Raw genomic sequence first — 55,414 nt, 5'->3', positions numbered from 1 at the left:
GCTGTCGGGCTGGCACCCGGCCGAGCTGGCCGCGGAGACGCTCAAGGCGCTCCAGCAGCGCACCGGCATCGACCCGGTCGTCGTCGACGACGTGATGTTCGGGTGCGTCACCCAGGTCGGGCCGCAGAGCACCAACGTCGCCCGCACCGCGGTGCTCGCGGCGGGCTGGCCCGACAGCGTGCCCGCCACCACGATGGACCGCCAGTGCGGGTCCTCGCAGCAGGCGATCAGCTTCGCCGCGCAGTCGATCATGGCCGGTGTCAACGACGTCGTCGTCGCCGGTGGCATCGAGTGCATGTCGACGGTCCCGATGTTCTCCAACGCACCGGCCGGCGACATCACCGAGGTCTACGGCGACGTCGCCCAGCAGCGCTACGCCGACCGCTCGGCCTTCGGGCACACCGGTCTCGTGCCCCAGGGGATCTCGGTCGAGATGATCGCCGAGCGGTGGGGCCTGACCCGTGAAGAGCTCGACGCGTACGCCCTGCGCAGCCACCGCCGCGCCGCCGCGGCCCGTGACGAGGGCCGCTTCGAGCGGGAGATCGCGCCGGTCCGGGTGAAGCGTCGCGATAAGGAGACCGGCGCGGTCACCGTCGAGGACGGCAGCGTCGCGGTCGACGAGCCGATCCGCGACGCCACCTCGGCCGAGTCGCTGGCCGGCCTCGAGCCGTCGTTCATCCCCGACGGCCGGGTCACCGCCGGCAACGCGTCGCAGATCGTCGACGGCGCCGCGGCTGTGCTGCTGATGAGCCGGGAGCGGGCCGAGGAGCTGGGCCTGCGTCCGCGCGCCGTGGTCCGGCACATGTCGGTGGTCGGCGACGACCCCGTGCAGATGCTCACCGCGCCGATCCCGGCGACCCAGGCCGTGCTGAAGCGGGCCGGGCTCACCGTCGACGACATCGACCTGTTCGAGTGCAACGAGGCCTTCGCCCCGGTCGTCCTGGCCTGGCAGCGGGAGACCGGCGCCGACCCGGAGCGGGTCAACGTCAACGGCGGCGGGATCTCCCTGGGGCACCCGCTCGGTGCCTCCGGGGCGCGACTGATGGTCACCCTGCTCCACGAGCTCGAGCGTTCGGGCGGCCGTTACGGCCTGCAGACGATGTGCGAGGGCGGCGGCATGGCCAACGCGACCATCATCGAGCGGGTCTCGTGACCGCGACGACCGAGGAGACGAACGAGGAGCTGCGGGCGCCATCGGCGGACCTCACCGACCTGACCGGCCAGGTCGCCGTCGTCACCGGTGCGTCCAGCGGTCTGGGCCGGCGCTTCGCCGAGGTCCTGGCCGCCCGGGGTGCGACGGTCGTCGCAGCCGCCCGCCGGCTGGACCTCCTCGAGAAGCTCGCCGCCGAGCAGGAGCGGGTGGTCCCGTTCCGCTGCGACGTCACCGACGAGGCCGACCGGGCGGCGCTGATCGCCCGCGCCGAGGATCTCGGCGGGGTCGACGTACTGGTCAACAACGCGGGCTGGGCCGAGGCCCTGCCCGCCGCCGAGCAGCCGCTCGACTCCTTCCGGCGCACGCTCGACATCGACCTGACCGCGCTGTTCGCCCTCAGCGTGGAGGCGTACGCCTCGATGCGCCCTCGTGGCGCCGGCTCGATCATCAACATCGCCTCCGTGCTCGGCCTGGTCGGCTCGGCGCCGCTCACCCAGTCGGCGTACGGAGCGGCGAAGGGCGGGGTCGTGACCCTCACCCGCCACCTCGCCTGCGAGTGGGCCCGGGACGGGGTCCGGGTCAACGCGATCGCCCCGGGGTTCTTCCCCAGCGAGCTGACCGAGGACATGTTCGCCGACGCCTCGGCAGGGCGGTGGCTGCGGCGCAACACCCCGATGGGGCGTACCGGGCGCGGCGACGAGCTCGACGGCGTACTCCTGCTGCTGGCCGGTGCCGGCAGCAGCTACCTCACCGGCCAGGTGCTGGCCGTCGACGGCGGGTGGACCGCACGATGAGCCGCCGACTGTTCGACGAGACCCACGACGATTTCCGGCAGAGCTTCCGGGCCTTCGTACGCGCCGAGATCGTGCCGCACCACGACCGCTGGGAGGAGGCGGGCCGGGTCGACAAGGAGATGTTCCGGGCCGCCGGCGACCAGGGTTTCCTGGGCATGGCGGTGCCGGAGGCGTACGGCGGTCTCGGTGCCGACGACTTCCGCTTCCACGTCGTCATCATCGAGGAGCTGCAGCGCGCCAACGTGATCGGCTCCGGCATGTGCATCACGCTGCACAACGACGTGGTGCTGCCCTACCTGCTCGGCGCCGCCGACGAGGAGCAGAAGCGCCGCTGGCTGCCGGGGTTCGTCTCCGGCGAGACCATGGGCGCGATCGCGATGACCGAGCCCGGCGCGGGCTCGGACCTGGCCGCGGTCCGGACCTCGGCGGTCCGCGACGGTGACGACTACGTCGTCAACGGCGCCAAGACGTTCATCACCAACGGCCTCAACAGCGACCTGGTGCTCACCGTCGTACGCACCGATCCCACCGAGCCGCACCGCGGCCTGAGCCTGCTGGCGGTCGAGGACGGCACGCCGGGCTTCGAGCGTGGTCGCCACCTCGACAAGATCGGCCTGCGCAGCCAGGACACCGCCGAGCTGTCGTTCAGCGACGCCCGCGTCCCGGCCGCCAACCTGCTGGGCGAGCCGGGCTCCGGGTTCGGCACGCTGATGGCCAACCTCGCCCAGGAGCGGCTCTCGCTCGCGGTGTCGGGCGTCGCGGCGGCTCGCGTCGCCCTCGACTGGACCCTGGACTACTGCCGCGAGCGGGAGGCGTTCGGGCAGCCGCTGACCGGGTTCCAGAACACCAAGTTCGTGCTCGCCGAGCTCAGCACGGCCGTCGACGTCACCCAGGTGTACGTCGACGACCTGGTCGAGCGCCACCTGCGCGGCGAGATCGACGGCGTGGACGCCGCGAAGGGCAAGTGGTGGGCCACCGAGCTGCAGAAACGGGTCGTCGACCAGTGCCTGCAGCTGCACGGCGGCTACGGGTTCATGCGCGAGTACCCGATCGCCCGGGCCTACCTCGACACCCGCATCCAGACGATCTACGGCGGCACCACCGAGATCATGAAGGAGATCATCGGCCGCACCCTGGGGGCCGCGTCGTGAGCGTGCGCCACGACCTGACCGACGGTGTCCTGACCATCACGCTCGACCGTCCCGGCAAGCTCAACGCGATGACCGACCCGATGTGGTCGACCTTGCGCGACCTGCTGGACACGGCTCGCGGGGGAGAGGTGCGGGTCGTGGTGGTCACCGGCGCCGGCGGGGCGTTCTGTGCCGGGTCCGACGTCGGTGGCCTGCTGGGTCATCCCGAGCTCCTCCCCGAGCGGATGCGGATGTCGAACGCCTGCATCCTGGCCCTGCGCGAGCTCGGCGTCCCCACGATCGCCTCGGTCGACGGCGTCGCCGCCGGTGCAGGCGCCAACCTGGCCCTGGCCTGCGACTTCGTCATCGCATCCGACCGCAGCCGGTTCCTGCAGCTCTTCATCCGGCGCGGGCTGTCGCTCGACAGCGGCGCCAGCTGGCTGCTGCCCCGGCTGGTCGGGCACCGCCGGGCCCTCGAGCTCGCCCTCCTCGGCGACGAGGTGGCCGCCGACGGGGCACAGGCCTGGGGCCTGATCAACCGGGTCGTCCCGGCTGCGGAGCTCGGCGAGGCGACGACCGCGTTGGCCGTACGTCTGTCGAGCGCCTCTCCGGTGGCGCTGGCCGGCACGAAGCGTCTGCTCGAGGACGCCTGGCAGCAGACGCTGGCCGAGGCGCTCGAGGCGGAGATCGCCAACCAGGTCGCGGTCATCGCCTCACCCGAGGCAGACGGCGCGATCCGGGCCTTCACCAAGTAGTACCAACGACCAAGTAGGAGTGAACGTGGAACTGACCAACAGCTCGGCGATCGTGACCGGCGGTGGCTCCGGCCTCGGCGAGGCCGTTGCCCGCAAGCTTGCCGCCGAAGGGCTGGCGGTGACGGTGCTCGATCTCGACGCCGACCGTGGGGAGCGGGTCGCCGCCGAGATCGGCGGCCTCTTCCGCCGCGCCGACGTCGCCGATGCCGACCAGGTGATCGACGCCGTCGAGGCGACACTGACGCAGGGGCCGCTGCGGGTGGCGGTGAACTGTGCCGGGATCCCCAGCCTGTCCCGCACCGTCGGCAAGGACGGGAAGTACGAGTCCGCCCACGATCTCGGCTCCTTCCGCAAGGTCGTCGAGGTCAACCTGATCGGCACGTTCAACGTGGTGCGGCTCGCGGCCACGGCGATGTCGCGCAACGAACCCGACACCGACGGCGCCAAGGGCGTCATCGTCAACACCACCTCGGTGGCCGCCTTCGACGGTCAGATCGGTCAGGTGGCGTACAGCGCCTCCAAGGGCGGCGTCGTCGGGCTGACACTCCCGCTGGCGCGGGACCTCGCCGCCGTCGGGGTCCGGGTCAACACCATCGCCCCCGGCCTGATCGAGACCCCCATCTACGAGACGGTCCCGGACCCGGCGGCGTTCAAGGCCAAGCTGGCCGAGGGCGTCGTCTTCCCGCGCCGGCTCGGCGCACCAGAGGAGTTCGCCTCGCTCGCGTGGGAGCTGATCCACAACCCGTATCTCAACGGCGAGGTCATCAGGCTCGACGGCGCGATCCGGCTGCCTCCGCGCTGATCAGGTGACGTACTGGCCCATCAGCACCTGGATCAGCCGGCGGCCGACGGACATGGCATGGTCGCGGTCGGAGCCGGCGAGCCCGAGGAGCGGGTCCAGGCCGCGTACGTGAGGGCCGAGGGCGATGTGCGGGAGCAGCATGATGATGGCGGCGACGAGGGCGTCGCGGTCGGTGTCCTCACGAAGGGCGCCGATGGCGATGCCGATGTCGACCATGCCGCCGATGACCTCGAGGTAGTCGACGTAGACGGCCTCGCGCACGGCGGCGAGCGCCTTCGGGTTGTGCTCGAGGTTGGCCGAGACCAGCATCTGCCGGTGGCGCGGGTGATCGTAGAAGTAGTCGATCCACGCGTCCATGAGCATCTTGACCGAGCCGAGGTAGTCGGTCATCCACGGGAAGTCGGCGCTCGCCACCTCCATCGCCACGCGGATGTCGTGGCTGGCGCGGGCGATCAGGTGGACGAAGAGGTCGGACTTGTCGGGGAAGTACTGGAACAGGCTGCCCTTGGAGATCCCGGCCTCGCGGCAGATCGTGTTGAGGCTGGCGGCGTTGTAGCCCCGGACCCCGAACTCCTCTTCCGCTGCACGGCGCACGGCATCGCGTTTGGCCTCCGGGAGACGCTCCCAGGTCGGCGTAGGCAAGGGCGCCACCCGTCCTCTCTCATGGCTGGACGCTCGCATCGTAGCGTGCTTCGTCCGGGTCCCTTGACCACGCCGCGGCGGCGCCCCTAGTCTGTGACCGGTGGTCATATGACCATCGGTCACGTTCGGGCGGAGGCGCGATGTCGAGCACTGGGAATGACATTCTGAGGCGCCGGTCCCAGGCGGTCGCCGAGGCGGTGGCGTCCCGCTTCGCGCCGACGACCTACGCGCAGGTGGACCGGGTCGGTCGCACCGAGGTCCGGTTGACGATGCCGCATCACCTCGTCGAGTTCGAGCTGGACTGGATGGACGACCTGGTCGAGGTCTTCGTCCGACCTCTGGGGTCGGATGGACATGCTCGGCAGCGGCTGGTGGGGATGCTTCCCGCCTATGACCGGGCGTTGTTCGAGAGCGAGAACTTGCGCGCGGTCGGGCGCGGGGGCCTGCGAGGCATGGCCGCCCAGATCGACGCCGCCGCCCGCGCGTTCGAGCGGTTCTACGACGACGCACCAGCCTGTCGCGAAGCCGGTTCCTGACCCCGAGGGGTCAGCCGAGGGGGAGCGGGCCGCTCTCCTTGGTGTTGCCGAACGCGAACGTGGTCTCGATCGAGGCGAGGGCGGGCATGGTGCGCAGGTTGTCGCGCAGGAACTGCTCGTACGTCTCGAAGGATGGCGTCACGATCTTCAGCAGGTAGTCGTGGTCGCCGGCCAGGACGTACGCCTCGGTGATGTCGGGGATGGCGCGCAGGTGCTCCTCGACGGCCTCGACCGCCTCGGTGGTGTGGGTGGCCATCTTGATGCGTACGAAGGCGGTGATGTTCATCCCGACGGCGTGCGGGTCGACGATGGCTCGGTAGCCGCTGATCACGCCGGCCTCCTCCAGGGCGCGTACGCGGCGGAGGCACGGTGAGGGGGAGAGGCCGACGCGGTCGGCGAGCTCCTGGTTGGTCAGGCGGCCGTTCTGCTGGAGCTCCCAGAGGATGTGCTTATCGGTCTCGTCGAGCGTGCGCATGGTGGCAGATTCTGCCACAAAGTGTTGTGATCGCGGCAGATTCGGCAATCATGTGCGCTCGTCTTGTCCCTATCGTGGCGCGATATGAGGAAGTATCTGGGTTGGTCGGCGCTGGCGACCACGGTCGTGCTCTGGTCGTCGTTCGCGCTGAGCACGCGCGGCATCGGTGGCTCCAGCCTCACCGTCGCCGACGCGGCCTTCCTTCGGTTCGCGACGCCCGTGGTGCTGCTGGCTCCGCTGCTGCCGAGCACGATCAGGGCCGTACGCCGCGAGCGGCCCGCCGTCCTCGCGCTGCTGCTCGTCGGTGGCCTCCCGCACTTCCTCGTCTTCGCGTTCGGGGCCCGGCTGACCAGTGCGGCGCTCACCGGGATGCTGGTCCCGGGCACCGTGCCGCTGTTCGTCACCCTGCTCGCGATGGCGCGCGGCCGAACCCCGATCCCGGCCCGGCGGGTGCTCGCGCTGGGGCTGATCACCGCCGGGGTCGGGGTGAGCGGGTTCCTCGTCGGCGGTGGAGCGTCCCTGGGTGGGGTCGGCCTGCTCCTCGTCGGAGGGTTCGCGTGGGCGGTGTTCACGATGGGGCTGCAGCGTACGAACCTGACGCTGCTGCAGATGGTGCTGACCGTCTGCGCCGTCTCGAGCCTGGCCGTGCTCGTCCTGGCGGCGTCCGGCGCGATGCCGTCGCACCTGCTCGCGGGCACTGCCGAGCTCGGCGACGTGCTGCTCCTCGTCGTTCTCCAGGGCATCGGGACCGGCCTGGGGTCGACGCTCTGCTACGCCTTCGCCGTCAAGGCCCTGGGGGGCGGCCCGGCCTCGGTCGGGGGTGCGGTGAGCCCGGTGCTGACCGCCGTCCTCGCGGTCCCGATCTTCGGCGAGGTCATCGGCCCGGGCCTCGCTGTGGCCCTCGCCCTGATCGTGGCCGGGGTGGCCACGTTCAACCGTGTCGGGGCCACTCCGGGCTCAGTCGACGAGGCGACCGGCATCGAGCCGGATCACGTGATCGGCGGCGGCGATGCTCTCCTCGTCGTGGGTGACGCAGGCGATCGTGGCGCCGCGGGCGGCCTCCTCGGCGAGGATCTCGCGGGTGCGCTGCCGGCTGGCGGCGTCGAGCCCCGCGGCCGGCTCGTCGAGTAGCAGGATCTCGGTGCGCTGGACGATGCCCTGAGCCAGCAGCGCCCGCTGGCGCTGTCCGCCGGAGAGCTCGCCGAACGTACGCTGCTCGAGACCGGTCAGCCCCACGCGCTCGATCGCCTCGGCGATCGCACCCTGCCGGTCTGCCCACCGGGCCCTGCGGCCCCAGGTGCCGATCGCGACGACGTCACGGACGGTCACCGGGAGCGCGTCCGGTGTCGAGGGTCGCTGCACGACCAGAGCCACCCGCCCGCGGCGGCTGACCGAGCCGCGCCGAGGGTTCCGTACGCCCGCGAGCAGCTCGACGAAGGTCGACTTTCCTGACCCGTTCGGACCGGCGACGGCGGTGACCGTGCCGGGCGAGAACCATGCGCTGACGTCGTGGATCACGTCCTCGCCGGCGTAGCCGAAGCAGAGGCTCTGAGCGGACAGGGGCGGGGAGTCGGTCGTTGCGAGCGGGAGCACGTGCGCCACTATAGCAATTGGTAACCATTCTCATTAAGCGCTAGAGTCCCGCCCCGTGTCATCGATCACCGAGCCGTTCCGGACCGACTTCATGCTGCAGGCGCTGGTCGGCGGCGTACTGGTGGCGGCCATCTGCGGGGTCGTCGGCACCTGGGTCGTGATCCGCGGGATGGCCTTCCTCGGCGAGGCGATCGGGCACGGGATGCTCCCCGGCGTCGCCCTGGCGACGGTCCTCGGCGCCCCCGTCATGGTCGGCGGCGCGGTGAGCGCGATCGTGATGAGCGCGACGATCGGAGCGCTCCAGCGCCGCGGCCGGCTGACGTACGACACCAGCATCGGGCTGCTGTTCGTGGCGATGCTCTCGCTCGGCGTCATCATCATCTCCCACTCCCGCAGCTTCGCGACGGACGCGACGGCGATGCTGTTCGGCGACGTGCTCGCCCTCGGGCCCGACGACCTCGCCGTCCTCGCGGTCGCCCTGGTGGTCACCCTGGCCATCGCGATCGGCTTCCATCGCGCGTTCGTCGCCTCGGCCTTCGACCCCCGGATCGCCCGTACGTTGGGCCTGCATCCGCAGCTGGCGCAGGTGATGCTCGTCGGCCTGGTGACCCTCGCCGTGGTCGCCTCCTACCAGGCGGTCGGCTCGCTGCTCGTGATCGCGCTGCTCCTCGCGCCGGCGGTGGCCGCGGGTCGGTGGACCACGCGGATCCCCACGACCATGGCCTGCGCCGCGGTGCTCGGCGCCGTCGCGGTCTTCATCGGCCTGACCGCTTCCTGGTACGCGGGCACCGCCGCCGGGGCGTCCATCGCCTGTGCGGCCATCCTCACCGCGGTCGCCTCGGGGCTGCTCCGCAGCGCCCTCGCTCTCCTTCGACGTCCGTCCCCCACCTCCGAAAGGACCTCATGCACCGCAGGACAATCGCCGGCATCGTCACAGGGCTGACGCTGGTCGCCACGGGATGCGGCACCGCTGCCCCGGCTGATGACGCGGACGCCGACCCGGGCTCCGGCAAGGACCACGGCGCCGTCGAGGGCGCGCAGGAGGTCGCCGAGCCGCAGCTGCACCTGACCACGATCGACGGCACCGGCACCGTCGCCCAGCTCGACCTCCTCGAGGGGAGCTCGGCCGAGGTCGGGCGGATCGGCAAGCCGAGCGCGGTCGACTCCGACGGCCGCTACCTGTTCGCGACCACCGCCGACGGCGTGGAGATCGTCGACAGCGGGATGTGGACCTGGGACCACGGCGACCACTTCCACTACTACCGGGGTAAGCCGACGCTGCTCGGCACGGTCGAGGGGGCAGGCGCCGCGACGGTCGCGACCGGACCGCTGTCGACGGCCGGGTCGACGGGGGTGTTCTTCGCGGCCAGCGGCGAGGCGGTCCTGCTCGACAACGAGGCGCTCGCCGACGGTGAGGTGCACGAGCTGTTCCGGATCGAGACCGAGCCGCACGCCGGGCTGGTCGCCCCGATCGGCGACGGTGCTCTGGTCACGGTCGCCGAGGGCGGCGAGGTCACCGGGCTCCGCTACCACGACGCCGACGGCAGCCCGGTGGACGACGAGATCCCGTGTGCCCGGGCGAGCGGCACCATCACCACCAAGGTCGGCGTGGTCGTCGGCTGCGCCGACGGCGCGGTGCTGGCCACCGAGACCGACGGCGAGCCCGAGGTCGAGCGGATCGCCTACCCGAAGGGCACGGAAGCCCCGCGAGCCACCGCGTTCGAGGGCCGCAAGAGCCGACCGACCGTCGCGGCACTCTCCGGGACGACCGGGATCTGGCTCCTCGACACCCGCGAGCGGACCTGGACCCACCTCGACGCCGGTGTACCGCTGCGTCAGGTGGTCGCCGCCGACGACGAGGAGGGGCACGTCCTCGCCCTCGACACCACCGGTCGGGTGCGCGTCTTCGCCGCCGGGGACGGCAGGCAGCTCGCCGCGACCGAGCCCCTCGTCGACCTGAGCGACGCCGCCGGGGGAGTCGACCTGGTCGTGGACCAGGAGCGGGCCTACCTCAACGTGCCCGCCGAAGGTGTCGTCCACGAGATCGACTATGCCGACAAGGCGCGGATCGCGAGGACGCTCGAGACGCCCACCGCTCCGTCGTTCTTCACGGAGACGGGCCGATGAGGCGCCTCATCGGGATCGTGGCCGTCGCGATGGCACTCACCGGCTGCGCCGGAACGGCAGACGACGACCGCCCGCACATCGTGGTGACCACCAACATCCTCGGCGACGTCGTCGCGAGCACGGTCGGCGACGCCGCCCAGGTCACCACCCTGATGCGGCCCAACGCCGACCCGCACTCCTTCGAGATCTCGGCCCGGGAGGCCGCGATGATGCGCGAGGCCGACCTGATCGTCTCCAACGGGCTCGGGCTCGAGGAGGGCCTCCAGCGCCACCTCGACCGGGCTGCCGACGCCGGCGTCGAGACGTACGTCGCGGGCGAGCAGATCGATGTCCTCGACTACTCCGACGGCGAGGCCGAAGGCGCTCCGGACCCACACTTCTGGACCGACCCGGCGCGGATGCTCGACGTCGTCGACGGCCTCGAAGCGGCGGTGACGGACATCGACGGCATCGACGAGCCGGCCGTGGAGCGGGCCGCGGCGGCGTACCGGACCGCGCTCGAGGGCCTCGACCGGGAGATGACCGACTCCTTCGCGAGCATCCCGGAGGCGCACCGCAGCCTGGTCACCAACCACCACGTCTTCGGCTACCTGGCCGACCGGTTCGGGTTCCGCGTCGTCGGTGCGGTGATCCCGGGCGGGACGACTTTGGCCGCGCCCAGCGCCGCGGACCTGCGCGACCTGACCGAGGCGATCGAGCAGGCCGGCGTACCGACGATCTTCGCCGAGTCCTCCCAGCCGGACCGCCTCATCCAGGTGCTCGCCGACGAGGCGGGCGTCGACGTCGAGGTCAGCGAGCTGTTCACGGAGTCCCTGACCGAGAAGGGCCAGGGCGCCGACACCTATCTCACCATGATGCGCGCCAACACCGAGCGCATCACCAGCGGGCTCTCACCAGGGCCCACCGATTGAAAGGCACACCATGCACACCCCACAGAACCGTGCCCTCCGGGCCGTCACGGCGGTGGCCGGCGTATCGCTGGCGCTCTCGGCGTGCGGATCCACCGCCGAAGGCGACGAGTCGACGGCTCCGAAGGCCGAGGAGGGCGGCCGCCTCGCGGTGACCTACGCCAACGGCATCGCCGTCCTGGACGCCGAGTCCCTCGATGTCGTCGAGGAGTTCGAGACCGAGGAGTTCGTACGTCTCAACCCGATCGGCGACGGCCGCAACCTCGCGGTCACCACCAGCGAGGGCTTCCAGGTGCTCGACACCCGGACCCCCGAGCTGACCGACCTCGTCTTCCCGGCCGACACCGGCGGGCACGTCGTCCACCACGGCGACAACACGGTCCTCTTCGCCGACGGCAGCGGCGAGACGACCATCTTCGAGACCGGCGCGCTGGGCGACGCGGGCAAGCTTCCCGAGACCACGACCTGGACGGCACCCGATGCCCACCACGGCGTCTCGATCGTGCTCGAGGACGGCACCCTGCTGACCACCGTGGGCACCGAGGAGAGCCGCTCGGGCGCGATCGCCCTGACGCCCGAGGGAAGCAGCTTCGAGCAGGTCGCCGCCAACGACACCTGCCCCGGCATCCACGGTGAGGGCACCGCGGCCGACGAGGCGGTGGTCTTCGGCTGCGAGGACGGCGCCCTGCTCTACCGCGACGGCGCGTTCGAGAAGCTCCAGGCCCCCGACGAGTACGGCCGGATGGGCAACGCGTACGTCTCGGAGACCAGCCCGATCATCGTCGGCGACTACAACACCGACCCCGACGCCGAGGGCTACCTGCTCGACACGGTCACCCTCATCGACACCGAGAAGAGCACGTTCAAGCCGGTCGCGCTGCCCGAGGGCGTCGAGTACACCTTCCGCGACGTGGCGCGCGGCCCGGAGGACCTCGCCTACATCCTCGCCACCGACGGCTCGATCCACGTCCTGGACCCCGCGACCGGGAAGATCACCGACGAGTTCCCGGTCGTGAAGCCCTGGGAGGGGCCGGTGGAGTGGCAGGACCCGCACCCGGCGATCAAGGTGAGCGGCGACATCGCCTACGTCACCGAGCCGGCCGCCAACACCGTGCACGCTGTCGACCTCACCTCAGGTGAGGTCACCGCCTCCGTCGAGCTCGACGAGCAGCCGAACGAGATCGCGGTCGGCTGAGTCTCGTGTCCTGTCGTGCTCGGCTCAGTCGCCCGCCGGAACCACCATCGGCGTACCGGCGACCGGGTCGGGCACGACGACGCACGGCAGCCCGAACGCCTTCTCGACGACCTCCGCGGTGACCACCTCGGCCGGCGGCCCCTCGGCGAGGATCCGGCCGTCCGCCATGACCACGAGGTGGTCGCTGTAGCGGCAGGCCAGGTTGAGATCGTGCAGCACCGTGACGATGGTCCGCCCGGTCTCCCGGTTGAGCGTGCGCAGCAGCCGGAGCAGATCGACCTGGTGACTGATGTCGAGGTACGTCGTCGGCTCGTCGAGCAGCAGCAGATCGGTCTGCTGGGCGAGCGCCATCGCGATCCAGACCCGCTGTCGCTGGCCCCCGGACAGCTCGCGCAGCGGACGGTCGACGAGCTCTCCCGTGTCGGTGGCAAGAAGAGCCTCGGAGACCGCCTCCTCGTCGCGCGCGCTCCAGTGGCGGAACCAGCCCTGGTGCGGGTGGCGTCCGCGCGAGACCAGGTCGCCGACGGTGATGCCGTCAGGGGCGACCGGGGTCTGGGGGAGCAGCCCGAGGATCCGGGCGACCTCGCGCGAGCCGCGATCGAGGATCGGGGTCCCGTCGAGCAGCACCTCGCCGGCGGACGGACGCAGCAGCCGGGCGAGGCCCCGCATCAGCGTCGACTTGCCGCAGGCGTTGGCGCCGACGATCGCCGTCACCCGCCCGTCGAGCACGTCGAGATCAAGCCGGTCGACGACCACCCGGTCGTCGTAGCCGAGCGACAGCTCACGCGCCGCGAGGCGCGGCGCCTGGTTCTCGCTCATCCGCCCATTCCTCTCCGGTTGGTGGTGGCGATGAGCCACAGCAGGTACGGCGCGCCGACGGCGCCGGTGACGACGCCGGTCGGGACCTCGACCGGCAGCAGGTTCATGGCGACGTAGTCGGCGATCAGGCACACGATCGCGCCGACCGCACCGGCCGCGACGATGCCGCCGCGGGCGCTGCCGAGCAGCCGGTCGGCGACCGGCCCGGCGACAAGGGCGACGAACGCGATCGGTCCGGCGACCGCGGTGGCCAGCGAGGTCAGCAGCACCCCGGTCGCGATCAGTGCGAGCCTGGTCGCCTCGATGCGTACGCCCAGACCGCGGGCGGTGTCGTCGCCCAGCTCGACCGCGCGGAGCATGCGCTGGAGCAGCGGCACCAGGGGTGCGAGCACCACGAGAGCGATCAGCAGCGCGTTGTTCTCCGCGTCGCCGGCCTGCCCGATCGAGCCGGTCAGCCAGTGCAGTGCGGCCCGGGCCTCGGTGAGCGAGGTGCGGGTGAGCAGGTAGCCGGTGACGCCGGTGCAGAACGCCGCCGTGCCGATCCCGATCAGCACGAAGCGGTAGCCGGTGATGCCGTCGCGCCAGGCCAGGACGTACATCGCGACCGCGGTCAGCAGCCCGCCGCCGAAGGCCAGCACGGGAAGGCTCACCCCGGCGAGCGCGGGCACCGCGATGCCGGCGACGGCCGCGACGCTCGCGCCCGCTGAGATGCCGACGAAGTCGGGGGAGGCCAGCGGGTTGCGCAGCAGCTGCTGGAAGATCGTGCCGGCCGCGCCGAGGGCCAGCCCGACGCACACGGCCGCCTTGACCTGCGGTCCGCTCAGGTCGCGCACGATGAAGTCGACGGCGGCGTGGTCGCGCAGATGGAGCAGCGAGGCCAGCACCTGGTCGAGGCTGAGCTGGACCGAGCCGAAGCAGAGCGTGAGCAGGGCCAGGACGGCGGCGACGACGAGCAGGACGGCAGGTACGACGCCCGCGCGGACCCGACGGCTGCGGCGCGTGCGCCGCAGGTCCGTGACGGTCTGGGGCGTGACGGTCTGGGGCATGACGCTCATAGGTCCGCCAGCCGGGCGTAGCGGACGAGGAGCACGAAGAACGGGGCGCCGATGATGCCGAGGACCACCCCGACCTGGAGCTCGCCCGTGCCGCCGAGGGCCCGCCCGAGGACGTCCGCGCCGAGCAGCAGCAGCGCACCGAGCACCATCGAGTAGGGCAGGACCCAGCGGTAGTCGGGACCGCACAGGAAGCGCGCCACGTGCGGCACCACCAGACCGACGAAGACGATGGGACCGCACGCCGCGGTCGCCGCGCCGCAGAGCAGCCCGACGACGAGGAACGACAGGATCCGGGTCCTGGTCAGGGAGACGCCCAGCCCACGGGCGGCGTCGTCGCCCAGGGCCAGGGCGTTGAGCCAGCGACCGCACAGCAGTGCCAGGACGACGCCGACCAGCAGGAACGGGGCCACGCCCGTCACGATCGGGGCGTAGCGGCCGGCCAGCGAGCCGACCTGCCAGAAGCGGTACTGCTGCTGGGCGTCGAGGTCGGTCAGCAGCAGCCCGGTGGTCACCGCGGTCAGCCCCGCGGTGATCGCGGCCCCGGCGAGGGCCATCTTCACCGGCGTCGCGCCGTCACGCCCCAGCGATCCGACGGCATAGACGAGCACGGTCGCCGCCAGCGCTCCGGCGAACGCCGCGAGGACGTGGAACCCGAGCGAGCTGATGCCGAGCAGGGTGATCGAGCCGACCACGGCGAAGGCGGCCCCGGCGTTGACGCCCATGACCCCGGGGTCGGCGATGGCGTTGCGGGTCAGCCCCTGCAGCAGGGTCCCGGCCAGCCCGAGAGCCGCGCCGGCGAGCAGTCCGAGCACGGTCCGGGGGACCCGCAGGCGTACGGTCACGGTGTCCTCGACCGAGGTGGCCTGGATGCTGAGCACATTCTCGGGTCGGAACGCGTCGAGAACCTCGGTCAGCGCGATGTCGCGCGACCCGAGGGTCACGCTGAGGAAGGCGAGGACGGGCACGAGTGCGACGAGCAGCAGCAGGCCGACGGCGAGCCCGGAGGCCCGCCGCCGTCGTGCTGGTGTGGGCGTCGCGGTGGCGACGGAGGCGGTCACCGCCGGGGTCAGTCGCCGATGGTGTCGTCGACGTCGGCGAGGTCGGCGGTGAGCTTGGTCAGGGCGTCGGCGTAGTCGGCGTAGGTGTGCAGCCAGAAGGCCGGCCACTCGATGACCTGGCCTTCCTTCGCCGCGCGGATGGACGTCCAGGTCGGCTGGCCCTCGGCCGTCTTCGTGGCGTCCACGAAGGTGCGGCTGTCGATCAGCAGGACGTCGGGCTGGTACTTGTCGGCGTTCTCCCAGCTCAGGTTCTCCCAGTAGGGGAAGTCCGGGTCGGGCGAGTCGGGCGTGACGACCTGCAGGCCCCACTCGGTGAAGTCGAGCAGCTCCGGGGCGTACTCCGGGTTGGCGGCGTAGAGCAGGTCGTCGGCGGGGGAGACCGCCAGCGCGGTCAGGTCCTTGTCCTTCATCTCGGCGATGAACCCGTCGCGGGCCTTCTCGAAGGCCTCCTTGTCCTCGGCGCCCTGGGAGCTCTCGACGTCCGCGCCCAGGCTCTCGGCGAGGTCCTCGTAGCCCTCGGCCAGGTTGAGGATCGAGCCGCCCTGGGACGCGCCGACGACCGGCGCCAGCTCGGCGAGCTTCTTGCTCTTGGCCTTGGTGCCGTTCTCCAGGCCCGAGTGTGCCTTCTCGGCCGGCCACCAGTCGGCGACGATCAGGTCCGGGCTCAGCGTGGACGCCTTGGCGACGTCGATCGAGCCCCACTCCTCACCGAGGATCTCGATGTCGGTCAGGTCGACGCCGTCCAGGTTCGGGTCGGTCTCGACCGACTCGTCGCCGTAGATGCCGACCGGGCGGATGCCGTAGGAGATCAGTGCGGCGGCCGCGGGGGCGTGGGCGATGATCCGGGTCGGCGTCTTGTCCGTCTCCACGACCTCGCCCGAGCCGTCGGTGAAGCTCCACGGGCCGTCGGGAACCGAGGACGCTCCGGATGCCGGCTTCGCGCCGTCGTCGTCGGCGATGTCGGAGGAGCAGGCGGACAACGCGAGGACCAGGGCAGCGGCAGTGGCCGTGGCTGCGGCGAGGTGGGGTCTCATGAGGTGAGGCTAACCTAAACCGGCCTCGGGTGGGTATGGATCCGGTTGACTAGGAAAGTGCCCGACGGGAGCTGTCGAGGAACGTACGGAAGGCCGTGCGGTCCTCGGGTCCGAGATCGGCCAGCATCTGCTCCTCCAGCTCTTCGACGCGAGGATCGTAGGTGTCGAGGAAGGCCCGCCCCTCGGTGGTGAGGCTGATCAGCATGCGGCGCCGGTTGTCGGGGTCGATGCGGCGCTCGATGAGACCGCGGCGCTCGAGGGCGCCTATGAGATCGGCGGCGGACTGGGCACGTACGAACGAGGCGCGGGCCAGGTCGGCCGCGCTCATCGTGGGGCGGCGCTCGAGCACCGAGAGGGCGGTGTACTGCAGGGCGGTGACCCCTGATTCCTTCAGGATGGCGTCGAGGCGGGCTCGGGTCGCGAGCTCGAGCTGCTTGACGACGTAGAGCAGCAGGGGTGCGTCGGTCATGCGGTCATTCAAGCATCGCCGCGCTTGCGGGAGGAGCCTACTTCTGAGATTATCAGGATTCCTGTCAATCATGAGGAGTTCATCATGCTCGGAACCCCCCTGCCCGATGCCCTGCGGGCGGAGCGCATCGACGACATCGCGGTGCTGACGCTCGCCCGGCCCGCGAAGCGGAACGCGCTCAGCGACGAGGCGGTGCTCGGGATCGAGCGGTTCTTCGATGCCCTCGAGCCGGACGTACGCGCCGTCGTCATCGACGCGGACGGCGACCACTTCTGCGCCGGGCTCGACCTTTCCGAGATGACCGAGCGCGACACCCTCGCCGGCGTCAGCCACTCGCGGATGTGGCACCGCGTCTTCGAGAAGATCGAGTTCGGGCCGGTCCCGGTCGTGGCGGCGCTGAAGGGTGCCGTGGTCGGGGGCGGGCTGGAGCTCGCCGCCGCCGCGCACGTCCGGGTCGCGGAGGAGTCCACCTTCTACGCGCTGCCCGAGGGACAGCGCGGGCTCTTCGTCGGCGGCGGCGCCTCGGTGCGCGTCCCGCGGCTCATCGGGGTCTCCCGGATGGCCGACATGATGCTGACCGGCCGTCGCTACGATGCGCAGGAGGGGCTGGGCCTGGGCCTGAGCCAGTACGCGGTGGCCGACGGCACCGGCCGCAAGACCGCCCTCGAGCTGGCCGGCCGGATCGCCCAGAACGCGCCGCAGACCAACTTCGCCGTCGTGCAGGCGCTGCCGCGCATCGCCGAGGCCAACCCCCGAGACGGCTTCCTGATGGAGTCGCTGATGGCTGCGATCGCGCAGGGGACCGACGATGCCAAGGGCCGGATGCAGGACTTCCTCGCCGGACGCGCCGGGAAGGTGACGGACCAGTGAGCATCGAGCAGGGTGATGTCGTCTGGTCGCCTCCCGCCGACGTGCTCTCCACGTCCCGGGTCGGTGAGTTCCTGGCCTGGCTCGCCCTCGAGCGCTCTGTGGAGATGACGACCCACGAGGAGCTGTGGCGCTGGTCGGTGACCGACCTCGACGGCTTCTGGTCGGCGGTGTGGGAGTTCTTCGGGGTGCAGGCGCACGCTCCGTACGACACCGTCCTCGCCTCCCGCGAGATGCCCGGGGCACGCTGGTTCCCCGGGGCGATGCTCAACTACGCCGAGCACGCGCTCGGCACCGACGAGGATCTGGACCGGGTCGCCGTGCTCGGCCGCTCGCAGACCCGCGACGACGTCGAGCTGACCTTCGGCGACCTGCGCGACCAGGTGGCCCGGGCGCGGGCGGCGCTGGCGAGGCTGGGCGTACGCCGCGGCGACCGCGTCGCCGGCTACCTCCCCAACATCCCCGAGGCCCTGGTCGCCTACCTCGCCACGGCGAGCCTGGGCGCGACCTGGGCGTCGTGTGCCAGCGAGTTTGGGCCGCGCAGCGTGATCGACCGCTTCGCCCAGATCGAGCCGGTCGTGCTGCTGGTCGCCGGTGGCTACCGCTACGGCGCCAAGGACGTCGACCGGCGCGAGCAGGTGGCCGAGATCCGGGCCGAGCTGCCGTCGGTGCGGCACGTGGTCGACGTCGAGTACGGCGAGCACCGGGTCGAGGACGCGCTCTCCTGGACTGCTCTGCTGGCGTCGGAGGAAGGGGCCGAGCCGGCCTTCGAGCCGGTGCCGTTCGACCACCCGCTGGTGGTGCTCTTCTCCTCCGGCACGACCGGGCGGCCGAAGGCGATCGTCCACGGCCACGGCGGCATCCTGCTCGAGCACCTCAAGAACCACGCGCTCTCGTGGGACATGGGGCCGCAGGACCGGATGCTCTGGTTCTCCACGACCGCCTGGATGATGTGGAACGCGCTGGTGTCCTCGCTCCTGGTGCGCTCCTCGATCGTCATGGTCGACGGCAACCCGATGCACCCCGACCTGACCTGGCAGTGGCGGCTCGCGGCCTCGACCGGGGCGACGGTCATGGGCGCCAGCCCGGGCTTCGTGATGGCCTGCCGCAAGGAAGGTCTCGAGCTGAAGGACCTCGGTGACCTGCGAATTCGCGTCCTCGGCTCGGCCGGCGCGCCGCTCCCGCCGGAGGGCTACGCCTGGCTCGCCGACCAGCTTCCCGGCGCCCAGATCAACGTCGGCAGCGGCGGCACCGACGTCTGCTCCGGCATCGTGCAGAACAACCCGCTGCTCCCGGTCTACGCCGGGGAGATCTCCGGCCGCTGCCTCGGCGTCGACGCCCACGCCTTCGACGAGTCCGGCCGCCCGGTGAGCGGCGAGCTCGGCGAGCTGGTCATCACCTCGCCGATGCCCTCCATGCCGGTCGGCTTCTGGGGCGATCCCGACGGGTCTCGCTACCGCGAGGCCTACTTCGACCACTTTCCCGGCGTGTGGCGCCACGGTGACTGGATCCTCTTCCACGACAACGGCAGCTGCCACGTCGCCGGCCGCTCCGACGCGACCCTCAACCGCGGCGGCGTACGCCTCGGCACCGCCGAGTTCTACCGCGTCGCCGAGGAGGTGGACGGTGTCGCCGACTCGTTGGTCGTCCATCTCGAGGACCCCGACGGCGGCAACGGCGAGCTGCTGCTCTTCGTGGTCACCGACGAGGGTTCCCGACTCGACGACCCGCTCCGGGCCCGCCTGGTCCGCGCACTGCGCTCGGCGCTCTCCCCACGGCACGTCCCCGACCAGGTGATCGAGGTGCCCGCGGTGCCGCGCAACCTCACTGGCAAGAAGCTCGAGCTGCCGGCCAAGCGCATCCTGCAGGGCGTACGTCCTGAGGACGTCGCCAGTCGCGACGCCCTCGCGAACTCTGCCTCCCTCGACCCGTTCGTCGCGCTGGCGCGGTCCGGCGCCCTGCAGAAGGTGGACCAATGAGCGGCCCGCGGAATGTTCACCGAGGTAACTCGGTGAGTGGTCACCTCCTTCGTGGAGTTCCACGCGGGAACCGCAGCTCCACCGAGGTATCTCGGTCAGCATCCAAGGAACTGGCAGCATGAGGAGCGGTGAGAACGTTCGTACGCTCGGGGTCGTCGGCACCGGAGCGATCGGGGTCAGCTGGGTGGTGCTCGGGCTCGAGCACGGGCTCGACGTGGTCGCCTGGGACCCGGCCGAGGGCGCGGAGGAGCGGCTGCGGGCGCAGGTCCCGGAGGGCGGGCTGCGGTTCGCGGCCGATCTTGCCGAGGTCGGCGCGGCCGCGGACCTGGTGCTCGAGAGCGGACCGGAGCGGCTGGAGGTCAAGCGCGAGATCTTCGCGACGCTCGATGCGGCCGCTCCGCCCGAGGTGCTGCTGACCAGCAGCTCCTCGGGCCTGATGCCGAGCACGTTCCAGGACGCCTGCACGCATCACCCCGAGCGAGTGCTGGTGGCCCACCCGTTCAACCCGCCGCACCTGGTGCCGCTGGTCGAGGTCGTGGGCGGCTCCGCGACGGCTGCGAAGGCTGTCGAGGCCGCCCTGGAGACCCTGCGCCACCTGGGCAAACGCCCCATCCACATCCGCCGCGAGGTCCCAGGGCACGTGGCCAACCGGCTCCAGGCCGCTCTGTGGCGCGAGGCCTACCACCTCGTCGACCAGGGCATCGTCTCGGTCGCCGACATCGACACCGCGATCGCCGACGGCCCGGGCCTGCGCTGGTCGCTGCTCGGCCCCTTCGCGACCCAGCACCTCTCCGGCGGTCCCGGCGGGCTGGGCCACGTGCTCGAGCACCTCGGCCCGCCCATGGTCGACTGGTGGGACGACCTGGGCCACCCCGAGCTCACCGCCGTGCTGGTCGAGAAGCTGGTCGACGGCGTCGAGGAGGAGCTCGACGGGACGTCCGCCGAGGACCTGGTCGCGCGCCGTGACCAGGCGCTGCGGCGACTGCTGGAGATCAAGACCGACCTCGGGCTCGGCTGAGACCCGAGCCCACGAGACGAACGAGGATCGACATGTTGGACAGCGGCATCGGATCGTGGCCCGCCCGACGGGCCCGGATGACCCCCGGCGCGCGGGCGTTCGTCCAGGACGACGCGGTGGTGACGTACGCCGAGGTCGACCGCCTCGTCGAGGAGGTCGCCCACGGGCTGCGCGCCCGCGGCGTCGCGGCGGGTGACCGGGTCGCCTTCCTGGGCCTGAACTCGATCGAGCTCGCGGTCACGCTCTTCGCCACCGCCCGGCTCGGCGCCGTCTTCCTGCCGCTCAACACCCGGCTGGCGCCGCCCGAGCTGGCCTGGATCCTCGCCGACGCCGAGCCGGTGCTGCTGATCCACGCCGACGACTTCGACGCGTCGGTCGCCGCAGAGGCGGTCGCGGCGATGGGCCTGCCGAGCCATCGGTTCACCGCCGCCGGCGGCCACGGCCTCGGCACCCTCGCGGTGCCGTCGAAGGAGCGGATCGACGTCGAGGTCGGGCCGGACGACGTCTTCATGATCCAGTACACCTCCGGCACCAGCGGCCGCCCCAAGGGCGTGATGTTGACGCACGGAAACATCGCCTGGAACGCCTTCAACCTGCTCGTCGACGTCGACATCCGCTCCGACGAGATCGCCCTGGTCACCGCCCCGCTGTTCCACACCGCGGCGCTCAACCAGGTGCTGCTCCCGACCTTCCTCAAGGGTGGGACATCCCTCATCGCGGCCCGCTTCGACCCTGCCGCCGCGATCGCGACGATCGAGCGCGAGCGGGTCACCCTGCTCTTCGGTGTCACCTCGATGTACCAGGCCCTCGCCCACGAGCCGACCTGGGCGAGCGCCGACCTCGACAGTCTCCGCTCGGCCCTGAGCGGCGGAGCGCCGATCCCGCGCACGCTCCTGGACACCTGGCAGAGCCGCGGCCTGCACATCATCCAGGGCTACGGCCTCACCGAGGCGTCCCCGGGGACGACCATGCTGCGTGCCGGCGACGGCCTCGACAAGCTCGGCTCGGCCGGCACCCCCTGCTTCTTCACCGACGTACGCGTCGTGGCGCCCGGCAACACCGAGGCGGCACCCGGCCAGGCCGGCGAGGTGCACGTCAGCGGCCCCAACGTGACTCCCGGCTACTGGCACAACGAAGCGGCGACGGAGGCTGCGTTCGACGGTGCCTGGCTGCGTACGGGTGATGTCGCGGTGCTCGACGACGACGGCTTCCTCTACGTGGTCGACCGGGTGAAGGACATGTTCATCAGCGGTGGCGAGAACGTCTATCCGGCCGAGGTCGAGCAGGCGATCTACACCCATCCCGACGTCGCCGAGGCCGCCGTCATCGGCGTCCCCGACGAGCGCTGGGGCGAAGTGGGCAGAGCCGTCGTCGTACGCCGCCCGGACTCCGCCCTCGACCAGGACGACCTGCTGAAACACCTCGATGGACGGCTGGCCCGCTACAAGGTCCCCAAGGCCGTCGTCTTCGTCGACGAGATCCCGCACAACGCCTCCGGGAAGCTGCTGAAGTCCCGGGTCCGCGAGCTGTATGGCACCCCGAAAGGAGCATGACGCATGCCCACCCCCTACGAGCCCCGCATCGACACCGGGTCGATCCGAGCCCTCGACATGCACACCCATGTCGAGGCCGACCACCACGGCCACCTCTCGCTCGACCAGGAGCTGATGGACGCCTCGGCGGCCTACTTCCGCGGCGACCACCCCCGCACCCCGACCGTCGACGACCTCGCCGCCTACTACCGCGAGCGGAACATGGCGGCGGTGATCTTCACCGTCGACGCCTCGACCGGCCTCGACCACCCGCCGCTGTCGAGCGAGGAGATCGCCGAGCGCGCGACCGAGCACGCCGACGTGCTGATCCCGTTCGGCTCGGTGGACCCTCGCCGGGGCGAGGCGGCCGTGAAGCAGGCCAGAAGACTGGTCGAGGACCTCGGCGTACGCGGCTTCAAGTTCCATCCCGGCCTGCAGGCCTTCTCCCCGAACGACCCGGAGCACACCCCGCTGTGGGCGACCCTCCAGGAGCTCGGCGTGGTCGCCTTGTTCCACACCGGCCAGACCGGGATCGGGGCCGGCCTGCCCGGCGGCCGCGGTATCAAGCTGCGCTACTCCGACCCGCTGCTCCTCGACGACGTGGCCGCCGACTTCCCCGACCTGCAGATAGTGATGGCTCACCCCGCCGTCCCCTGGGTCGACGTGCAGATCTCGATCGCCACCCACAAGGCCAACGTGCACATCGACCTGTCCGGCTGGTCGCCGAAGTACTTTCCGCCGCAGCTGGTCAAGCAGCTCAACGGCCCGCTGCGCCACAAGGTGCTCTTCGGCTCCGACTTCCCGGTGATCACCCCCGATCGCTGGTTCGCCGACCTGGAGAAGCTCGAGATCAAGGACGAGGTCCGCCCTCTGCTGGTGAAGGACAACGCCCTGCGCCTGCTCGGGCTGGTCTGAGCAGGCGCAGGGCGGGGCTCACGACCAGTCGGGTGAGTACGGCCGGTTGAACGCGTCCGGCCGGAACGGGATGAACCGGGCCGGTCCGAGGTCGAAGGACTCCGCGACCCGGTTCATCCGGGCCGGAGTCTCCCGGCCGTGCCATGCGCCGGTGTCGAGCCGGTGCAGCAGCAGGTCGGCTGCCGCGACGCGCTCGGCGTCGGTGAACCCGCAGTGGGTCGGCGCCTCGACGTAGGTCTGGCGCAGGAGGTGCGCGTTGCCTGCCCGGGTGACCTCGTCCTGATACTCGCTCTGCTGGGCGACCGTCGAGATCTGGTCGCCGATGTTGCTCATCGTCACGACCGGCACGCTGATCCGGCCGTCGAACTCGGTCCCGAGCGCGAAGCGCTCCACGGCGGCGGGATCGGCGCCGATCCGTTCGGCGTCGTCGACCTGCGAGACGTCGGCCGCGAGCGACAGCCCGGCCTGCCGGTAGAGCCGGGAGACCACTCGGCGTGCCTCCGGCGAGGCGCCGGCGAACTGCTCGGCGTAGTCGACGCCGGTGTTCCACGACGGGTTGCCGCCGACCAGGGCCTCGAAGGTCCGTCGGCTGCTCATCGCCTGGCCGATGTAGGGGAGCGAGTCGGCGGCCAGGGCGCCGTACCAACCCCGCTGGTACGCCTCGGTGTCCCGGGGTTCGGGCCGCGGCTCAGACTCGGACCATGCCGGCAGCTGGCCGATGGTGGCGGCCAGCGCGATCCGGGCGCGCCCGGCGGGAGTCTGCTGAGCCTCGGCGAGGCGCTGCTGCCAGGCCGCGATCGACCCCTTGACGTCATCCGGGATCCCGACGACCGGCAGGGTGCCGGCGGGATCGAGCAGCGTCGAGAGGACGAAGACGGTGTCCAGCTTCTGGTTCCACTGCGAGACGGTGCCGGACAGCCCGCCGCACATCGAGACGACACCGTCGATCGCGTCCGGGTAGTGCTGGGCGACGCCGGCGGCGACGAACCCACCCATCGAGCTGCCCATCGTGATCCGCCGGTCGGCCTCGCCGGCGGCGTCCTCGAACCGGTCCAGCGCCTCCACCTGATTGGCGAGGGCGCCGGGAATGTTCCATCCCGTCACGGTGCGGGTCGTGCCGCCGTACGCCGCGCCCTGCTCGACCAGACGCTCGGCCGTTCGGGAGGCGGTGGCCGAGCCGGCGAAGTCGAGGTCGACGAAGACGGTGCCGTTCCAGTCGTCCGGGACCAGGAAGCGGTAGGGCGTCGAGTCGTCGAGGCGTCCGCTGATCACGGTGGTCTCCTTCGCTGCCATGGCGGGGGTGCCGACGGCCAGCAGTGCCGGCGCCGCCACGACCGCAGCGACCGCTGCGGCGATCGTGGTTCTCGGTCTTGCGTGCAGGTTCATCACAGCTCACTTTCCTGGTGGGGTCGTACGTCGAGGCGGCTCTCGCCACGACGAAGGGCATGGAGGGCGACGGCGAACGCGCAGGTCAGGGCGACGGCGGCCCCCGTCAGCAGCGACACCCGTCCGGAGGTCCGGTCGATGACCCAGCCGCTGATCAGGCCACCGAACGGCGCCATCCCGACGTTGCCCAGCATCATCAGCGCCATCACGCGGCCGACCGCTCGTGCCGGTGCCGCGGCCTGGGCGACCGCGTTGATGACGGCGGTGTAGAAGCCGAAGCCGAGGCCGAGCACGGGGGCGAGCGCGAGGAAGACCGCGAGCGTGCCGGGCAGCGCGCTGGTGAACAGGGTGGCGCCGAGCAGTGCGCAGCCCGCGGCGAGCGTCGCCGTCGACACCCTGGGCAGCGCGGTCGCGACCAGGCCTCCGGCCACGGCGCCGACGGCGTTGAGGGCGTGGTTGAGGCCGACGCTCGTCGCCGATCCGTCGAAGGTCAGCGTCACCACGGAGGTGAGGACGATGTTCAGGTTGAGCGCCAGCAGCGCGATCACGGCGTTGACGACCAGCAGAAGCCGTAGCGACGGATCCGCCAGGAGCCCTCCGACCCGGCCGGTCCCGAGGTCGAGGTGCCGCACCGGAGGGTCCTCGCGAGGACGTACGAAGAGCAGCAGGACCCACACGAGCACGAAGGAGGCGGCGTTCGCCAGCAGGCACACGACCGGGCCGGCCGCCTGGAACAGCAGCCCGGCCAGGCCGGGCCCGATCGAGCGCCCGGCCGCCACCGCGATCGTGCTCAGAGACACCGCCCGGCCGAGCCGGTCCGCGCTCACCAGCGACCGGATGATCGCCTGGGCGGCGACGCGCTCGAAGGCGTTCACCGCTCCGAGGCAGGCGACCAGGCCGTAGATCACCAGCAGGCTCGGAGCATCTGCCGCGACCGCGACGGCGAGCAGCGAGACCACGACGGCCGACAGCGCTGCGCCGATCAGCAGGACGGCTCGCGAGCTGACCCGGTCGACGATCCGGCCCGCATGGATGCTGAGCAGCAGGATCGGCAGGAACTGCGCGAAGGTCACGCCGCCGAGGGCCTGGGCGCTGCCGGTCGCCTCGAGCACCACCAGCGACAGCGCGAGATTCTGGAACCAGGTGCCGACGTTCGTGACCACCTGCCCGACGAAGTATCGGCGGAAGTCCGGCTGGGCGAGCGGAGAGAGGATCCCGACGTACGTCATCAGGTCAGTCCCTCGCGGGCACCCGATCGCGCAGGAAGTCGGCGATCCGCTCGGGGATGCGAGCCGCGCCGCTCGAGCGCGAGTCGGCGTTGTTGGCGCGGATCTCCAGCACCGGGATGCCCTCCGCCTCAAGGGCCTCGGAGATGAACCGACCGCCCGGGGTGTCGTCGGCGACGAGGTGCACGACGCCGTCGACGCCGTGAGCCAACGCCTCCTTGACGTACCACTGCGCCGACCACGGCGGTACGTAGAGCAGGTCGGTCAGGCCGACGAACCGGGCCGCGAGCGCCCGGAGCGGGTCGGGGCCGTAGCGGACGTAGCCGTCCGCCGCGATCGCCAGGTACATCGACCACACGAACACCGCGCCGAACTCCTCGTGGAACCGCTGGTAGAGGTCGAGGTCGGACCAGAGGCCACGACCGATCCACATCAGCCGTCGCCGCTCCCCGGGACAGACGACGACACCCTCGTCGACCCGCTGGGCCACCTCGTCGTGCAGCCGGCGAGCCGCATCGACGGCCCATTGCGTGCCCCGGTGCCACTGCGGGACCATCACCGCCGGCATCGTGTCGTTGACCAGGACCGGTGCCGGTCGGGCGGTGGCGAGGAGGTCCCGCGTGCGCCGGTTCCACTCGGCCTGCTCGTTGGCCAGCCGCATGATCTCCGCGAAGCGGTCCTCGTCGAAGGCGCGTCCGGTGCGCTCCTCCAGCCAGCCGATCAGGTCCTCGATCTCGCTCTGCAGGAGATCGAGGCGATCGGTGCCGAACGCCGCCTCCCATTCGTACGGCACCAGCTCCCACCATCGCGGCGGCACCGGGTCGGCCGCGGTGCGCGAGAGCAGGTACGTCTCGGTCCCGGGCCGGCGGCCCCACTGCTCGAAGATCTTGTGGGTCACGTCGCCATGGCTGTCCGCGATCGCGAACGCCGGGTCGGGCAGCCCGCCCCACGGCTGCTGCTCGATCGGCAGCATCTGGGCGCCGAGCGGCATGGCGTCGTACTGCTGGCTGTGGTCCGGCAGGCCGGTGTCGGCCAGCAGGCGCATGCTCGCCGGCCCGAGGCGCTTGGCGGAGATGATCGAGGCCCACCACTGGTTGACGACGTACGGCACGTCGAACGCGCGCAACACCTCGTGCGGCGCATCCGCGTTGACGAGCGCGATCGGGTCGCCCTCGCGGGCGTGCCGCGCCGTCTCGGCGAACCACTGCTTCTGATGCTGCGTCGCGGCGCGGGCCGCTTCGAGCCGGCTCATGAGTGGATTCCTCCTGCTGTGGATGCGAGCCCGGCCCGGATCTCGGCGACGCTCTCCTGGGCCGCGGTGACCGGGTCCTCGGCCGACCGGATACGGGTGCGAGCCACGAGCGGGACCCCGAGGCGACCGAGCGCCAGCCGCTGGTCGGGCAGGTCCCAGGCCGAGGCGTCGTCGTGCTCACGCACCAGCGCCAACGCCGCCCTCGCTCCGGTCTGCTCGGCGCACGTGGCGGTGTACGCCGCTCGTGCCGCGGCCAGGCCACGCGTGGCAGCGGCCGGGCGGGCGAGGTGCCCGGCCGCCAACCCGTCGATCACCTCGCCGACGGTGGGCGCCTCGACGGCGACACCGAGCCAGGCCAGGTCGCCGGTGTCGTGGTCCTCGCCGACCACGACGACGTCTCCGGTTCGCTCCAGGGCGTCGTAGACGCCGGGGTCGGGGTGGTTGCTCCCGGTCACGAAGACGGGTGTCGCGCCCGGTGCGGTCGAAGCCTGGGCCTCGGTCACCGCGGCGACCGCCTCCTCGGGCGGCATGGCGACCGCGGCGCGGTAGACCCGGAGAGCCGCTGAGCCCGCACAGCCACCGGACCGGCGACGCTCGCGCATCGTCTCGAGTGCACGTCCCAGAGCCCGCTCCCGCTCGGCCGCGCGGTGGAGCGACCCGATGTCGGCGCGCCGGCCCGTGACCTGTTCGCAGAAGTCGAGCAGACGGGCGTACTGCCTCCCCACGAATCGCCGGGCCGCCGGGCTGTCCAGGCGGGGAGCGTCGACGAGGTGGACCGGGAAGGGCAGGCGCCCGCGCCGGGCGAGGATGCGCAGGACGTAGAAGATGCGGAGGTGGGTCTGCGAGTCATGGCAGACCACCAGTGCGGCGAGATCGTCGTGCCGGCCGGACAACAGGTCGTCCAGGACCCGCCCGGTGGCTGCGTCGACGGTGCCCAGCAGCTCGGCGGTCTCCGCGGAGACGGGTTCGTGCCAGGACCCGAGCAGGCGCTGCGGGACCGCACCGGCGGCGAGCACAAGCTGGCGGGGGACGTCGTCGCCGACGATGCCGATCCGTGGCGCGCCGGCGCCGGTCACAGGACACCGGCTTCGCGGAGCTTCTCGACCCGGTCGGCGTCGTAGCCGAGCAGGTCGCCGAGCACGCTCTCGGTGTGCTCGCCCAGGCCCGGAGCCGGAGCGGTGATGTCGACCTGGCTGCGGGAGAAGACCATCGGGATCCCGCTGCCGTAGAGGCCGTCGTGGTGCCCGAACTTCGGGTGCACCAGCGGCGTGACCTCGCCACGCCCCGTCACGATCTCGTCGCGGACCGCCTGAGCCGTGTCGCGCACCGGAGCGACGGGCACCGAGCTGGCCTCCAGCGCGGCGAGCGCCGACGCCAGGGTTCGTCCGGCCGCCCAATCGCCGATCATCCGATGCAGGAGGTCGGCGTTGGCGACGCGGGCGTCCCGCGTACCGAACAGGTCCGAGTCGGCCAGGTCCGCCTGACCGATCGCGGCGAGGACGCCGTTCGCGAAGGCGTCGGTCGGGGCACAGATGGCGAACCAGCCGTCTTGCGCGCGGAAGGTGCCGAAGGGGGCGAGCCGGGGCACGAGCGAACCCGTACGCAACGGGAAGCCGACCGACTCCAGGGCGTCGAAGGGTTCGCAGGCGACCAGCGAGGTGAGGCTGCCGAGCATGGAGACGTCGACGTGCTGTCCTTCGCCCGTACGCGCGGCGTCGAGGACGGCGGCGAGGGTGCCGATGACCGCGAACAGCGGGGCGACCAGGTCACCGATCGGCAGCCCGAACCGGACGGGCGGGTCACCGGGCTCGCCCGCGGTCATCATCACGCCGCTGAGCGCCTGGATGATCGTGTCCATCGCCTTGCCGTCGCCCGCCACGCCCTGGGCGCCGAAGCCGCTGATCGAGGTGTAGACGACGCGGTCGTTGACCGCCCGGACGGCCGCGTAGTCGATGCCGAGCCGTTCGGTCACCCCAGCGCTGTAGTTCTCGACGACGATGTCGGCGTTGCGGACGAGGTCGAGGAAGACCTGCCTGCTCTCCGGCTGCTTCAGGTTGAGCGTGATGCTCTCCTTGCCGCGGCCACGCGACAGCATCGACACCGACATGTCGTCCGGCGAGGAGCGCCGCAGCCGCAGCCCGTCGGCGGTCAGGTAGGGCGAGTTGTTGCGGGAGGAGTCGCCGCCCCTCGTGGGGTTCTCCACCTTGATCACCCGCGCGCCGAGGCCGGCGAGCAGCAGTGTCGCGTACGGGCCGGCGAGCGCTGTCGTCAGATCGATGACGGTCTTTCCGGCCAAAGGTCCCGAACTCATGTCACACCTCGGCTTCTCAGGGTTCCTGGCATTCAATATCAAGCAACTTGATATCACGGAGATTCGTGAGTCCACAAGGCAATGGCCATTGGAAGCCCTTCTCGCCGTACCGGAGCGTCTTCCGACAAATTTACGCGCTGCTATTGACAGGATCCCTGACTGATGCTGATATCAAGTCACATGAGAAGTGCCGTACGTCACACGATCTCCGGCACGACTGGATCACGACCGAACTGGAGTGCACCATGCAGGTAAGGACGACTGCCTCACTCGTCTCGATCGCCCTCGCCGCAGCCCTTCTCGCGGGCTGCGGCGGCAGCGCGGCCGACGAGTCGGGCGCGGCGTCGGGGAAGGTGGACACCGACGCCCCGCTCTACGACGCGCTGCCGAAGAACGTCCAGAACGCCGGGGAGCTGGTGGTCGTGGGCGATGCGCACCCGCCCTATCGCACCGTCGAGAAGGACGGCGAGGTCACCGGCATCGACCCCGACCTGTGGAAGGTGCTGGGCGAGCAGCTCGGGGTACCCGTGCGGATGGAGGTGGCCCAGTCCATGCCCAGCATGCTGACCGGGATGCAGTCCGGTCGGTGGCAGGCCTGGAACGGGCCGGTGCAGGCGAACCCGGAACGCGAGGCTGCTTTCGACGCCATCACCTGGCTGCAGACCCGGACGGCGTACGTCTTCCCGAAGGAGAACGCCGGTGGGCTCGCCGGGGACGAGGCACCGTGCGGCCAGACGATCGCGATCGTGGGCGGCAGCATCACCGAGAGCGAGGTCGAGAAGCTCAACACCTGGTGCACCGAGCAGGGTGAGCCGGCCAACGAGCGCGCCGACTACGCGGACACCAACGCCACGCTGCTGGCGGTGAAGAGCGGCCGAGCGGACGTCGCCGGGATGACCGAGACCGCCGCGCTCGACGTGACGGCCGCTGAGGAGACCTACGGCTACGTCACGCAGACCGACGCCCAGGGATCGGGCGTGAGTCTGCTGGCCCTGCTGACCCCCAAGGACAGCGGCCTGGGAGAGACGCTGTACGAGGCGTTCCAGAACATCTTCGACAACGGTGACTACCAGCAGGTGCTGGAGGAGTGGGGTCTGGAGCCGGTGGCCGTCGAGAAGCCGCTGATCAACCCGACCACGAAGCGTGAGCCCTCATGACGGTGGCTGACACGCTCCTCACGCAGCCGGGTTCGGCGCGACCCGACGCGGCGACCGCTCGGCCGAGGTTCCGGCCGGGGCGGCTGGCGTCCGTGGTGGCGCTCGCGGTCGCCGCCGTTCTGGTCCTGCTGTGGGCGGCGACCAATCCCCGGTTCGAATGGGCCGTCGTCGCGGACCTCATGTTCGACCCGTCGGTGATGTCCGGGCTGGGGATGACCCTCCTCCTCACCGTCGTCTGCATGGCGCTCGGCACCGCCATCGGCACCGCGGCGGCCGCCGGCCAGCTGAGCGACTTCGGCCCGATCCGGTGGACCTGCCAGCTCTACGTCGGTCTGCTGCGGGGCGTACCTCCGCTCGTGCAGCTGATCTTCTGGTTCAACCTCGCCTACCTCGTGCCGCGTCTCTCGGTCGGGTTCGCGTCCTGGTCCGTCAACGACCTCATCACGCCGCTGACCGCCGCGATTATCGGCCTGAGCCTGCACGAGAGCGCGTACATGGCCGAGATCATCCGGGCGGGGATCATGTCGGTCGACGACGGACAGCGCGATGCGGCCCGGGCGATGGGCTACTCGGGGCGTCAGACGTTCTGGAAGGTGGTCTTCCCGCAAGCCCTGCGGGTGATCGTGCCGCCGTCGGGGAGCCAGTTCATCGCGCTGCTCAAGGGCACCTCCCTGGTCAGCGTGATCACCCTGACCGACCTCCTCTACTCCGTGCAGATCATCTACGGCCGGACCTACCAGGTCGTCCCGCTGCTCATCGTGGCCGTGATCTGGTACCTCGTCGTCGTCACGCTGCTGACCCTCGTGCAGCGCCGTATCGAGAGGCGGCTCGGCCGCGGCTACGACCGGTCCACGTCCGCCCGCGCCCGCTCCCTGGAAGGGGATCCCGCATGACACAGGCACCGACGGAACCCGTGATCCGGGTCCAGGGTCTCCGCAAGCACTACGGCGACAAGGTGGCGCTCGACGGCGTCGATCTCGAGGTGAACGAGCAGGAGGTCGTCGCCGTGCTGGGGCCGTCGGGCTCGGGCAAGTCGACCCTGGTGCGATGCATCCATCAGCTCGAGACCATCGAGGGCGGTGCCATGTTCCTCGACGGCGAGCTGCTCGGCTACGAGGCGCACCGCGGCGGTCACCGCACGCTGAGCGATAGCCGGGTGTGCGTGCAGCGCCGGCGGATGGGCATGGTCTTCCAGCAGTTCAACCTGTTCCCGCACTGGACCGTGCTCAAGAACATCACCGAGCCGGCCGTCTCCGTCCACGGTCAGACCCGACGGCAGGCCGAGGAGCGCGCCCGCCACCTCCTCGAGCGGGTCGGCCTGTCGGACAAGGCCGACGCGCATCCGCGCCACCTCTCCGGTGGTCAGCAGCAGCGCGTGGCCATCGCCCGGGCGGTCGCCACCCGGCCCCGAGTGGTGCTGTTCGACGAGCCGACCAGCGCGCTCGACCCGGAGCTGGTCGGGGAGGTTTTGCAGGTCATGAAGGACCTCGCCGAGACCGGGATGACGATGGTCGTGGTCACGCACGAGATGGAGTTCGCCCGCGACGTCGCTGACCGCTGTGTCTTCATGGCCGAGGGCAAGGTCGTCGAAGAGGGGCCCTCGGACCGGTTCTTCTCCGATCCTCGCAGCGAGCGGCTTCGTGCGTTCCTGTCCCGCTACTCCGGCGAGCGCCGCCCGCCGGTCGACCTCGAGAAGGTGTCGTCATGACCGTACGCATCGCCGCAGTCGGCGACATCGTGCTGCAGCAGCCCGAGACCGAGAAGCTCTTCGGGCCCAGCTCCGCGCTCCTGCGCGCCGCCGACGTCGCCATCGGCCAGATCGAGGTGCCGCACACGACCTCGACCGAGACGACCGGCATCACCGTCCCGTCGCCCCCGGCCGAGCCGGAGGCGCTCCGTGCGATGGCGCAGGCCGGCTTCACCATCGGCACGACCGCGGGCAACCACGCCTTCGACCTCGGTACGAAGGGCGTCATCGACACGATCGAGTCGGCCGCCGCCTACGGGATCGCGACGACGGGCACCGGTGCGAACCTCGGCGCCGCGGTCGCCCCGGTGGTGACGTCCGTCCGGGGCCGTACGGTCGGTGTGCTCAGCTACAACTGCGTGGGCCCGCGGGAGTCTTGGGCGACCAGCCTCAAGGCCGGTGCGGCGTACGTCAAGGTGATCACCCACTACGAGCTGGACGACGCCAACCCGGGCAATCCGCCGACCGTCTACACGTTCTGCGACAAGACGTCGCTGCGGGCGATGACCGACCAGATCGCCGCGCTGGCCGAACGGGTCGACGTCGTCGTGGTGGCCCTCCACAAGGGGATCGGCCACACGCCGGCGGTCATCGCCGACTACGAGTTCGAGGTCGCCAGGGCGGCCGTCGACGCCGGCGCCGACCTGGTGGTCGGCCACCACGCGCACATCATGCGCGGCATCGAGATCTATCGGGGCGCTGCGATCTTCCACGGGCTCGGCAACTTCGTCACGGTCACCGACGCGTTGACCCCGGACGCCGACAACGACTCCGAGGAGCTGCGCGCCTGGGCGAAGCGGCGCCGGGAGCTGTACGGCTTCGAGCCCGACCCCACCATGCCGGCGTACCCGTTCCATCCGGAGAGCCGGAACACGGCGATCGCGGTGATCGACGTCGACGAGGACGGTCGCGTGCAGCCCTCCTTCGTCCCGTGCTGGATCGACGAGGAGGCGCGGCCGACCCCGCTGACGCAGGGCGAGGGCGACTCCGTGGTCGCCTACATCGAGGGCATCTCCCGGACGGCCGGGCTGACCACGAGGTTCCGCTGGGCGGACGACGGGAAGGCGGTGGTCGTGTCCTGACCCCCGCTACCCGGAGAGAGCCTCATGGGAGACTCGGACCCCGATCGCGCTCCCGCACTCGTCCTGATCTGAAAGTGGTTCACCCGATGTCTGAAGAGCCTGCGGCCACGCCGCGCCCGGCGGCGCCCGTCGGACCGGAGCGGCTTCCCACGGCGGCGTTCTCGAGGATCGAGTACGTCTCCCAGCGGCTCGCGCGCGCACTCCAGCGGGCGACCGAGCTGATCGCCGCGCGGCAGTCGATCTCGGTCTCGGAGTACCGCATGCTCCTGATCCTGAGCGACCACGTACCGAGGTCGAACGCCGATCTCGCGCGGCTGATGTTCGTCTCCTCCCAGGCCGCTCATCTCGTGCTGTCCGACCTGGTCTCGCGCGGTCTGGTCGAGCGGACCCCGCACCCCGACAACCGGCGGATCAGGCTGGCGCGCCTCACCGAGGAAGGGCTCGCGAAGCTCAACGCCTGCCTGGCCGAGATGATCGCCGTCGAGGACCGCATCTATGCGGGGATGCCGGCTGCCGAGCGTGGTCTCTTGCTCTCTTCGCTCCACCATGCGGCCGAGGTGTTGGCCGGTGGCTACTTCGGAGACGAGGACACCGAGCGCGAAGCGGTTCGGCTGCGTGCGGGGCAGCGCGCAGGAAGCGCTGAGGGCGCCTAGGTCCGAGGGCTGCATCGGGTCTGACTCCGCAGTGGGTTGACGGGCGTGATGCGCGTCACTCACAATTGCCAGGAATCCTGATAAACAGGAATCCTGAATGGAGCCCCCACATGACCCTCACCTCCGGCGGAAGCACGACCGGTCCACGTACGCAGATGGGCCGGATCGTCGCCAGCAGCTTCACGGGCAGCTTGATCGAGTACTACGACTTCCTGCTCTACTCCACCGCCTCGGCCGTGGTCTTCAACGAGGTCTTCTTCTCCAACCTCGACCCGGTGACCGGCACGATCGCGTCCTTCGGCACCTTCGCGGCCGGCTATCTGGCGCGCCCGCTCGGGGGTGTGGTCTTCGGCCACTTCGGCGACCGCCTCGGCCGCAAGAAGATGCTGGTCCTGACCATGCTGATCATGGGTGTGGTCAGCTTCCTGATCGGCTGCCTGCCGACGTACGGCCAGATCGGTGCGGCCGCGCCTGTCCTTCTCGTCCTACTCCGGGTGGTCCAGGGTGTCGCGATCGGCGGCGAGTGGGGTGGCGCGGTCCTGATCACCGCCGAGCACGCCACCTCCCGACGTGGGCTGTGGGCCTCGTTCACCAACGCCGGCGCCCCGGCCGGCATGGTCCTCTCGACCGCGGTGATGGCGGTGATGGCCTCGGTCACCACGCCCGAGCAGTTCACCGCATGGGGCTGGCGGGTGCCGTTCCTGCTCAGCATCGTCCTGCTCGCGGTCGGCCTGTGGATCCGCCTCAGCGTGACCGAGTCGCCCGCCTTCGAGGCCATGAAGGACCGCAAGGCCGAGGCGAAGACGCCGTTGCTGGAGGTCCTCCGCGACCACCCGCGTACGCTCCTGCTGGCCGTCGGCGTCGGGCTCGGTGCCTTCGTCGTGCAGGGCACGCTGACCACCTTCCTGATCTCGTACGCCCTCGGCGCCGGATTCGAGCGCCCCACGGTGCTCAACGCGCTGACGGTCTCCTCGGCCGGTGCGGTCATCGGCATCATCGGCTGGTCCGCGCTCACCGACCGGGTCGGGCGGCGACCTGTGGTGCTCACCGCCGCTGTGGCTACCGCGGTCTTCGCCTACCTGCTCTTCCCGATGCTCGACAGCGGGTCGGTCGCGCTGCTGGTGCTCGCGGTGGTCCTCGGTCAGTCGGTCATCCACGCTGCCTTCTACGGCCCGCTCGCCGCGCTGATGAGCGAGGTCTTCAAGACCTCCTCGCGCTACACCGGTGCCTCGCTGGGCTACCAGCTCGCCGGCATGGGCGCCGGGCTCTCGCCGCTGCTCTTCGCCTCGTTGCAGAAGGCCGGCGCGAGCACGGTCATGCTCTCCACGGTCATCGCAGCCTTCTGCCTGCTGAGCGTGTTCTCCCTGGTCAGGCTGGGGGAGACGAGCGATCGGGAGCTCGTGGAAGCCTGAGCGGGCGCCACGACGGCGGCGTACACACAAGTGTGGATGCGCACAAGTGACCACCGGGAAACCATGGTCAGTGGTTCGTCCAGGGCATTGCATATGAGGGCTTGAACCCCACTCCCTCAGTGCGACCGAAGGATCAGCCATGCAGAGTTCATCCAGACCCGCCCGAAAGCGCGGGAAGCATCGCGGCAGTGCCGTCGGCCAGGGCGCCGCTGCCCTGATCGTCGCAACCGGTCTCGTCGGGACGGCCGCGTCGACCGCCCACGCGGCACCGCTTCCCGCCAGCTCGGCCCCAGGGGTGTCGGTCGCCGGATCGGAGACCGACACCCCCGCCCTCGTCAGCGGTCTGAACGAGCGGACCGAGGGCGCCAGTGCGGCGGCCGCCGCCCGTGGGCACCTCGCCGCCAAGCCCGGCCGCTACCACATCGACAACCCGGGCAAGAACCTCGAGGCGATCGGCACAGAGACAGACGGCGCGAAGGAGACGGTGCGCCTCGAGCAGAAGTATCAGGGCGTCCCGGTGTTCGGCGGGACGTACCTCGTCCGGATGGAGAAGCGTGGCGGCGAGCGGGTCGTCACCGGCACCTCCGGGAAGTACTTCACCGAGCTGAACCTCGACTCGGTCACCCCGAAGGTCTCCGAGAAGGTCGCGATCGAGCGGGCCATCGCCGCGGTCGCCGATCAGCCTGGCGGGCTGCTCCGCAAGGACTCGATCGAGACTGCCAAGGCGTTCACCGGAAAGGTGAACGGTCTGACCGTCCTTCCGCAGGGGAAGGGCCTGCTGACCCGGCACGTCACGGTGACTGGCGTCGGCGCTGACGGGATGCCGGTCAAGCAGGAGGTGTACGTCGACGCCGAAGCCGGCTTCCCGGTGCTGCAGTACAGCTCGATCAAGACCACGGTCGGCACCAGCGGCACCGCGGCCGGCACCTCTGGTGAGGCGGCCGAGACCGGCGAGGCCCCGGAGGTGACGGCGACCACCACGCCGGGTGCGGTCACCGGCACGGGTGTCCGCTACAACGGCGAGACGGTCGAGCTCAACCTCTACCAGACCGGCACCAAGCCGTACCAGATGCTCGACTACAGCAAGCGGGCCGCGGACTCGCCCTTCCAGGGTCAGCTGATCAAGACATACGACGCCAACGGGGCGGACGCGGCCTACGCGTCGGGTCGCTGGCCGAGCCAGGCGACGATCGGCGAGTCCGACACCGCTGAGTTCGGCCAGGAGTTCACCGACGCGGGCATGGTCGACGCGCACTGGGCAGCCGGAAAGGTCTACGACTACTTCAAGTCCAACTTCGACCGAGCCGGGCTCGACGGCACCGACCAGTTCATCAACTCCATCGTCGGCGTCACCGCGAACGGCGGCCCGTTCCCCAACGCCTTCTGGGACGGTCAGAAGATGGTCTACGGCAAGGGCGGCGGGGACTACCGTACGTTCTCCGCGGATGCCGACGTCGTCGGCCACGAGATGAGCCACGGAGTCATCGAGCACACCGCCAACCTGGTCTACGTCGGCCAGTCCGGCGCGATGAACGAGGCGATCGCCGACTACTTCGGCAACGCGATCGACCTCGAGACCAGCAAGATGTCGATGGACGACCCGGACGCCGGGCTGCTGGGTGAGGACCTGTGCATCACGGCGGCCCCGCGCGACTGCGCCCTGCGCGACCTGAACGACGGCGCTACGACCTACGACGACTTCATCGGTGTCACCTACGGTGGTGACAACGGAGGCGTCCACCTGAACTCCACGATCTTCTCCGGTGCGCTGTGGGACATCCGCGAGCAGCTCGGCACCGAGCTCGCGGACCAGATCGTCTACCGCGCCCTGTCGGCGTACATGACCCCGCTCGACGACTTCATGGCCGGCCGTGCCGCGGTCGTCGCTGCCGCAACCGAGCTGGGCGCCACCAAGGTGCAGCTGGCGGTCGTCAAGAACGCGTTCGCCGAGCACGGCATCGAGACGGGTTGGGAGGACCGGCTCGGGGTCGACAGCGACACCCTGATCACCGACAACAACATCGCCGGCACCGGGGTCGGCGCCGGCGGCGGCAAGTACGCCGTCTCCCGCACCAACCAGGACGGCAGCGAGCCGTACTCGGTCTGGCTCGGCAACACCAACGGCAAGGGCCAGCCGGAGCTGGTCAGCGGCAACAACGGCAGCTACAACGTCTACGCCGACACCGACGGCAAGAGCGTGGTGTGGGCCGAGTACACCGGCAGCAACATCCTGACCAAGGTTCGACCGGTCGCGGGCGGGATCACGAAGACCGTCAACTTCTCCCACAACGGGCCGGTCGGGTCCCTCGCGGTCGACGGTGATCTCGCTGTCCGCACCGTGACCGACTACACCACCGGCACCCAGCACGTCGGCTGGCTCAACCTGAAGACCGGCGCGTCCGGTCTGGTCGACCCGGGCACCCCTGCGGTGTCGACGGCGCTGCCGTCGGTCAAGGACGGCAAGATCGCGTACGCGAAGCTGTGGATGGTCCCCGAGGGCTACCGCCTCGGCGTCGAGGTCTTCGACACGGTCGCCGGCACCAAGACCCTGATGCCGATGGACAACACCAAGGTGATGGGCATCGGGCAGACCGCCATCACCGAGGACGGCGTCGTCTGGATCGAGGACAACGACATCAGCGACGCCGGTCAGGCGGCCGTACGCAAGGCCGGCTTCGATGGCTCGAACCCGGTCACGCTGACCCCGGAGGCGGGCACGGGCGCCCTCAGTGCCTACACGCTGACCGCGTCGGACGATGCGGTCACCGTGACCGACATCCCGTTCGCCACCTGGTATGCCAACGAGACGCTGCCGAAGCTCTTCCAGGTGTCCCTGGACGGCACCAGTGGCCCGAAGCGGATGTCCTGCAGCCGAGGCGAGCAGATGTACGCCGCCGCTGACGAGGGCAAGCGGGTGCTGTGGTTCGACGGCACCACCAGCCACACCAACCTGGTGAAGCGGGACCGTCCGGCCGGGCGCTGCTAGTCCACCGATCGGGTAGCGCTTCTCAGCGCTGATGACACAGGCAGCCGGGCTCCCGAGCGGAGCCCGGCTGCCGCGTCACTCCAGCCAACCTCGCCGGCCTGCCTGCACACCGGCCTGGAACCGGGTCGACGCGCCGAGCTTGGCCAGCAGAGCGGTGATCCGGCGGCGTGCGGTGTGGACGTGGACGTCGAGCTGGCGAGCGATCGCCTCGTCCTTGAGCCCGCTCGCGAGCAGGGTCAGCAGAGCGCGCTCCTCTGCGCTGGGGGGACCCGACGGATCGGTGGACACGTCGGAGCTCCCCTGAACGGCTGCCAGGGGCAGTGCGGTGTCCCAGGTCGCCTCGAACAGCGGCACCAGCGCATTCGCGAGCAGTCCGTCGTGGATGATCAGCGCCGACTCCAGCGGGTCGGCCACCCCCGAGGGTGGCAGCATGGCCGTCGTCCGGTCGGCGATCATCAGCTTCGTCGGCAGGTCGGCCCGGATCCGGACCCCCATCCCCAGGTCGGCCAGCTCGCTCACCGCCGGCATCCGCCCGGGCAGGTCCAGACCCTCGGGTGCCATCACGTTGCGCACGTGCACCCCGCGCAGGACCGCCAGGCCGGTCTCGGACTCGGCCGCCGGCGGGCCCTTGGGCAGCTCGTCGTAGGGCGGCAGAGCGTTCTGGGCGTACGGCGGTGCGTTCAGCACCATCAGCTCGGTCCGCGCCGAGGCGATGAGCGCGCCGGCGCGCCGGCCCACCTCCTCGACGCCGACCACGAGCTCGATGCCTTGGACCGCGATCACCTCCGGTGCGGCCGACACGAACCCGGCGGAGAGATCGTCGATCATGCTCGCCGCCGTCTCGAGCTCGGCCAGCTGCGCCTGCCGCTCGGACACCCGGCGATGGTGGAGGACCCGCAGCGCCGCGTAGGGCGCAAGAACCCCGTACGACGTCATGAAGCCCAGCTCCCGGAGCCGCCTCATGGCCGCGCAGGCCGCTTCCTCGGAGACCGCGCCGGCCTTCGCCAGGGTGTCGGCCTCGAGCGGACCGTGCACCGCGAGCGCCACCCGGTAGAGCCGCTCGGTCTCCTCGTCGATCCCGATCCACGGTTGTGCCGAGAGCTCGCCCGTCATCGCTTCGAGCCGATCCGGCGCGAGGTGGAAGGCGGCACACGGACAGCTGTGCCGCGTCGGGCGGCGAGGTATTCGGCGGGCATGCCTGGGCCGGGTCGGACCACGACGTCGTCCGGGGGGATGGTGCCGTGCTGTTCGCAGCGCGACTCCAGGTGGACGGGCTCGCCGCAGTCGGCGTGCAGGTAGTCGATGGGTCGGCCGTCGGGGGCGAACCAGGTGTCTCCCCACTCGGTGAGCGCGATCAGCGCCGGCCGAAGGCCCTGGGCCTTCGCGGTCGGCCGGTAGTCACCGGCGTCGTCACGCGTCATCAGGCCGGTCTCGACGAGCGTGGCGAGGCGCGTCTTCAAGATGTTGGTGGCGATGCCGAGGTTGTGCTGGAAGTCGCCGTAGCGCGTGACCCCGGCGAAGATCGCGTCCCGCAGGATCAGCAGGGTCCATCGCTCGCCGACGATCTCCAGGGAGCGGGCGATGGAGCAGATCTGGCCGTCGTACGTCTTTCCGAGCACGAGGACGACTCTAGCAAATCACTTGCATGATGAAAGTTCCCGTGTCTACGGTGATGCTTGCATGATGCAAGTCACATTCCGAGGAGACAGTTATGAGCGACCTGACCGCAACCTTCACCGTCGACGCCACACCTGCGGAGGCGTACGAGGCCATCAACGACGTACGTTCCTGGTGGGGGCACCACATCGCCGGGCCCACCGACCAGGTCGGTGCCGAGTGGTTCTACCTGGTGCCGGATATCCACTACTCCAAGCAGCTCGTCAAGGAGCTCGTCCCGGGGGAGCGCGTCGTGTGGGAGTTCACCGACGGCTATCTCGACTTCATCGCGGACAAGAAGGAGTGGATCGGCACGACCGGGCGCTTCGACATCGTCCGCGAGGGCGATCAGACCCGGGTGACCTTCACCCACGAGGGCCTCGGGCGCGGGGACGAGTGCTTCGACGTCTGCTACGACGCCTGGACCCACTACATCACCGTCAGCCTCAAGGGCCGGATCGAGTCCGGCGAGGGCACCATCCGGACCCAGGACGAGGACAAGGCCGCCGTCGGCCGCTGACGCTCAGGCGAGGGCGCCCCGGATCTCGTCGATCGTCTGGACGAGCAGCGCGCCGGTGTGCGGCTTCGCAACGCCCATCGTCGGCTCGGGCCACAGGGTGAGGGGGACGCTTCGGCCGTCGGCGGAGGTGATGACGAATCCCTCGACGACCCGCGCGGTGTTGATCCTGACCTCGGCCGCCTCGACGGTCGCGCCCCGGCCAGGAAGCGCGAGCAGACGAGTCGGCTGCCCCGGGCCGCTCTTCCAGACGGACACCTCGTCGGGGCTCACCATGAGGATCGTCGCCGAGGGTTTCCACATCCCCATCTGTGGCCGGGTGAAATAGGCATGCGCCGTCGCCCGGAACGCCGCGAGCGCTCGTCGCTGCCCGCGGACGGTGAGGGCGCCGTACGTCATGAGGCCCACCGGCACGGCGAGCAGGGCGATCACGATCAGGACGAGAAAGACCACGGCAGGTAGTCCACCACGTCCACTGGCGATGAGTGGTCACTTTGGGCCCTCGGGAGCTGCGCGGGAGGGCCGCTCCCATCCGTGCAGCGACGGTGCCGAAGTCGAGCCCTTGGCAGTCGAGCTAGGGGGCAACCAGTCATGACGACATCGTGCGTTCCAACGGAGCCGGGCGCTTGGCTGGAAAGAATCTCGGGTTGGTGGACTCCGGCCGACACACCCGGCCGGCACGCGCCGACCTGGGCGGCGCCGCCCCCAACCTTCGGCGGACGAACGAACTTTCGTTCGCCCTGGTGACGTGAACGAATCTTCGTTCGCCCTGGTGACGTGAACGAATCTTCGTTCGCCCTGGTGACGTGAACGAATCTTCGTTCACCCCACAAGCACTCGGGTCGGTTCAGCGTGCAGGGGCTTGTCTGGAGTACGTGTCACGCATCGTCCGTCCTGGTATTACTGAAATCATGCTGAAGACCTGGACCGGGCGCGGCCGTCTGGCGTTGTACGTCGCCGCGACCGTGCTCGGGATCGTGGAGGCAGCGGTCCTGACCACCGACCCCTACGAGGTCGCGGGCGGGGTCGCGCTGCTGCTCGGGGCCACGCATGCCGCCTCGATCCCGTTGGCGCTCCGGCGCCCGGTGGAGGCTGCCGGGCTCTCCCTGGTCGCGGTCACCGTGGCTGCGGTGGCGGTCGCGCGGCAGAGCCCGGAAGGCTGGCCGTGGATGGTCGCGCCGCCGACGCTGACCCAGCTGTTGGTGCTGGTGGTGCTGACCCTGGTCGCCGGGTGGCGGCTGGCCGCGATCACCCTGGGCATCCAGGTCGCTGTCGGAGTGGTCCTGGCGGTGGTCGGGCTGGCCTGGAACGACCTCGTCCCCTCACTGATCGAGGTGGCCAACTTCGCCTCGCTCGCGCTGCTGCTGGGCGCTCTCGCCACGGTCGCCAGGCGGCTCTCCGAGTCGCGCAGCGCCCTGCGCGAGGAGCACGAGCGCCGCTCGGTCGTCGAGGAGAAGGCGCGCATCGCGCGTGAGCTCCACGACGTGATCGCCCACAACATGTCGCTGATCACCGTCCAGGCCAGATCGGCGCCGCACCGGGTCGACGACGTCAGTCCGGCGGCGGAGGCGGAGTTCGCCGAGATCGCGGATCTGGCGGCCTCGGCGCTTCGGCAGATGCGCGGGGTGCTCGACGTGCTGCGTACCGAGGAGGGGCAGTCGGGCCGGGTCCCTGTGCCGGGCATCGATGGACTGGGCGAGCTGTTCGAGAGCGCTCGCGGGACCGGGCAGCGGGTCGAGGTGCGCGGGGAGCTGCCCGAGCTCACCGACGTGGCCCCCGAGGTCGGCACCGCGGCCTACCGGATCGTGCAGGAGGCGCTCAGCAACGCCCGCCGCCATGCGCCGTCCGAGCCGGTCATCATCGACCTGACGGTCGGTGACGAGGACCTCGATATCCGGGTCGCCAACGCGCTCGACGGCGCAGCCCCGGCCGCTGCCGACGGCGCCGGGGGTCATGGACTGATCGGGATGCGCGAGCGGGCCGGCGCGGTCGGTGGCAGTCTCACCGCCGGTCCCTCCGCCGACGACTTCGTCGTCGAGGCGCGACTCCCCACGCAAACGGCGGTGCGCACCCCGGCCAAACGCGGTAGGAAGACCCCGTGAGCGAGCGCATGCGAGTAAACCATGAGTACAACACGCCGCCGCGTCCGTATTCTGGCGCTCGCGCGACGGGGGTGGCGGCGTGACGGTGAAGATCGTGGTCGTCGACGACCAGGAGATGGTGCGCTCGGGCTTCGTGGCGCTGCTCAGCACGCAGCCGGACATCGAGGTCGTCGGCACCGCGGCGGACGGCTCCGAGGCGTTGCAGGTGGTGCGGCGTACGCATCCCGACGTGGTGCTGATGGACGTCCGGATGCCGGTGATGGACGGCATCGAGGCGCTCCGCCAGCTCTCCGAGAACCCGGCCACCGCGCAGACCAAGGTGGTCATGCTGACCACGTTCGACGCCGATGAGTACGTCCACGAGTCGCTGCGCCTCGGCGCCAGCGGCTTCCTGCTCAAGGACGCCTCGCCCGACGAGCTCGCCGCCGCGATCCGCGTGGTCCATGCCGGCGAGGCCCTGCTCTCGCCGTCGGTGACCCGACAGGTGATCGCGCAGTTCGCCCGCGCGCCACGTCGCCGGAAGGCGGACCCTCGGCTCAAGCAGCTCACCGAGCGCGAGCGCGAGGTGCTCGAGAACATCGCCCGCGGCAGCTCCAACAGCGAGATCGCCGCCGAGCTCTTCCTCGCCGAGCAGACCGTGAAGACCCACGTCAGCCGCATCCTCGGCAAGCTCGGTCTGCGCGACCGCGCCCAGGCCGTCGTCTTCGCCTACGAGAGCGGCCTGGTCGCGCCGCACGTCTAGGGGCGTCCCAGAAGTCGGCGGGCTACCGAGCGGGGCGGGTGCGCCACGCGTCCAGGGCGATGATGCCCAGCATGGCGAGTCCCGCGATCACGGCGGCCGCCGCACCCGCCGTCACCGTCCAGACCGCCGCGAGCAGGAGGCCGACCGCGCCGATCGTCATCAGGGTCGTCCCGATCGTGATGAACAGCGGCGCGTGGAAGGCTCGGGCGTACGGCAGGAAGTGCGCCCCCACGAAGAAGGCGATCACCGCCCCCTCCGCCCCCTCGAGTCCTTGGGCCTCCAGGAGCTTGCGGCCGAGGAAGATGCCGAGAAGCATGAAAGCAATCCCGGCGAGGTAGACGAGCCCGGCCAGCGGCCCCACCTGCTCAGGGGGCGTGAACCGCCGGGGAACCACGAAGACAGCCCAGACGTACGCGATGAGCGCCAGGACCCATGCGGCCAGCGCAGCGGTCGGCCAGCCACCGTCCAGGAGCCCACGGTTGGCGAACACGAACACCGTCGCGCCGACCGCCCCGATCGTGGTCCCCCACACCCGCGGGTCGTGCATCCGCGCACCCCCGCGCGACACCGTTCCGGCGACCTCTGTCATGGCCAGGATCGTAGCGACAGGCTCGTCTAGGGGGCATCCCGCACTACCCCGGTAGGGGGTCGAATGGCTCCCGGGAGTGACGCGCGGCGCGACACCTGATTCCTACCGTCACGGCCATGACAGTTGTGACGCCGCTCAGGTACGGCCTCAACGAGGCCGACGGAACCATCGGACCCCGCCTCCTCGCCTGCGACCCGCCCGGAGGGGCGCGGGTCGTGGAGGTCTTCGGGGACGCCGCCACCGCCGACCACATCGCCGTCGTCGTGCCCGGCAACGGCCACCACCTCGGCAACTACTTCACCAACACAGAGGCCCACTCTCCGCGCTCCCGGGGGCAGCTGCTGCTGCGTACGATGCAGGAGATCGCGCCGGAGAGCCGGTCGGCCGTCGTGGTCTGGCTGGGCTACCACTCGCCGCCGGAGTGGTACAACGCGATCACCAACGTCCCCGCCTACGCCGGGGCGCAGGACCTGGCGAACCTGACCCACTACCTGCCGCGCGCCGCTCACCTCACCCTGATCGGCCACAGCTACGGCTCGACCGTCGCCGGCCTCGCTCTCGCCGGCGCCCGCGCCGAGGACTACGTGGCGCTGGGCAGCGCCGGGATGGGTGCGGTGCGGCGCTCCGAGCTGGGCACCGGCACCCGGCTCTGGGCCGCGTACGGCGAGACCGACCGCATCCGGCTGGTCCCGCGGGTGCGGGTCGGGCGTCTCGGTCTCGGTCGCGGGCCGCTCGAGCTCGGCGCGACCCGGTTCGGGACCGGCGACATCCCCGGCCACTGCGGCTACTACGCCGAGGGCAGCGAGTCGCTGCTCAACATCGCCCGGATCGCGCTGGGTCGCTACGACCAGGTGACCCGGGCCGGCATCACCACCGCCCCGCACAACCCCCGACCCGCCCGGCCCACCCACGACATGGAGGCAGCAGCATGATCACCGACGAACCCGCCATCTGGACCCAGGGGCTCCGCAAGAGCTACCCCGGCCGCGGCGCAGCCCTGGACGGCATCGACCTCGCCGTCCCCGCCGGCACGGTCCACGGCCTGCTCGGCCCGAACGGAGCCGGCAAGACCACGACCGTACGCATCCTGGCCACCCTCGCCAGCTTCGACTCGGGCCAGGCCTGGGTCGCCGGCCGCAACGTCGCCCGTGACCGGGCCGGCGTTCGCGCACGGATCGGCATCGCCGGCCAGTACGCCGCCGTCGACGGCGTCCTGAGCGGTCGGCAGAACCTGGAGATGTTCGCCCGGCTGTACCGGATGCGAGCCCGCGAGGCACGTGCCCGAACCGACGAGCTGCTGGAGCGCTTCGACCTCGTCGAGGCCGCCGACCGCCCGGTGCGCGGCTACTCCGGAGGCATGCGCAGGCGCCTCGACCTGGCCGTCAGCCTGATCCGCAGCCCCCGGGTGCTCTTCCTCGACGAGCCCACCACCGGTCTCGACCCGCGCAGCCGGATCGAGGTCTGGGACGCGGTCCGCGAGCTGGCCGACTCCGGCACGACCGTCCTGCTCACCACCCAGTACCTGGAGGAGGCCGACCGGCTGTGTTCACGCATCACGATGGTCGACCGCGGCCGGGTCGTCGCCGAGGGGACACCCGCCGAGCTCAAGTCCAGCGTCGGCGGCCGCGACCTCGACGAGGCGTTCCTGCTGATCACCGAGGGGGCCTGAGATGACTGTGTCCATTTCTGGGGCGATGACCGACGCAGTCACCGTCCACGGATCACGCATCACGTGGGCGACGGTCGACACCTGGGTCGTGGCCAAGCGCCACCTCCTCCATCTCGTCCGCCGCCCCGACGAGCTCCTCGGCACCCTGATGATCCCGGTGATGGCGGTGGCCATGTTCGGCTTCGTCTTCGGGGAGGCCTTCGGGGTCGCGATGGACGTGCCGGGGGCGGAGTACCGCGAGTTCCTGCTCCCCGGCCTGTTCGCGCTCACCATGGCCTTCGGGATCGGCAACACCACGATCTCGGTCGCCGAGGACGTACGCGGCGGGGTGCTGGACCGGATGCGATCCCTCCCGATGTCGCCGGTCGCGGTGCTGGCCGGGCGCGCCCTGGCAGACATGATCCTGGCCGTGGTCGAGCTGACCATCCTCCTCGCGCTGGGCACCCTGTTCGGCTGGCAGGCCCATCTCGGGCTCGGCGGGGTGATCGTCGCGCTCGGGCTCCTGATCCTCCTCAGGATGGCGTTCTCGTGGGTCGGCATCCTGCTCGGCCTGCTGGTCAGCGGCCCCGAGGCGGCGATGAAGTACTTCGCGCTCGTCTTCCCGCTCGCCATGGTCGCCGACACGATCGTGCCGACCGACCTGATGCCGGGCTGGCTGGCCCTGCCCGCCGAGTGGAACCCGCTCTCCTCGACCGTCATCGCCACCCGCGAGCTCTTCGGCAACATGGCCGCTCCCGCCACCACCTGGGTCGGCGAGCACGCCCTGACCATGGCCGTTCTGTGGCCGGTCGCCATCATCGCGGTCTGCCTGCCGCTGGCCATGGCGCGACTGCGCCGGCTGGGGAGGTGACCACGATGACCACGCTCCCGAGCCAGGCGCGCCGTCAGGTCAACGCCTACACCGAGCTGATGAGTCGCGTCAGGAAAGAGGGTCTCCTGGAGCGGTCGCCGAGGACGTACGCCCGGCGGGTGGCCCTCCTCGGTACCGGCTTCGCGCTCGCGCTGATCGCCCTGCTCGCCCTCGGGCAGACCTGGTGGCAGCTGCTGATCGCGGCGGCCTTCGGGGTCCTGTTCACCCAGACGGCCTTCCTCTCCCACGACGGCGCCCACCGTCAGATCTTCGCCTCGGGCCCGAAGAACGAATGGGCCTCTCGGATCCTCGGCAACCTGGTCGTCGGGCTGAGCTACGGCTGGTGGATGCGCAAGCACACCCGCCACCACGCCAACCCGAACAAGGTCGACGCGGACGAGGACATCCGCCCCTCGGTCCTGCTGTTCACCCCCGAGGATGTCGAGCGACGCACGGGTCTCAAGCGCTGGCTCACCGCCCGCCAGGGATGGCTGTTCTTCCCGCTGCTGACCCTCGAGGGCATCAACCTCCACGTCGGTGCCGTCCTCACCGTGATCAAGGACCGGGACCTCAAGCACCGACGTACGGAGGCAGCGCTCCTCGCGCTGCGGCTGATCGGCTGGCCGGTGCTGGTCTTCTCGGTGCTGGGCCTCGGCCTCGGCGCGGCGTTCCTGGGTGTGCAGCTGGCCGTCTTCGGCGTCTACATGGGCGCCAGCTTCGCCCCCAACCACAAGGGCATGCCGCTGGTCCCGCGCGACACCAGGATCGACTTCCTCTCCCGCCAGGTCCTGACCTCCCGCAACATCCGCGGCGGGCGCTGGGTCGACTGGCTCATGGGTGGCCTGAACCTGCAGATCGAGCACCACCTCTTCCCGAGCATGCCGAGCAGCAGCCTTCGCCGCGCCCAACCGCTGGTCCGCGCCTACTGCGCCGAGCACGGCGTCCCCTACACCGAGGCCGGCCTCCTGGAGTCGTACGCCATCGTCGTCCGCCACCTCAACCGCGTGGGCCTCGGCGACCGCGACCCCTTCGCCTGCCCGTTCGTCGTGGCCAACAGGACAGGCTGACCGTACGGCCGGACATCGCCCATCGTGGGTGAGGAGGGCGGCCCCGGCGTCCGACTACCGTGCTGACGGAGTCCAGGGCCGCCCGGGGAGAGGAATCGCATGCCTTCCGTTGCCGAGTCGCTGCTCTGGATCTCGATCGTCGCCGTCGTGGCTCCCATCGTCGCCGGCTTGATCCCACGCCGCCTGGTCCCGGAGGTCGTCCTTCTCCTCGGACTCGGAATGCTGATCGGGCCGTTCGGGCTCACCTTGGCCGTCGAAGGCCCACCCATCGAGCTGCTGAGCGAGCTCGGCCTGGGCATGCTGTTCCTTCTGGCCGGCTTCGAGATCAAACCTGCGGAGCTGATCGGGCGGGCCGGGCGACGCGCGGGCCTGACCTGGTTGGCGTGTCTCGGCCTTGCGTTCGCCCTCACAGCCTTGCTGGCCACGGTGGGGGTGGTTGACGGAGAGGTGGCCCTGGCCATCGCCCTGACGTCGACCGCCCTGGGAACCCTGCTGCCGATCCTCAAGGACTCTGGCATGACCACAGGACGGGTGGGCGAGTCGGTCCTGCGCCACGGTGCGTACGGCGAGCTCGGGCCCGTCGTGGCCATGGCACTGCTTCTGGGCACCCGCGGCGCGACGACATCGCTCCTGATCCTGCTGGTCTTCGCCGCGGTGGCTCTCCTGCTGACGATCCCGTCGCTTCGACTGCGCGGTGGCAGCTCGTGGTTGCTCGTCCACATTCGTCATGGGGCGGAGTCGACCAGCCAAACCCCGCTGCGGCTGACTCTCCTGCTGCTGGTCACCCTCAGCTTCGTCGCGCACGAGCTCGACCTGGACATCGTGCTCGCTGCGTTCGCAGCCGGTTTCATCCTCCGGCTGGCCCTCCCCGACGGCGACGAGAGGTTCGAGGCACGGCTCGAGGGCATCGCCTTCGGACTGCTCGTGCCCGTGTTCTTCGTGACCTCGGGAATGGCCATCGATCCACGAGCCATCGGGCGCAACCCCGGTGCCTTCGCGGCCGTGCTTGCGCTCATCCTGATCGCCCGCGCCCTTCCCGTGTTCCTCGCCAGCCGTTTTCTCGGGCCACCGCAGGACCGCTTCGACACCCGCGACGGCGCGGCGGTGGCGCTCTTCGCCGCCACCGGGCTGCCCATCATCGTCGCGGTGACCTCGGTCTCGGTGTCATTGGGTGAGATGTCGACCGAGAGCGCCTCGGTGCTCGTCGGCGCCGGTGCTACCACCGTGCTCTTGTTGCCCATGCTTGCGACTGTGCTGTTGGGCCGCTCGCGGCCCCGCGATGAGCCCCGGTCCGGAGCGGACACGCCGACTGACCCTTGAGCGGCCCCGAAGCGCCTACCGTCCGATCGAGACGGTGCGCTCTACGAGGTCGGATCGGCGAGCACCGCTGCCCGGACCCGCCCGTGATCGGAGTAGCCCGCATCAGCCTCCACCGTGCCGCCTCCACCGAGCTTCCTCTCCCACTCCCGGGTGAGGGACTCGGTCTCGCCCGCCTCGCGGGCACGCCGGTCGAAGGTGACCCGGGTGACGTACCCGTCCTCGGACCAGACCAGGACCCCGTCGACCTCGGCCTCGAAGCGCTCGCCGTCGGGCAGGACGAGGACGACGTGGTCGCTGTCGTAGTCGCGGATCCCGGGGAAGTCCTCGTTGTCCTCGGGCAGGCTCGAGAGCAGGACCGGCTCGCGCAGATCGAGCTCGATGGTGTCGGGGTCGCGGACGAGCTGGGCCCACACGACGAGCGTGGCGACGAACAGCACCGGCACGGCGAGGACAGCGACCCCGGACCAGGCCAGCGGCTTGGGATTCTTCCCCGACAACCGGACGACTCCGGCGGCCACGAGCAGGATCAGTGCCACCGCCACGAAGAACAGCAGGACAGCCCCGACGACGATGATCAGAACCGCCCCACCCGCACCCATGGCCCCAGTATCCCGGCCGCACGGTGCCCCGCACGGACGAACGGGCTAGGAGACGGTCGCGACGACGCAGATGGCCAGGGTGGAGAAGTACACGACGCCGGCGAACAGGGCGTGGAACCCGACCCGGAGCGGCAGTCTGCGTCTGAAGATCGAGCGGAGGGCGACCTTGTAGGCGTTGACCGTCGAGAGGTGGCTGCCGCCCATCCGTCGCGTACGCCACAGCAGCATGTTGTCGCCGAAGCCGTTGCCGATGGTGATGAGCAGGAAGGCGGCCCAGGCCCAGAGGACCTGGTCGACCAGGACGTACGCCGTCCAGCAGGCGAGGCCGAGGACGGAGAGTCCGACGTGGGTGAGCACCACCGGTGCCCGGACGCGGCCATGTCGGAACCAGCCTGTCAGCAGCAGGACTCCGACCGCTGCCTGGACGAGCCACGCCACGAGGACGACGTACGACATGGTGTGACCGTACGGGCCCTCGTGGCGCGCTGGACGAGGCGTGTCGGCCATCCCCGATAGAGGGGACGCCGACCGTGTCAGCCGTCAGAACGGGGTCAACGTCACCGCCATCTCGGAGGCGTTGTCCTCGACGTACGAGGCGAAGCCGCCGACGTCGTCGAAGGCGAACCCGTAGGCCTTCCCGTCGACCGTGTTGTCGTGCATCGCCTTGCAGTACGCATGGACCGGGTCGCCCTGGTAGAAGCCGGCAGGGTCGTTCGTGGGCTGGTTCGCGGAGGCGAGCAGCGTGGTCCGGTTGAAGCCCGCGCCGAGCACGGCGGCGACGGGACCGGTGATGCCGTCGTTGGGCGCCGCCAGCGCGCCGTCGCAGAAGAGCACGTCCCGGGTCGAGGGCCGGCTGAACGCCTTCACCCCACCGTCGAAGACGAACTGGTCGCCGCTCACTCGGCCGGTGAAGGTGGTGTTGTTCGCATTCACGACGAGCGACTCGCCGGCGTACTTCGACCACACCTGGTCGATGTAGGAGTCGAAGAACGTCGAGGAGAACTTCCCGGCGTCCAGCCCGTGTCCCGGCGCGATGATGCGACGGTCGTCGACGACGAGGGAGCCGAAGTCGGGCGAGGCCGAGACGGCATCGAAGATCCGCGCGCGGCCGCCCTCGACGAGGGTGCCCGTGGTCGGCGACTCCTCGCCGGTCAGCGCGATCGAGAGCGGCACGCTGAACATGTCGACCATGGTGGTGTTGCAGTAGATCCGGCCGCTCTTGTAGGTGAACTCGACGCAGTCGTGCAGCACGCCGTAGCTGGGGTCGGACTCGACCCATGCCGCCGGATAGGCGAGCGCGTTGCCCTCGTTGACCTTGAACTTCAGCTTGTCGCCGAGCGAGAAGTAGATCCGGCCCGACATGTCGGCGGGGATCTGGGAGAGCGTGTCGCCGCTCCCCGAGAACGGGATCGCGTAGTCGGCGTAGCCGTCGGCGCCGTTGTCGGCGAGCGAGACGGGCACGAGCGTGCCTTCGGGCGTGACCCGGGACTGCTCGCCCGTGGCCAGGTTGGTGCCGACGATGTAGAAGTGGATGGAGGCGTTGTCGTACGCGCCGGTCCGGTTGGCGAAGCGGAGCTGGATGGTGGCCTGGGCTCCGAGTCGTTGCGGGCGCATCGCTTGTGCGGCCTGCCAGCCGGTCCCGCCGAGGAGTGGCACGGCGAAGGCGGCAGAGGTGGCGGCGAGTACAGATCGTCTGGTCAGCATGGGACCTCCCGAGTGGGGCTGTAGGAACCCGAATTACAGTAAGGGTCCTTTACAGTAAAAGTCTATGCCAACCGATCGACGGTCTGAGTTGTTACAACTACCGATCAGATGACCAAAACAGCCGCCCGGGGGCAGCGGATGTTTCGTCAACCTCGCTAGCCTGAATGCTTGTGAAAGTTGTCGTGCTCACCGGAGCCGGGATCTCCGCCGAGAGCGGTCTCGCGACCTTCCGGGATGCTGATGGGCTCTGGCAGGGTCACCACGTGGACAACGTGGCGACACCCGAGGCGTTCCATCGTGATCCCGCGACCGTCCATCGGTTCTACGACGACCGCCGCCGGGAGCTGCGTGCGGTGGTGCCCAACCCTGCCCACCTCGCCTTGGCCAGGCTCGAGCAGGTCCTCGGCGACGAGCTGCTCGTGGTCACGCAGAACGTCGACGACCTCCATGAGCGCGCCGGCTCCCGTCGGGTGGTGCACATGCACGGCGAGCTGCTCTCGGCGCTCTGCGACTCCTGTCAGGGCCGGTTCGCCTGGGACGACGATCTGGCTGACGGGCCGGCCTGCCCGGGCTGCGGCAACGACATGCTGAGGCCCGACGTGGTGTGGTTCGGTGAGATGCCCTACGACCTCGACCTGATCGAGCGGGCGCTCGTCCGGGCCGACCTCTTCGTCGCCATCGGCACCAGCGGCGCGGTCTACCCGGCCGCCGGTTTCGTACGCATGGCCACCCGTGCCGGGGCCAAGACGCTCGAGCTCAACCTGGACTCGTCCGAGACCTCGCACCTCTTCGACGACGCCCGTCAGGGGCCGGCCGGGAAGCTCGTGCCCGAGTGGGTTGCCGACGTACAGGCCCTCTCGCGTTGACCCCTTCGTAATTTCTGTCACGATAGGCCGCGTGTTCCGCAGAGCCGTGCCCCTGAGTGTCCTCATCGTCGCGCTGACCAGCGCTCTCGCCGGCTGTGGTGACGAGGAGGGATCGCTGTCCCAGGCGCGTGACTACGCGAAGGAGCCCGGCAACCAGATCGCCGAGGATGCCCGCGCGGCGATGCACGACATCAAGACCGTGCATGTCGAGGGCGACGTGCTCGACTCGCAGAGCACCAAGATCACCGTCGACCTCGACGTCTCTGCCGACGACGCCTGCGTCGGCAAGGTCAGCATCGGCGACGGCCAGATCTCGCTGCGCTCCATCGACGGCTCGGCCTGGTACCAGGGTGACGAGGAGTTCTGGAAGTCGATCGCACCGGCCAAGGGTGAGGGTGAGCGCATCGCCAAGCGGGTCGGTGAGAAGTGGGTGAAGCTCGAGGGCGAGCTGGCCAGCCTCCGCGCCTTCTGCAGCATCGACAGCCTCACCGCCCAGATGGTCCCGCCGGAGGCCGAGGCCCAGGCGATCGGTCCGGCGATGGCCGCCGACGGCCCCGCTGTCCGCCTCGACGTCACCCACGGCGAGACCGAGAGCCGGACGTACGTCCGGGCCTCGGAGCCCCACCGGATCGTGAAGTGGACCCAGGGCAGCTCCGGCGAGCTCACCTTCTCCGACTTCGACAAGGAGTTCCAGGTCGAGGAGCCCGCCGCCGACGAGGTCTTCGACCTCGCCGAGCTGGAGAAGTGAGAACGACCGCACCGTTATTCTCAGTTTTCGGGAAAACTGAGAACACCGACCTCGACGTACGCATCGCGGCCCGCGCGCGGGAGGAATGACTCTGTAGGAATGAATGCGCGGTCGTGAGGATTGCTAAGTAATGTGCCTACCTCGACCCGACCCACGCGCAGCTCTGTAGGACTTCGTAGCGAACGAGGTCCCATCCTGCTCGCGGTGATGGTGTCGCTGAGCCTGGTCGCGATCGACATGACGATCCTGGCGACGGCGGTGCCGAGCGTGGTCAAGGATCTCGGTGGTTTCGAGCAGTTCCCGTGGCTCTTCTCGATCTACGTGCTGGCCACCGCGGTGACCACGCCGCTCTACGCCAAGGTCGCCGACCGGCTCGGGCGCAAGCCGGTGATGATCGCGGGGATCGTCGCGTTCCTGGTCGGGTCGCTGCTGTGCGGTCTGGCGTGGTCGCTGACCGCGCTGATCGTCTTCCGGGCGATCCAGGGGATCGGTGCCGGGGCGATCCAGCCGATGGCGATGACGATCGTCTCCGATATCTACACGCTGGAGGAGCGCGCGGTCGCGACGTCGTACGTCGCCTCGGTCTGGGCCACCGCTGCCATCGTCGGGCCGACGCTCGGCGGCCTCTTCGCCGACTACCTCGACTGGCGGCTGATCTTCCTCATCAACCTGCCGGTCGGGGCGGTCGCGCTGTGGCTGCTGCGCCACTTCCACGAGGAGCGGCGCCCGGCGACCGATCCGCGCGCCATCGACTGGTCCGGCGCCGGGCTGCTCACCGTCGGCGGGATCGCGCTGCTGCTCGGGCTGCTCGAGGGCGGGCACGCCTGGGCGTGGGCTTCCTGGCCGTCCTACCTGATCTTCGCGGTCGGCATCGCGGCCCTGGTCGCCTTCGGGTTCGTCGAACGCCGCGCCGCCGACCCGGTGCTGCCACCGTGGGTGCTGCGCCACCGTGTCCTCGCGCCGGCCAACGCCGCCAGCCTGATCGTCGGCGTGGTGATGCTCGGGCTCACGACGTACGTCCCGCTCTATGCCCAGAGCGTGCTCGGTCACTCGGCGCTGGTGGCCGGGTTCGCGCTCGCCGGGATGAGCATCGGCTGGCCGATCGCCGCCGCCACCGCGGGCCGGATCTACCTTTCTCGGGGGTTTCGGACCGCCGTCGGGCTCGGTGCGGTGCTGGTCGTCGTCGGCGGACTGGTGCTCATCACGGTCGGCGAGACGTCGTCGATCTGGCACCTGGCGATCCCGTGCTTCGTGCTCGGCCTCGGGTTCGGCTGGTCGGTCAACCCGGGCATCGTCGCCGCCGGGTCGGCGGTCGACTGGGAGGTGCGCGGGGTGGCGACCGGGTCCAACATGTTCGCCCGCTCGGTCGGCTCGGCGCTGGGCGTCGCGCTCTTCGGTGCGGTCGCGAACGGGCTGGTCCGCAGGGAATACGCCGGGGGAGAGGTGCCGCCCCTGGAGGCCCTGCCGGCCGACGTCCTCGCGCCGGCGCTGCACACCGTCTTCATCGTCGGCCTGATCGTCTCGTTGCCGCTGCTGGTGGTGGCGTGGCGTACGCCTGTCCGGATCCGGCAGGACTGATCCGGATTGAATTCTGAGAGGGTTACCACCGAGTAACCACTGCGTCGTAGACTCCGAGGCATGCTGAAGCGCGACCACTATGAGGAAGACCACGAGGACTTCCGAGCCTCCGTCCAGCAGTGGCTGGAGCGTTCGGTCAAGCCCCACACCGACAAGCACATCGCCGACAAGGCGCTGCCCCGCGAGTTCTGGCTGGAGGCTGGCGAGAACGGCTTCCTCGGTCTCGCGATCCCGGAGGAGTACGGCGGCGCCGGCGCCGACGACTTCCGCTTCAACGCGGTCCTCGCCGAGGAGCTCGCCAAGATCGGCGCGGCCTACCCGACCTGCGTCGGCATCCACTCCGACATCACCGCCCCCTACCTGGTCCGCCTCGGCACCGAGGAGCAGAAGCAGCGCTGGCTCCCGGGCGTTGCCTCCGGCGAGATCCTGCTCGCGATCGGCATGACCGAGCCCTCCGGTGGCTCCGACCTGGCCGCGCTGAAGACCACCGCGGTCCGCGACGGCGACGAGTGGGTCATCAACGGCTCCAAGACCTTCATCACCAACGGCTACTCCTGCGACCTGGTCATCACCGCGGTCCGCACCGACCCGGAGAAGGGCGCCAAGGGCATCACCCTCTTCGCGATCGAGGCGACCAAGGAGGGCTTCTCGCGCGGTCGCAAGCTCGACAAGGTCGGCATGGAGGAGTCCGACACCGCCGAGCTCTTCTTCGAGAACGTACGCGTCACCGACGCCGAGGTCATCGGCGAGCTCAACCGCGGCTTCATCCACATGATGGAGGAGCTCCCGCAGGAGCGCGTCTCGTGCGCGGTCGCCAACGTCGCGCAGGCCAAGCAGATCCTGCTCGAGACCGTGCAGTACGCCAAGGACCGCAAGGCCTTCGGCCAGTCCATCGGCGCCTTCCAGCACAACAAGTTCCTGCTCGCCGAGCTGGTCACCCAGATCGAGGTCGCCGAGGCGTACGTCGACAAGTGCGTCGCCGCGCACGCCCGCGGTGAGCTCACCCCGGTCGAGGCGTCCAAGGCCAAGTGGTGGTCCTCGCAGGCGCAGTCCGAGGTGCTCGACCACTGCGTCCAGATCCACGGCGGCTACGGCTTCATGAACGAGTACCGCGTCGCTCGCGCCTGGCGTGACGCCCGCGTCACCAAGATCTGGGCCGGCTCCAACGAGATCATGAAGGAGCTCATCGGCCGAGACCTCGGCTTCTGACCTGGCCTCGGTGGTCGAGCTTGTCGAGACCCGTACGCCGCGGGGGGGCGCGCCCCCGGGGGGGCCCCCCCCGGGGGTGGTGGGGGCGCGCGGGGGGGGGGGGGTGGGGTTTAAACAAAAGAAGCGGCCC

54 protein-coding genes and 1 pseudogene (1 of these 55 cut by a window edge) are annotated in these 55,414 nt (G+C 70.5%); 35 read left to right on the top strand and 20 right to left on the bottom strand.

Translation table 11 applies throughout. From position 1 onward, the window contains the following. The 5 genes in view from ACFV9G_RS04440 to ACFV9G_RS04420 are tightly spaced (at most 25 nt apart) and all read left to right on the top strand, a layout consistent with a single transcriptional unit that may run on beyond the window. Window positions 1–1,153 carry the 3' portion of a thiolase family protein gene (locus ACFV9G_RS04440; RefSeq protein ID WP_378725241.1) on the top strand. 59 nt of this gene lie to the left of the window's left edge, so only the last 1,153 of its 1,212 coding nucleotides appear in the window; the start codon falls outside the window, past its left edge; the stop codon is at window positions 1,151–1,153. Continuing rightward, window positions 1,150–1,947 carry an SDR family NAD(P)-dependent oxidoreductase gene (locus tag ACFV9G_RS04435; protein ID WP_378725239.1) on the top strand — a complete coding sequence of 266 codons (798 nt, stop codon included), beginning with the start codon at window positions 1,150–1,152 and terminating at the stop codon, window positions 1,945–1,947. Before ACFV9G_RS04440 ends, ACFV9G_RS04435 begins: the two co-directional genes overlap by 4 nt. Next, window positions 1,944–3,098, top strand: a complete 1,155-nt coding sequence (locus ACFV9G_RS04430; protein WP_378725237.1) for an acyl-CoA dehydrogenase family protein — start codon at window positions 1,944–1,946, stop codon at window positions 3,096–3,098. Before ACFV9G_RS04435 ends, ACFV9G_RS04430 begins: the two co-directional genes overlap by 4 nt. Then, on the top strand, window positions 3,095–3,832 hold the full coding sequence (locus tag ACFV9G_RS04425; RefSeq protein ID WP_378725235.1) for an enoyl-CoA hydratase/isomerase family protein: 738 nt from the start codon (window positions 3,095–3,097) through the stop codon (window positions 3,830–3,832). The genes ACFV9G_RS04430 and ACFV9G_RS04425 overlap by 4 nt, the downstream gene beginning before the upstream one ends. 25 nt (window positions 3,833–3,857) lie before the next feature. Next, window positions 3,858–4,634 (top strand): SDR family NAD(P)-dependent oxidoreductase, encoded by a 777-nt coding sequence (locus ACFV9G_RS04420; RefSeq protein ID WP_378725233.1) that lies wholly within the window; start codon window positions 3,858–3,860, stop codon window positions 4,632–4,634. Here the strand turns inward: ACFV9G_RS04420 and ACFV9G_RS04415 are convergent, their stop codons facing one another. Further along, entirely contained in the window at window positions 4,635–5,276 is a 642-nt protein-coding gene (locus ACFV9G_RS04415; RefSeq protein WP_378725231.1) for a TetR/AcrR family transcriptional regulator, read from the bottom strand. Between the two features lie 140 nt (window positions 5,277–5,416). Between ACFV9G_RS04415 and ACFV9G_RS04410 the strand changes: the two genes are divergently transcribed. After that, window positions 5,417–5,812 (top strand): hypothetical protein, encoded by a 396-nt coding sequence (locus ACFV9G_RS04410; RefSeq protein WP_378725229.1) that lies wholly within the window; start codon window positions 5,417–5,419, stop codon window positions 5,810–5,812. 10 nt (window positions 5,813–5,822) lie between these two features. Here ACFV9G_RS04410 and ACFV9G_RS04405 read toward each other — a convergent pair whose 3' ends face one another. Further along, entirely contained in the window at window positions 5,823–6,287 is a 465-nt protein-coding gene (locus tag ACFV9G_RS04405; protein WP_378725227.1) for an Lrp/AsnC family transcriptional regulator, read from the bottom strand. 84 nt (window positions 6,288–6,371) lie between these two features. Between ACFV9G_RS04405 and ACFV9G_RS04400 the strand changes: the two genes are divergently transcribed. Continuing rightward, window positions 6,372–7,418 (top strand): DMT family transporter, encoded by a 1,047-nt coding sequence (locus ACFV9G_RS04400; RefSeq protein WP_378725225.1) that lies wholly within the window; start codon window positions 6,372–6,374, stop codon window positions 7,416–7,418. On the opposite strand, the pseudogene ACFV9G_RS04395 reads toward ACFV9G_RS04400, so the two are convergent. Further along, window positions 7,329–7,805 (bottom strand): annotated as a pseudogene (locus tag ACFV9G_RS04395) (ATP-binding cassette domain-containing protein); the annotation flags it as partial. The gene ACFV9G_RS04400 and the pseudogene ACFV9G_RS04395 overlap by 90 nt on opposite strands. 130 nt (window positions 7,806–7,935) lie before the next feature. Here ACFV9G_RS04395 and aztB point away from each other — a divergent pair. From aztB to aztD, 4 genes are read left to right on the top strand one after another with little or no spacing between them, the layout of a single operon-like run. Next, window positions 7,936–8,823, top strand: coding sequence for a zinc ABC transporter permease AztB (gene aztB, locus ACFV9G_RS04390; RefSeq protein ID WP_378725223.1), 888 nt, complete (start codon window positions 7,936–7,938; stop codon window positions 8,821–8,823). Continuing rightward, a complete protein-coding gene (locus tag ACFV9G_RS04385) occupies window positions 8,784–10,007 on the top strand; it encodes an ABC transporter (protein WP_378725221.1) in 1,224 nt (407 codons plus the stop codon). The genes aztB and ACFV9G_RS04385 overlap by 40 nt, the downstream gene beginning before the upstream one ends. After that, entirely contained in the window at window positions 10,004–10,918 is a 915-nt protein-coding gene (gene aztC / locus ACFV9G_RS04380; RefSeq protein WP_378725219.1) for a zinc ABC transporter substrate-binding protein AztC, read from the top strand. The genes ACFV9G_RS04385 and aztC overlap by 4 nt, the downstream gene beginning before the upstream one ends. A 10-nt stretch (window positions 10,919–10,928) precedes the next feature. Beyond that, window positions 10,929–12,110, top strand: a complete 1,182-nt coding sequence (aztD, locus tag ACFV9G_RS04375; protein ID WP_378725217.1) for a zinc metallochaperone AztD — start codon at window positions 10,929–10,931, stop codon at window positions 12,108–12,110. 24 nt (window positions 12,111–12,134) lie between these two features. Here the strand turns inward: aztD and ACFV9G_RS04370 are convergent, their stop codons facing one another. From ACFV9G_RS04370 to ACFV9G_RS04350, 5 genes are read right to left on the bottom strand one after another with little or no spacing between them, the layout of a single operon-like run. Continuing rightward, window positions 12,135–12,929 (bottom strand): ABC transporter ATP-binding protein, encoded by a 795-nt coding sequence (locus ACFV9G_RS04370; protein WP_378725215.1) that lies wholly within the window; start codon window positions 12,927–12,929, stop codon window positions 12,135–12,137. Next, window positions 12,926–13,975, bottom strand: coding sequence for a FecCD family ABC transporter permease (locus tag ACFV9G_RS04365; RefSeq protein WP_378725214.1), 1,050 nt, complete (start codon window positions 13,973–13,975; stop codon window positions 12,926–12,928). Before ACFV9G_RS04365 ends, ACFV9G_RS04370 begins: the two co-directional genes overlap by 4 nt. 5 nt (window positions 13,976–13,980) lie before the next feature. Next, window positions 13,981–15,042: a FecCD family ABC transporter permease gene (locus tag ACFV9G_RS04360; protein WP_378725212.1), complete on the bottom strand. Its 1,062-nt coding sequence runs from the start codon at window positions 15,040–15,042 to the stop codon at window positions 13,981–13,983. 8 nt (window positions 15,043–15,050) lie between these two features. Then, the gene (locus tag ACFV9G_RS04355; protein WP_378725210.1) at window positions 15,051–16,076 is read right to left on the bottom strand and encodes an ABC transporter substrate-binding protein; all 1,026 of its coding nucleotides are present in this window, start codon (window positions 16,074–16,076) and stop codon (window positions 15,051–15,053) included. A 49-nt stretch (window positions 16,077–16,125) separates the two neighbouring features. After that, window positions 16,126–16,545 carry a MarR family winged helix-turn-helix transcriptional regulator gene (locus ACFV9G_RS04350; RefSeq protein WP_378725208.1) on the bottom strand — a complete coding sequence of 140 codons (420 nt, stop codon included), beginning with the start codon at window positions 16,543–16,545 and terminating at the stop codon, window positions 16,126–16,128. An 84-nt stretch (window positions 16,546–16,629) separates the two neighbouring features. Between ACFV9G_RS04350 and ACFV9G_RS04345 the strand changes: the two genes are divergently transcribed. The 5 genes from ACFV9G_RS04345 (at window position 16,630) to couO (ending at window position 22,856) form a co-directional block, all read left to right on the top strand. Next, window positions 16,630–17,415 carry a crotonase/enoyl-CoA hydratase family protein gene (locus tag ACFV9G_RS04345; protein WP_378725206.1) on the top strand — a complete coding sequence of 262 codons (786 nt, stop codon included), beginning with the start codon at window positions 16,630–16,632 and terminating at the stop codon, window positions 17,413–17,415. Further along, the gene (locus ACFV9G_RS04340; protein ID WP_378725204.1) at window positions 17,412–19,391 is read left to right on the top strand and encodes an acetoacetate--CoA ligase; all 1,980 of its coding nucleotides are present in this window, start codon (window positions 17,412–17,414) and stop codon (window positions 19,389–19,391) included. Before ACFV9G_RS04345 ends, ACFV9G_RS04340 begins: the two co-directional genes overlap by 4 nt. 118 nt (window positions 19,392–19,509) lie before the next feature. Next, window positions 19,510–20,409, top strand: a complete 900-nt coding sequence (locus tag ACFV9G_RS04335; RefSeq protein ID WP_378725202.1) for a 3-hydroxyacyl-CoA dehydrogenase NAD-binding domain-containing protein — start codon at window positions 19,510–19,512, stop codon at window positions 20,407–20,409. A gap of 32 nt (window positions 20,410–20,441) precedes the next feature. Then, entirely contained in the window at window positions 20,442–21,962 is a 1,521-nt protein-coding gene (locus ACFV9G_RS04330) for a long-chain fatty acid--CoA ligase (RefSeq protein ID WP_378725200.1), read from the top strand. Window positions 21,963–21,965: 3 nt separating this feature from the next. Beyond that, on the top strand, window positions 21,966–22,856 hold the full coding sequence (couO, locus tag ACFV9G_RS04325; RefSeq protein WP_378725199.1) for a 4-hydroxyphenyl-beta-ketoacyl-CoA hydrolase: 891 nt from the start codon (window positions 21,966–21,968) through the stop codon (window positions 22,854–22,856). Window positions 22,857–22,874: 18 nt separating this feature from the next. Here couO and ACFV9G_RS04320 read toward each other — a convergent pair whose 3' ends face one another. Genes ACFV9G_RS04320 through ACFV9G_RS04300 form a run of 5 tightly spaced genes read right to left on the bottom strand, consistent with a single transcriptional unit; the run spans window position 22,875 to window position 29,031 of the window. Beyond that, window positions 22,875–24,242 carry an alpha/beta fold hydrolase gene (locus ACFV9G_RS04320; protein ID WP_378725197.1) on the bottom strand — a complete coding sequence of 456 codons (1,368 nt, stop codon included), beginning with the start codon at window positions 24,240–24,242 and terminating at the stop codon, window positions 22,875–22,877. Then, entirely contained in the window at window positions 24,242–25,471 is a 1,230-nt protein-coding gene (locus tag ACFV9G_RS04315; RefSeq protein ID WP_378725195.1) for an MFS transporter, read from the bottom strand. The genes ACFV9G_RS04320 and ACFV9G_RS04315 overlap by 1 nt, the downstream gene beginning before the upstream one ends. Window positions 25,472–25,475: 4 nt before the next feature. Further along, a complete protein-coding gene (locus tag ACFV9G_RS04310; RefSeq protein ID WP_378725193.1) occupies window positions 25,476–26,720 on the bottom strand; it encodes a 2-hydroxyacyl-CoA dehydratase in 1,245 nt (414 codons plus the stop codon). Then, entirely contained in the window at window positions 26,717–27,796 is a 1,080-nt protein-coding gene (locus ACFV9G_RS04305) for a 2-hydroxyacyl-CoA dehydratase family protein (RefSeq protein ID WP_378725191.1), read from the bottom strand. Before ACFV9G_RS04305 ends, ACFV9G_RS04310 begins: the two co-directional genes overlap by 4 nt. Continuing rightward, on the bottom strand, window positions 27,793–29,031 hold the full coding sequence (locus ACFV9G_RS04300) for a CaiB/BaiF CoA transferase family protein (RefSeq protein ID WP_378725190.1): 1,239 nt from the start codon (window positions 29,029–29,031) through the stop codon (window positions 27,793–27,795). Before ACFV9G_RS04300 ends, ACFV9G_RS04305 begins: the two co-directional genes overlap by 4 nt. Before the next feature lie 245 nt (window positions 29,032–29,276). On the opposite strand from ACFV9G_RS04300, the gene ACFV9G_RS04295 reads away from it, so the two are divergent. The 7 genes from ACFV9G_RS04295 (at window position 29,277) to ACFV9G_RS04265 (ending at window position 38,068) form a co-directional block, all read left to right on the top strand. Further along, window positions 29,277–30,188, top strand: a complete 912-nt coding sequence (locus ACFV9G_RS04295; protein ID WP_378725188.1) for a transporter substrate-binding domain-containing protein — start codon at window positions 29,277–29,279, stop codon at window positions 30,186–30,188. Then, complete coding sequence (locus ACFV9G_RS04290; RefSeq protein ID WP_378725187.1) at window positions 30,185–31,081, top strand: amino acid ABC transporter permease; 897 nt, start codon at window positions 30,185–30,187, stop codon at window positions 31,079–31,081. The genes ACFV9G_RS04295 and ACFV9G_RS04290 overlap by 4 nt, the downstream gene beginning before the upstream one ends. After that, window positions 31,078–31,896: an amino acid ABC transporter ATP-binding protein gene (locus ACFV9G_RS04285; RefSeq protein WP_378725185.1), complete on the top strand. Its 819-nt coding sequence runs from the start codon at window positions 31,078–31,080 to the stop codon at window positions 31,894–31,896. Before ACFV9G_RS04290 ends, ACFV9G_RS04285 begins: the two co-directional genes overlap by 4 nt. Then, on the top strand, window positions 31,893–33,017 hold the full coding sequence (locus ACFV9G_RS04280; RefSeq protein ID WP_378725183.1) for a CapA family protein: 1,125 nt from the start codon (window positions 31,893–31,895) through the stop codon (window positions 33,015–33,017). Before ACFV9G_RS04285 ends, ACFV9G_RS04280 begins: the two co-directional genes overlap by 4 nt. Window positions 33,018–33,103: 86 nt before the next feature. Further along, entirely contained in the window at window positions 33,104–33,670 is a 567-nt protein-coding gene (locus ACFV9G_RS04275; protein ID WP_378725181.1) for a MarR family winged helix-turn-helix transcriptional regulator, read from the top strand. A 110-nt stretch (window positions 33,671–33,780) separates the two neighbouring features. Beyond that, window positions 33,781–35,082 (top strand): MFS transporter, encoded by a 1,302-nt coding sequence (locus ACFV9G_RS04270; protein WP_378725179.1) that lies wholly within the window; start codon window positions 33,781–33,783, stop codon window positions 35,080–35,082. Window positions 35,083–35,221: 139 nt separating this feature from the next. Next, window positions 35,222–38,068, top strand: coding sequence for a M4 family metallopeptidase (locus tag ACFV9G_RS04265; RefSeq protein WP_378725177.1), 2,847 nt, complete (start codon window positions 35,222–35,224; stop codon window positions 38,066–38,068). A gap of 75 nt (window positions 38,069–38,143) precedes the next feature. Here the strand turns inward: ACFV9G_RS04265 and ACFV9G_RS04260 are convergent, their stop codons facing one another. Together ACFV9G_RS04260 and ACFV9G_RS04255 are read right to left on the bottom strand one after the other, a co-directional pair. After that, window positions 38,144–39,181 (bottom strand): hypothetical protein, encoded by a 1,038-nt coding sequence (locus ACFV9G_RS04260; protein ID WP_378725175.1) that lies wholly within the window; start codon window positions 39,179–39,181, stop codon window positions 38,144–38,146. Further along, on the bottom strand, window positions 39,178–39,687 hold the full coding sequence (locus ACFV9G_RS04255; RefSeq protein ID WP_378725173.1) for a winged helix-turn-helix transcriptional regulator: 510 nt from the start codon (window positions 39,685–39,687) through the stop codon (window positions 39,178–39,180). The genes ACFV9G_RS04260 and ACFV9G_RS04255 overlap by 4 nt, the downstream gene beginning before the upstream one ends. A gap of 92 nt (window positions 39,688–39,779) precedes the next feature. Here ACFV9G_RS04255 and ACFV9G_RS04250 point away from each other — a divergent pair, with 92 nt between their 5' ends. After that, window positions 39,780–40,244, top strand: a complete 465-nt coding sequence (locus ACFV9G_RS04250; protein ID WP_378725171.1) for an SRPBCC domain-containing protein — start codon at window positions 39,780–39,782, stop codon at window positions 40,242–40,244. A gap of 3 nt (window positions 40,245–40,247) precedes the next feature. Here the strand turns inward: ACFV9G_RS04250 and ACFV9G_RS04245 are convergent, their stop codons facing one another. Then, on the bottom strand, window positions 40,248–40,694 hold the full coding sequence (locus tag ACFV9G_RS04245) for a hypothetical protein (RefSeq protein ID WP_378725169.1): 447 nt from the start codon (window positions 40,692–40,694) through the stop codon (window positions 40,248–40,250). A 458-nt stretch (window positions 40,695–41,152) separates the two neighbouring features. Between ACFV9G_RS04245 and ACFV9G_RS04240 the strand changes: the two genes are divergently transcribed. Then, window positions 41,153–42,343 carry a sensor histidine kinase gene (locus ACFV9G_RS04240; RefSeq protein ID WP_378725167.1) on the top strand — a complete coding sequence of 397 codons (1,191 nt, stop codon included), beginning with the start codon at window positions 41,153–41,155 and terminating at the stop codon, window positions 42,341–42,343. Window positions 42,344–42,422: 79 nt separating this feature from the next. Then, a complete protein-coding gene (locus tag ACFV9G_RS04235; RefSeq protein WP_378725165.1) occupies window positions 42,423–43,085 on the top strand; it encodes a response regulator in 663 nt (220 codons plus the stop codon). A gap of 22 nt (window positions 43,086–43,107) precedes the next feature. Here ACFV9G_RS04235 and ACFV9G_RS04230 read toward each other — a convergent pair whose 3' ends face one another. Beyond that, window positions 43,108–43,674: a hypothetical protein gene (locus tag ACFV9G_RS04230; protein ID WP_378725164.1), complete on the bottom strand. Its 567-nt coding sequence runs from the start codon at window positions 43,672–43,674 to the stop codon at window positions 43,108–43,110. Window positions 43,675–43,790: 116 nt separating this feature from the next. On the opposite strand from ACFV9G_RS04230, the gene ACFV9G_RS04225 reads away from it, so the two are divergent. The 5 genes from ACFV9G_RS04225 (at window position 43,791) to ACFV9G_RS04205 (ending at window position 48,580) form a co-directional block, all read left to right on the top strand. Next, window positions 43,791–44,606, top strand: a complete 816-nt coding sequence (locus tag ACFV9G_RS04225) for an alpha/beta hydrolase (protein WP_378725162.1) — start codon at window positions 43,791–43,793, stop codon at window positions 44,604–44,606. Then, window positions 44,603–45,343 (top strand): ABC transporter ATP-binding protein, encoded by a 741-nt coding sequence (locus ACFV9G_RS04220; RefSeq protein WP_378725160.1) that lies wholly within the window; start codon window positions 44,603–44,605, stop codon window positions 45,341–45,343. Before ACFV9G_RS04225 ends, ACFV9G_RS04220 begins: the two co-directional genes overlap by 4 nt. A gap of 25 nt (window positions 45,344–45,368) precedes the next feature. Continuing rightward, the gene (locus ACFV9G_RS04215) at window positions 45,369–46,193 is read left to right on the top strand and encodes an ABC transporter permease (RefSeq protein WP_378725158.1); all 825 of its coding nucleotides are present in this window, start codon (window positions 45,369–45,371) and stop codon (window positions 46,191–46,193) included. 5 nt (window positions 46,194–46,198) lie between these two features. Continuing rightward, entirely contained in the window at window positions 46,199–47,260 is a 1,062-nt protein-coding gene (locus tag ACFV9G_RS04210) for a fatty acid desaturase family protein (protein WP_378725156.1), read from the top strand. A 99-nt stretch (window positions 47,261–47,359) separates the two neighbouring features. Continuing rightward, complete coding sequence (locus tag ACFV9G_RS04205) at window positions 47,360–48,580, top strand: cation:proton antiporter (protein WP_378725154.1); 1,221 nt, start codon at window positions 47,360–47,362, stop codon at window positions 48,578–48,580. Between the two features lie 41 nt (window positions 48,581–48,621). On the opposite strand, the gene ACFV9G_RS04200 is transcribed toward ACFV9G_RS04205, so the two are convergent. The 3 genes from ACFV9G_RS04200 to ACFV9G_RS04190 all read right to left on the bottom strand — a co-directional run bounded on the left by ACFV9G_RS04200 (window position 48,622) and on the right by ACFV9G_RS04190 (window position 50,883). Next, on the bottom strand, window positions 48,622–49,179 hold the full coding sequence (locus ACFV9G_RS04200; RefSeq protein ID WP_378725152.1) for a hypothetical protein: 558 nt from the start codon (window positions 49,177–49,179) through the stop codon (window positions 48,622–48,624). Between the two features lie 45 nt (window positions 49,180–49,224). Continuing rightward, window positions 49,225–49,635, bottom strand: a complete 411-nt coding sequence (locus tag ACFV9G_RS04195; protein ID WP_378725150.1) for a hypothetical protein — start codon at window positions 49,633–49,635, stop codon at window positions 49,225–49,227. Between the two features lie 84 nt (window positions 49,636–49,719). Further along, on the bottom strand, window positions 49,720–50,883 hold the full coding sequence (locus ACFV9G_RS04190; RefSeq protein WP_378725148.1) for a beta-1,3-glucanase family protein: 1,164 nt from the start codon (window positions 50,881–50,883) through the stop codon (window positions 49,720–49,722). 164 nt (window positions 50,884–51,047) lie between these two features. On the opposite strand from ACFV9G_RS04190, the gene ACFV9G_RS04185 reads away from it, so the two are divergent. From ACFV9G_RS04185 to ACFV9G_RS04170, 4 genes are all read left to right on the top strand, one after another. Next, window positions 51,048–51,749, top strand: coding sequence for an NAD-dependent deacylase (locus ACFV9G_RS04185; protein WP_378725146.1), 702 nt, complete (start codon window positions 51,048–51,050; stop codon window positions 51,747–51,749). A gap of 31 nt (window positions 51,750–51,780) precedes the next feature. Beyond that, entirely contained in the window at window positions 51,781–52,497 is a 717-nt protein-coding gene (locus ACFV9G_RS04180; RefSeq protein ID WP_378725144.1) for a hypothetical protein, read from the top strand. A 207-nt stretch (window positions 52,498–52,704) separates the two neighbouring features. Further along, window positions 52,705–54,075, top strand: coding sequence for an MDR family MFS transporter (locus ACFV9G_RS04175; protein WP_378725367.1), 1,371 nt, complete (start codon window positions 52,705–52,707; stop codon window positions 54,073–54,075). Window positions 54,076–54,135: 60 nt separating this feature from the next. Next, complete coding sequence (locus ACFV9G_RS04170; RefSeq protein ID WP_378725142.1) at window positions 54,136–55,284, top strand: acyl-CoA dehydrogenase family protein; 1,149 nt, start codon at window positions 54,136–54,138, stop codon at window positions 55,282–55,284. The last annotated feature ends 130 nt before the right edge of the window (window positions 55,285–55,414 follow it).

It is taken from the genome of Nocardioides sp. NPDC059952, from assembly GCF_042730435.1.
GTDB lineage: Bacteria > Actinomycetota > Actinomycetes > Propionibacteriales > Nocardioidaceae > Nocardioides.
This window is presented reverse-complemented; position numbering and strand designations above follow the sequence as displayed.

Bases quoted from the DNA above. Each gene is read 5' to 3' on its own strand.
- ACFV9G_RS04430 (WP_378725237.1), top strand. From the start codon at position 1,944: ATGAGCCGCCGACTGTTCGACGAGACCCACGACGATTTCCGGCAGAGC.
- ACFV9G_RS04410 (WP_378725229.1), top strand. From the start codon at position 5,417: ATGTCGAGCACTGGGAATGACATTCTGAGGCGCCGGTCCCAGGCGGTC.
- ACFV9G_RS04405 (WP_378725227.1), bottom strand. From the start codon at position 6,287: ATGCGCACGCTCGACGAGACCGATAAGCACATCCTCTGGGAGCTCCAG.
- ACFV9G_RS04400 (WP_378725225.1), top strand. From the start codon at position 6,372: ATGAGGAAGTATCTGGGTTGGTCGGCGCTGGCGACCACGGTCGTGCTC.
- ACFV9G_RS04385 (WP_378725221.1), top strand. From the start codon at position 8,784: ATGCACCGCAGGACAATCGCCGGCATCGTCACAGGGCTGACGCTGGTC.
- aztC (WP_378725219.1), top strand. From the start codon at position 10,004: ATGAGGCGCCTCATCGGGATCGTGGCCGTCGCGATGGCACTCACCGGC.
- aztD (WP_378725217.1), top strand. From the start codon at position 10,929: ATGCACACCCCACAGAACCGTGCCCTCCGGGCCGTCACGGCGGTGGCC.
- ACFV9G_RS04370 (WP_378725215.1), bottom strand. From the start codon at position 12,929: ATGAGCGAGAACCAGGCGCCGCGCCTCGCGGCGCGTGAGCTGTCGCTC.
- ACFV9G_RS04365 (WP_378725214.1), bottom strand. From the start codon at position 13,975: ATGCCCCAGACCGTCACGCCCCAGACCGTCACGGACCTGCGGCGCACG.
- ACFV9G_RS04355 (WP_378725210.1), bottom strand. From the start codon at position 16,076: ATGAGACCCCACCTCGCCGCAGCCACGGCCACTGCCGCTGCCCTGGTC.
- ACFV9G_RS04350 (WP_378725208.1), bottom strand. From the start codon at position 16,545: ATGACCGACGCACCCCTGCTGCTCTACGTCGTCAAGCAGCTCGAGCTC.
- ACFV9G_RS04345 (WP_378725206.1), top strand. From the start codon at position 16,630: ATGCTCGGAACCCCCCTGCCCGATGCCCTGCGGGCGGAGCGCATCGAC.
- ACFV9G_RS04335 (WP_378725202.1), top strand. From the start codon at position 19,510: ATGAGGAGCGGTGAGAACGTTCGTACGCTCGGGGTCGTCGGCACCGGA.
- ACFV9G_RS04330 (WP_378725200.1), top strand. From the start codon at position 20,442: ATGTTGGACAGCGGCATCGGATCGTGGCCCGCCCGACGGGCCCGGATG.
- couO (WP_378725199.1), top strand. From the start codon at position 21,966: ATGCCCACCCCCTACGAGCCCCGCATCGACACCGGGTCGATCCGAGCC.
- ACFV9G_RS04320 (WP_378725197.1), bottom strand. From the start codon at position 24,242: ATGAACCTGCACGCAAGACCGAGAACCACGATCGCCGCAGCGGTCGCT.
- ACFV9G_RS04315 (WP_378725195.1), bottom strand. From the start codon at position 25,471: ATGACGTACGTCGGGATCCTCTCTCCGCTCGCCCAGCCGGACTTCCGC.
- ACFV9G_RS04310 (WP_378725193.1), bottom strand. From the start codon at position 26,720: ATGAGCCGGCTCGAAGCGGCCCGCGCCGCGACGCAGCATCAGAAGCAG.
- ACFV9G_RS04300 (WP_378725190.1), bottom strand. From the start codon at position 29,031: ATGAGTTCGGGACCTTTGGCCGGAAAGACCGTCATCGATCTGACGACA.
- ACFV9G_RS04295 (WP_378725188.1), top strand. From the start codon at position 29,277: ATGCAGGTAAGGACGACTGCCTCACTCGTCTCGATCGCCCTCGCCGCA.
- ACFV9G_RS04290 (WP_378725187.1), top strand. From the start codon at position 30,185: ATGACGGTGGCTGACACGCTCCTCACGCAGCCGGGTTCGGCGCGACCC.
- ACFV9G_RS04285 (WP_378725185.1), top strand. From the start codon at position 31,078: ATGACACAGGCACCGACGGAACCCGTGATCCGGGTCCAGGGTCTCCGC.
- ACFV9G_RS04280 (WP_378725183.1), top strand. From the start codon at position 31,893: ATGACCGTACGCATCGCCGCAGTCGGCGACATCGTGCTGCAGCAGCCC.
- ACFV9G_RS04275 (WP_378725181.1), top strand. From the start codon at position 33,104: ATGTCTGAAGAGCCTGCGGCCACGCCGCGCCCGGCGGCGCCCGTCGGA.
- ACFV9G_RS04270 (WP_378725179.1), top strand. From the start codon at position 33,781: ATGACCCTCACCTCCGGCGGAAGCACGACCGGTCCACGTACGCAGATG.
- ACFV9G_RS04265 (WP_378725177.1), top strand. From the start codon at position 35,222: ATGCAGAGTTCATCCAGACCCGCCCGAAAGCGCGGGAAGCATCGCGGC.
- ACFV9G_RS04260 (WP_378725175.1), bottom strand. From the start codon at position 39,181: ATGACGGGCGAGCTCTCGGCACAACCGTGGATCGGGATCGACGAGGAG.
- ACFV9G_RS04250 (WP_378725171.1), top strand. From the start codon at position 39,780: ATGAGCGACCTGACCGCAACCTTCACCGTCGACGCCACACCTGCGGAG.
- ACFV9G_RS04240 (WP_378725167.1), top strand. From the start codon at position 41,153: ATGCTGAAGACCTGGACCGGGCGCGGCCGTCTGGCGTTGTACGTCGCC.
- ACFV9G_RS04230 (WP_378725164.1), bottom strand. From the start codon at position 43,674: ATGACAGAGGTCGCCGGAACGGTGTCGCGCGGGGGTGCGCGGATGCAC.
- ACFV9G_RS04225 (WP_378725162.1), top strand. From the start codon at position 43,791: ATGACAGTTGTGACGCCGCTCAGGTACGGCCTCAACGAGGCCGACGGA.
- ACFV9G_RS04220 (WP_378725160.1), top strand. From the start codon at position 44,603: ATGATCACCGACGAACCCGCCATCTGGACCCAGGGGCTCCGCAAGAGC.
- ACFV9G_RS04215 (WP_378725158.1), top strand. From the start codon at position 45,369: ATGACCGACGCAGTCACCGTCCACGGATCACGCATCACGTGGGCGACG.
- ACFV9G_RS04210 (WP_378725156.1), top strand. From the start codon at position 46,199: ATGACCACGCTCCCGAGCCAGGCGCGCCGTCAGGTCAACGCCTACACC.
- ACFV9G_RS04205 (WP_378725154.1), top strand. From the start codon at position 47,360: ATGCCTTCCGTTGCCGAGTCGCTGCTCTGGATCTCGATCGTCGCCGTC.
- ACFV9G_RS04200 (WP_378725152.1), bottom strand. From the start codon at position 49,179: ATGGGTGCGGGTGGGGCGGTTCTGATCATCGTCGTCGGGGCTGTCCTG.
- ACFV9G_RS04195 (WP_378725150.1), bottom strand. From the start codon at position 49,635: ATGTCGTACGTCGTCCTCGTGGCGTGGCTCGTCCAGGCAGCGGTCGGA.
- ACFV9G_RS04190 (WP_378725148.1), bottom strand. From the start codon at position 50,883: ATGCTGACCAGACGATCTGTACTCGCCGCCACCTCTGCCGCCTTCGCC.
- ACFV9G_RS04185 (WP_378725146.1), top strand. From the start codon at position 51,048: ATGCTTGTGAAAGTTGTCGTGCTCACCGGAGCCGGGATCTCCGCCGAG.
- ACFV9G_RS04175 (WP_378725367.1), top strand. From the start codon at position 52,705: ATGGTGTCGCTGAGCCTGGTCGCGATCGACATGACGATCCTGGCGACG.
- ACFV9G_RS04170 (WP_378725142.1), top strand. From the start codon at position 54,136: ATGCTGAAGCGCGACCACTATGAGGAAGACCACGAGGACTTCCGAGCC.